Origin of the sequence: Streptomyces sp. NPDC013157 (assembly GCF_042899865.1) — a bacterium.
In the GTDB taxonomy this organism is placed as follows: Bacteria; Actinomycetota; Actinomycetes; order Streptomycetales; family Streptomycetaceae; genus Streptomyces.
On sequence record NZ_JBIBAK010000001.1, the window covers coordinates 675,706 to 732,777 of the forward strand.

Sequence of the window (57,072 nt, forward strand, 5' to 3'; positions counted from 1 at the left end):
TCGAGAACGTCGACGTCCACGTCGCCCCGTACGGCAAGGACAAGCTCCTGGTCACCTGGGAGTCCCTGAAGAACGCCAAGTGCTCGGCCGGCACCTGCACCGGCACCTTCACGGGCACGCACCTTCGGCTGGTCGACTGGAACGGCACGCCCGTCAGCGCCGACAAGGTGGTGAGCGCGCGGTTCACCGGTGACATAGCGGTCCTCAAGGACGGCTCCCTCACCTGGGCCTACGCGCCCGTCACCCCGAACTACGGTACTCCGCTCACGGGTTCGTCCCCGACCACGACGACGCTGCGGATCGCGCGACTCACGCCGTGACCGACTCCGCGATCCGGCGCATGACCTCGACGGGCCGGCGCCGGATCGCGGGCGGCCGTCTCGGCAGTGCCGCCGCCCGGCAGCAACCGCGTCGACCGCCGCACCGGCAGGCGGAGGCCGAGGGCGGCGGCGCGCGGTGTCCGCACCGCGCCCGACCCGGCTCAGCCCCGCCCGATGTCCTCCACATCCACTCCGTCCCCCTGCCACCGGACCCGCAGCCCGACGCCCCCGCTCCACAGAACGGTCAGCTCCCGGTCGCCGTCGGCGCGGACGGTCACCGTCTCCCCCAGCGGCTCGGCGTCCGCCGTGCCGGTGAGGCGGCTCAGTGCGACGAACAGGGTCGGGCCGTCCCCCGTGGCCCCGGTCAGCGTGTCGTCGAGGCCCACGGCGGGCAGCAGTTCGGCCCGTAGGCTCTCGGGTGCCGCCCACCCCGTCACCCGGACCGGCGTCCCGGGCCGCGCCCCCGCCACCAGGAAGGCCCGCACCTCCGCGGCCCCGTGCACGAGCACGGCGCTCGTCACCCGGGCGCCCGCCCCGGCCGTGTGCCGGGAGGCCGCCCAGCCCTCCCCCACGCCCAGCGGCTCGATCCGCGTGCGGCTCGGGTCGTCGCCGACGAGCACGCTGTTGTCGTACGACACCGAGGGCTCGGTCACGGTCGAGTAGCCGAGCCGGGTGTAGTACGGGTCGTAGCGGACGTCCTCGCTGCCGTGGTTGTGGAGGCGGACGACGCCGTCCGAACGCGTCGACTGGAGCAGCCAGTTGGCGGGGGCGATCGGGGTGACCGCGTCGGCTCGTTCCGCCGGGCCCGGCTGCTCCGTCGCCGTCCACACCTCGTGCTCCGGCGGGAGCAGCAGGCCGAGGAAGCCCTTGCTCGCCCAGTACGGAGACGCAGGCCCCGAATAACCCTGCAGCACGGCGGTGTCGGCCCCGTGCCAGCCGAGGGTCAGGAGTCCGTGGGCGTCCACCGCGCCTCGGTCCAGGAAGTACTTCAGCGCTCCGGAGGCCAGTCGCCGGGTCTCCCCGGGGGACAGGGGCGTACGGCCGGTGAGGGCGCCCAGCCACAGCGGTGCCGTGGTCGCGAAGCGGTACGTCAGGGAGCGGCCCTGGTGCATGGGGGCGCCGTCGCCGCCGAACAGGCGGGCGTAGTCGGCGAGATGACGTTCCAGGCGGCCGCCGTACAGGTCGAGGAGTTCGGCGTCCGAGGCGAGCCAGGCGTGCAGCACCGGGTAGAGGTGCATCGCCCAGCCGTTGTAGTAGTCGTACTTGCGGCCGTCGCCGTCGGTGTACCAGCCGTCGCCGACGTACCAGTCCTCGATGCGGGCCAGGCCGTGGTCGACCGCCTTGCGCGCGGCCTCGGTCTCGTGGCCGATCTCGGCGAGGAAGCCGCCGACCGTCACCGGGAACAACTCCCAGTTGCAGGGCCAGGGTTCGGCGGTCAGCGCGTCGGCGAGCCAGGCCGCGGCGCGCTGCCGTACCGGGTCGTCCAGCCGGTCCCAGAGCAGGGGGCGGGTCAAGCGCAGGGCGAGGGCGATCGAGGCGGCCTCGACCAGCGGCTGACTGCGGTCCTCGATGCGCGGCCAGACACCGGACACACCGGCGGCGAGTCCGTCCGCGTACCGCTGGAGCGCGGTCTCGTCGCGGCGGAAGGCGGCGAGGAGCAGGGTGCGGGCGTAGCCCTCCAGGCCGTCGGAGAGCCGGCCCGACCAGCTCTGGCGGTCGCCGGGGAGGTGGTAGAGGGCGCGGTCGTCGGTGGCGTACGGCTCCACGGCGGCGAGCAGGGCGTCGGCCGCCGCCTCCCAGTGGACCCGGGTGTAGCCGGTGCGCGGGCTGGAACTGCGGTCCTCGGGAGGCAGCTGCATCGGTGCTCTTTCTCACTCGTACCGAACCTCGGGCCGTTCGGACCTGGGGCGCCCCGGTTCCGGTCGGGACGCCCCAGGGGCTCATCCCGCCCGCACGGTGCCCAGGGGCACCAGGTGCTGGGCGAGCAGTTCGTCGCGCACCAGGCCCGCGTAGACGGTGGCTCCGTACGCGGAGGTGTGCGTGTTGTCCTTCTTCTCGTTGTACAGGTACAGCGCCTTGGAGCCCTCCACGCCGAGCGACTCCACCAGCGCCTTGGTCTTCGCCGTGAGGTCGATCAGCGGAACGTCCTCGGCGGCGGCGACCGAGCGGATCACCTCAGGATGATTGACGCCGAGCCCGTTGACCAGAAGCGCGATGTCGTTGTTCAGCGTGCCGTCGGCATTGAACCAGCGGCGCACGATGGGTGTGACCAGCACCGGCCGCCCGCCCTTCTCCCGTACGCCCGCCACCAGGGTCTCCAGATTCGCGCGGTAGGTCGCCTCGTCCGTCGTCTTGTCGTTGTGCGCCAGCTGGATGAGGACCAGGTCACCCGGGTGGATCAACGGCTGGACGGTACCCCAGAGTTGCGGGTTCTGGAGGTAGGTCACCGTACTTTCGCCGGAGTCCGCGTAGTTGGCGACGGCGACGCCCGTGCGCAGGAACTGCGGGAGCTGCTGGCCCCAGCCGGAGTAGGGGTCGGCCGGCTGGTCGCAGACGGTGGAGTCGCCTATCAGGAACACCTGCCTGGTGTGCCGGGAAGAAGGGGTGACGCGGATGTCGGCGAGTGCGGGGGCCGGGCCGCCGATGGTGAGGTCCAGCCCGGGGGTTCCGTCCGGGCCCGTCGGCTCGCCTTCCGGGGTGCGGACGTCGACGGTGAAGCTGCGGGTCGTGTGCCGCCCCGCGGCGAGGGCCGTCTCGGGGAGGAGCGAGCGGCGGGTCTCCCCGCTGATGCTCGTGCCGGACGCGGTCGCGCCGCCGAGCCGGACCGTCACGTCGTAGTCGCCCGGCGGGACGTCGAAGTGGCAGGCGGTCGCGGTGCAGTTCTCGATGCCGAGGGGCGGCCGCCGTCCATGGGCCTGGGCGGCGGGGGCGGCCGTCAGGCAGGCGGCGAGGACGGCCGCCGCGAGCGCGGCGACGCGAACACCGTTGAAACGTCTCACTCGGGACTCCTCCGTCGTGGCGACATGACCTGGCGCGGACCGTACCCCCAATCGGCAAGCGCTTTCCAGCCCCTGGACCCATTTCGGCAAACTGCCAACCCCACGATGGCGAAAGCCCTTTCGCGAAATCGATTCAACTGTCACTCTCACACTCACCCGCACCCCCGCCCCACCGAAGGAGGCACCCCCATGTCCGGATCCACCGGGAGACCGCTCGGACGCCGCACCTTCGTCCTCGGCAGCGCGGCCGCCGCCGGTACCGCGGCCCTCGCCGGCCCGCTCGCCGAGACCGCCTCGGCCGCGGGCTTCGGCTGGTCGGACGACGGCTCCGACTACGTCGTGGACACCGGCGCGAGCCTGGTCTTCAAGGTCAGCAAGACCAACGGCGACCTGACCTCGCTGGTCTACAAGGGCACCGAGTACCAGGGCTACGGCGGCAAGAACTCGCACGTCGAGTCGGGGCTCGGCACCTCCACGGTGACCATCGCCCAGTCGGGGTCGACGATCCTGGTCTCCGTGGCGTACGGCACGCTGAAGCACTACTACGCGGCCCGCAGCGGCGAGAACAACGTCTACCTCTGGACCAACAAGGCCGACTCGTCCGTCACCGCCACCCGGTACATCGTGCGCGTGAAGGCCGGCCTGTTCCTCAACGACGAGCCGGATTCCTACACCTACGCGCCCACCGTCATCGAGTCCGCGGACATCTTCGAGAAGTCCGACGGGCAGACCCGCGCCAAGCACTACTCGAAGCGGCGGGTGATGGACTACGACTACATCGGCTGGACGACCGGCAGCGTCGGCCTGTGGATCGTGCGCAGCAACCACGAGAAGGCCTCCGGCGGCCCGTTCTACCGCTCGCTGCTGCGCCACCAGAGCGCCGACGGCGGCGGGCTGTACGAGATCCTGTACTACGGCGAGAACCAGACCGAGTCGGAGCGCTACGGTCTCCAGGGCCCGTACGTCATCGCCTTCACGGACGGCGGCGCACCGTCCTCGTCCCTCTACCCGGGCACCCTGACCACCTCGTGGGCGGACTCGCTCGGCATCTCCGGGTACGTGGCGGCGGGCGGGCGCGGCCGGGTCGCGGGCGTCGGCATCTCGGGACGGGACACGGCGTACGCGTACACGGTGGGCCTCGCCGACTCGGCGGCGCAGTACTGGGGTTCGGCGCGCTCGTCGGACGGCTACTTCTCGATCGCGGGGGTGCTGCCGGGGACGTACACCCTCACCGTCTTCAAGGGCGAACTGGCCGTCTACACCGGTTCGGTGAGCGTCTCGGCGGGTTCGACCACCACCCTGAACACCATCGCGATCCCGTCCTCCAACGACCCGAGCAACGCCTCCGCGATCTGGCGTATCAACAACTGGGACGGCACCCCGGGCGGGTTCAAGAACGCCGACCTGATGACGTACATGCACCCGTCGGACGTGCGGGCGGCCTCCTGGACCGGCAACGTGGTCATCGGCAGCGGCACCGAGACCTCGGCCTTCCCCTGCTACCTGTGGAAGGACGTCAACAGCGGGATCGTCGTCTACTTCAGGCTGACCGCCGCCCAGGCCGCCGCCGCGCACACCCTCAGGATCGGCGTGACGACGGCCTACGCGAACGGCCGGCCGCAGGTCGTCGTCAACGACACCTGGACCTCGGCCGTCCCCTCGCCGCCCACCCAGCCGAGCACCCGGTCGCTGACCGTGGGCTCGTACCGGGGCAACAACTACACGTTCACCTACAGCGTGCCGGCGTCCGCCTGGCTGACGGACACCGGCGCCTACAACACGCTGAAGATCTACGTGGCGAGCGGCTCGGGGACGACGTCGTTCCTCAGCGCCGGCACGTCGATCGACGCGATCGACCTGCTGGCCTGAGCCGAGGCGCCATCACGTTCCGCGGGTCCACTGCTGGTTCGTGCCGCCGTTGCACGCGTACGTGATGACGGCGGCCGAGTTGGCGGTGGACGCGCCGCTCACGTCCAGGCACTCGCCGGACGTGCGGGCCTTGATGTTCACGTACGACCCCGAGGTGACGACCGACCACTGCTGGGTGGTGGCGCCGGTGCAGTCCTCCTGGGTGACGTTCGTGTCGTTCTCCTGGAGGCAGAGCGAGCTGCCGCGGCCCATCAGCTCGTAGTAGCCGGTGCCCAGGTCCTTGAACCACCACTTCTGGTTGGTGCCGCCGTTGCACGTGTACTGGCTGATCGCGACGGCCTCCCAGAGGGACTGGTTCGGCACGTCGGCGCACTTGCTGCTGTGCCGCGCGATCAGCGTGTTGTACGTGGCGCTGGTCCCGCCGACCGTGCCGGCGGCCGTGTCGACGGAGATCTCCGGGTACCAGGACATCGACATCGAGGTGTCGGTCGGGAAGGTCAACGGCAGCCAGACGTAACGGGAGTCGTTGACCGTGCCGCCGAAGGAGTTGCCCCAGCGGTCGCCCATGTAGAGGTACGAGGTGCCCGAAGTGCCGCTGATCGGGAGGACGTAGGCGGTCTGGGAACCGTACGCCGTGGAGTCGCCGACGTTGGTCCAGGAGGTCCAGGGGCCGGCGAGCGAGGTGGCGGTGGCGTACTTCTGCTGGTTGGGGCTCCAGCCGGTGGCGGCCGAGGTCAGCATGAAGTAGACGCCGTTGCGCTTGAAGAGGGCCGGGGCCTCGCGGCTGGCGCCGGCCCAGGGGTTGGCGACCAGGCTGTCGATGCCGGTGTAGTCGGCGGTGAGCTTGTAGATGTGCAGGTCGGCGTTCTCGTTGGACGCCGAGACCATGTAGGCGGTGCCGTCGGTGTCGACGAAGGTGGTGAGGTCGCGGGACATGTACTGGCCGAGCGGCTGGAAACTGCCCTGGTAGGTGTAGGTGCCGTCGACGGTGTCGGAGACGGCGACGGCGGCGCGGGCCTGGCTGTAGTCGACGCCGTTCTCCTTGTGCATCCACATCACGAACTTGCCGGTGGACGCGTTGTAGATGACCTTCGGGCGCTCGATGTAGGCGGTGCCGAGTTCGGAGGCGGAGGACTGGGTGAGGACGTGGTTGCGGAACTCCCAGGTCTTCAGGTCGGTGGAGCGGTAGGCGTCCACCGACTTGAAGGTGTTGTCGGAGTTGCGGTCCTCGCCGAACCAGTAGTAGTAGCTGCCGACCTGGACGACCCCGCCGCCGTGGGCGTGGACGACGTTCCCCGAGGTGTCGGTGAACCGGGTGCCGTTGGTGACGGTCTGGGAGGCGGCCGCGGCCGGTCCCGCGGCGGCCAGGGCGCCGATCACCGCCAGGCAGAGGGACAACAGGATCGCGTACGCACGTCTCATCTCACACACGCTCCTTGGGTGTTCCTGGTGGGTTCTGGGGGATTCTGAGATCGCCGAAAAGGTAAGGGTGTGTTACGAGAAGGTCAACGGGTCTGACAAGACAAGGGGGAAAGCGATTTCCGAGTGATGCGCTCGCGGAACTCGGTTTTCTGTTATCCACGCCCGTCCGGGCCCGTCTCCGATCACGTGCGCACCCATCTCCACGCCACCGCAGCGGCCGTCGGCGCCCTCGCCGCCCTCCTGGCCTCCGCTCACCCGGCCTTTGCCGCCGGCGCCTGCGACGTCACCGCCGACGTGCTCGCCGACCGGGACGTGACCCTCACCGGCGACACGGTCGTCACCGTGCCCGCCGGGACGACGACGTACGACGGTGTCCTGCACGGCGAGGGCACGCTCACCGTGCGCGGCGGCGGCACCCTGATCCTCACCAGGGACAGCGACTTCACCCTGCCGAAGGCACGGCAACGGCAGGTCGTGCGCACCCAGGGCGGCGACCACCCGTACACGACGGTCACCCGCCCCGACCCGCCCGCGATCACCGTCGAGCGCGGTACGACCCTGCAGTACGGCACGGGCGGCGGCACCGGTCTGATCGGCCACTTCCCCTACAACACCCCCGGCTACCAGCTGAACCAGCTCAACATCCGCGTCGACGGCACCCTGCGCCTGTCCCTGACCCGCACCTTCAACATCGGCACCATCAGCGGCTCGGGCCTGGTGACCCAGCCCCGCAACATGTGGGGCACGCTGGACCTGGCGGGCACGCAGCCCTTCTCCGGCGTCATCGCCAACGGCACGGGGATGGCCGTCGGCCGCCCCGAGTACCCGGTGTCCCTCCCCGACGCCCGCGCGATCCTCAACCAGGGCTCCTGGATCATCGACACCCCGCTCGGCCGGACGGTCACCCTGCGCCAGGACTTCTACCAGCGGGAGCACGGCAGCGACGTCAACGTCCACTCGCGGCCGGGCAGCAAGGTGGTCCTCACCGGGCAGTACAGCTACAGCGACCGGGGAGCGGCCCGCGTCGGCCGCCGCTCCGCTGACCTCGCGCAGGCCGGACGCGTAGTCGCCGGGGGCGGGCGGACAGGGCAGCCGGCCGTCGTACGTCCGGCCCATGTGGGCCAGCGCGGTGGGACTCGCGCAGCCGAGCCGGACGGGCGGGCCGGCGGGTCGCGACGGGCGGCTGGAGGATGTGCGTGGCGTCTGGGCCATGCAGCGGTCGGCAAGGTGCTGCGGGTCGATCTCGATCATGTCTGTCTCCTGGGCGGGAAGGCTGCCTCGCCCCAGAACCTGCGGCGTGCGGCCGGGGCCGCCAATTCCCTGTGGGGAAGGGGATCTCACGTCGGAGACGACACCGGGACGCCCCTCGGTCCGCCGGTGATCTCCGCCGCGCCGCCCACGAGGATCCGCGTGCCGTTCCCGGTACGGCGTACCACCGCCCTGATCGTCGCCGGGGTGCCGAGGGAGTCGCCCATGTCCACGGTGAGGGCCGGGAAGCCCTCGGGGGCGAGGCGGGCGGCCAGGCAGGCCGTGCTGTTGGCGTTGGCGATGTCCTCGGGGACGCCGATCGAAGGGGCGAACATGCGGGCCGTGACCCGGCCGTCCGGTGTCGGGGCCGAGTACAGGTAGCAGCCCAGCAGGGCCGACCGGTCGCAGGCGGCGCGGAGGCGGTCGAGGTCGGGGGTCAGCGCGGCGACGGCGGACCGGGTGGGCAGCGGGACCAGGAGACGAGACCGGCCGAGCGAGGCGACGACCGCGCCGGGGGCGTTCCCGGAGAGCCCCAAGGCGGGGAGAACGTCGTCCAGTTCGGCGCCGGTCGGCGTGCGCAGGTGTACCGGACCCGGAGCGAACCAGCCCTCCAGCACGCCGTTCGCGTGACGGACCGCGCGGCCCTGGAGGGTGCCGGTCCGCGTGTGGAGGGTGACGTCCCGGGTCCCGGTGCGTTCGGCGAGTACGGCCAGTGCGGCGACGGTGCCGTGGCCGCAGCCGGGGAGTTCGCCCGTGGCGGTGCAGAAGCGGAGCGATGTCTCTCCGGTGGCCTCGTCGGTCGACAGGAACACCGCGTGCGAGGCGCCGGTCCGGGCGGGCACCGCGCGCCGTTCCTCGTCGGTGAGCGGCAGGTCGTCCAGGACCGCGGTGGGGCTGCCCCCGCGGCCGTCGCGCAGGCAGGCACGGACGATGGTGACGGTCACGTCAGCGAGCGTAGAGGAGCCCGGCGTGGTGGCGTCAGGGGGTGGCGTCCTCCCGCTGCCGCCCGCGCAGCCACACGTACACCGGGATCCCCGCGAACAGGAACAGCACGCCCTGGTAGACGGCCGCGTAGCCGGCGCCGGCGATCAGCCAGAAGGAGAAGGCGAAGGAGAGCGCGGCGACGATCAGGTCGCGGACCAGGCCGGCCGGGCGGACCCGGTGGCGGGTGCCCTGGGCGAGCCAGTAGAGCTGGGCGGCGGCGGAGAGGAGATAGGGGACGCAGCCGGTGAAGGTGGTGATGAGGACCAGGACGCGGAACGTGGTGTCGGGGCCGGCCGTGTAGTTGAGGGCGATGAGGAGGGTGCCGAGGACGGCGACCGCCCAGACGCCGAAGCCAGGCACCCCGCCCTTGCCGACCTTCGCGAACGGCTTCGGGAAGAGGCCGTCGCGGGCGGCGGCGTACGGCATCTGCGCGGCCATCAGGATCCAGCCGTTGAGGCAGCCGACGATCGAGGCGACGGCGACCAGCGCGATCACGGTGCCGCCCCAGCCGCCCCCGGTGATCGCGTTCACCGCGTCGGCGAAGGGCGCGCCGGACTTCACCAGCTTGTCGTGCGGGACCAGGCCGAAGACGGCGACCGTGCCGAGGATGTAGACGACGGCGGAGCCCAGCGTGCCCAGCACGCTGGCGCGGCCGACCGTGCGCTCGGGGTTCTCGACCTCGCCCGCGCTGACCGCGGCCGACTCGACGCCCAGGAAGCTGTAGAGGAGCAGGGCCGCCGCGGCGGCGAGGGCGCCCGGCGTGCTGTCGCCGGAGGCGTTGAACGGGCCGAAGTTGTCGGTGTCGACGAAGAACAGGCCGACGGTGGCGACCACGAGGAGCGGCACGAACTTCAGGACCGTCGAGACGATCTGGACCGCGCCCACGTACCGGGTGCCGGCGAAGTTCGCGGCGGCCGGGAGCCAGAGCGCGGCGAGCGCGACGGCGCCTTCGAGGACGTGGTTGCCGTGGAGGGGGACGAGGACGTCGACGTAGCCGACGACCGCGACGGCGAGGGCCGCGATGCTGACCCAGCACATCGTCCAGTACGACCACGCGGAGAGGAACCCGGCGAACGGGCCGAACGCGTCGCGCGGGTACACGTACAGACCGCCGGTGACCGGGCTGCGGCGGGCCAGCTTGCCGAAGAGCAGGGCGAGCAGCACGGCGGCGACGGACAGGACGACGAAGGCGAGCAGGCTGACCGTGCCGTACGGGGCGACGGCGGCGGGCAGCGCGAAGATGCCGCCGCCGATGATGTTGCCCATGACCAGAGCGGTCGCGGCGGCGAGGCCGAAGGTGCGGCGGGGACCGGACGGGGCCGGGGTGGGTTCCGTGGCCTCGGCGGGGGTGGGAACGGGGACGGGGACGGGGGCTGTCATGGCGGTTCCGGGGGAAGTGCGTGCGGGCGTTCGGGGGGTGGGAGTGGGGGGAGGGGAGTCGGGTGATCGTATACCCGGTGTCCACATGATGGGCCATCTGTTCATACAGTGGACACAATGGGTCCTCAGGTGCCGGGTCGACTAGCGTCGGGGGCATGACCAGCGACAACTCCCCCAGCCTCGCCGACGCCCTCGCCGCCGGGACGGTCGTGCTCGACGGCGGCATGTCCAACCAGCTGGCGTCCGCCGGGCACGACCTGAGCGACGAGCTGTGGTCGGCACGGCTGCTGGCCGATCGGCCCGACGCGGTCAGCGACGCGCACCTCGCGTACTTCAGGGCGGGCGCGGACGTCGCGATCACCGCGAGCTACCAGGCCACGTTCGAGGGCTTCGCCAAGCGCGGGATCCCGCACGAGGAGGCCGCGCGGCTGCTCGCGCTGAGCGTGGAGCTGGGGCGCGACGCGGTACGGCGGGAGCGGGCGGAGGGCATCGAACGGCCGTTGTGGGTGGCCGCGTCGGTCGGGCCGTACGGCGCGATGCTTGCGGACGGGTCCGAGTACCGGGGGCGGTACGGGCTGGACGTCGACGAGCTGGAGCGGTTCCACCGGCCGCGGCTGGAGGTGCTGGCCGGGGCGGGACCGGACGTGCTCGCGCTGGAGACCGTGCCGGACGCGGACGAGGCCGAGGCGTTGCTGCGGGCGGTGCGGGGGCTGGGGGTGCCGGCCTGGCTGTCGTACAGCGTGGCGGGTGGGCGGACCCGGGCGGGACAGCCGCTGGAGGAGGCGTTCGCCTTGGCCGCGGACGTGGACGAGGTCATCGCCGTGGGCGTGAACTGCTGTGCGCCGGAGGATGTCGACCGTGCGGTGGAGGTGGCGGCGCGGGTGACGGGGAAGCCGGTGGTCGTCTATCCCAACAGCGGGGAGGTGTGGGACGCGGAGGCGCGGGCGTGGACCGGGCGTTCGTTGTTCGACACCGAGCAGGTGGCGGGGTGGCGGGATGCGGGGGCCCGGTTGATCGGGGGGTGCTGTCGGGTGGGGCCGGAGGCCATCGCCGGAATCGCGGGGGTGGTCTGACGTCGCCTGTTCGCCGTGGGTGGTGGGGGCAGGGGGCGGCTGCAGGCCGGTGGGGCTGGTCACGCAGTTCCTCCCCCAGCCTTCGGCCGGGGGTACCCCCAGCGCCCCTTTCGCGGCGCTGTGGTCCCGTGGGCGCTAAAGTCCCCGTGGGAACCGGTTGGCGGGGGTGGGGTTGACCAGGAAGAGCGAAGAGGCGGGGCGGAGCACCATTCGCGATGTCGCCGCTCGTGCCGGGGTGTCGGCCTCCACCGTGTCCCGGGTGCTGGGGGGTGACTATCCCGTCAGTGCAGCCACCCGTAGCCGCGTCCTGCGCGCCGTCCGTGAGATGGACTACGTCGCCGACGCCCGGGCCAAGGCGATCGCCGGGGCCGGTACGCCCACGTTGGCGTTCGTGCTGGAGGACATCACGGGGCCGTCGTTCGCGCACATGGCGCACGGCGTGGAGCGGGAGGCGGCGCGGCTCGGGCATCTGTCACTGGTGTGCAGCACCGACGGGGACGTGCGGCGCGAGCTGGACTTCATCGAGATGATGCGGGCCCAGCGGGCGGCCGCCGTGATCCTGGTGGGCGGCGCCGCGGACACGGCCGAGTACCGGGAACGGACCCGACGGGTGGCCGACTCGCTCGCCTCGGCCGGTTCCCGGCTGGTGCTGTGCGGGCGGCCGCCGCTCGGGCCCGGGGCGCCGGTCACGGTCATCGAGTACGACAACGAGGGCGGGGCCTACGCCCTGGTCGCGCATGTCCTCGCGCAGGGGCATCGCCGGGTGCTGTTCCTGGGCGGGAAGCCGGACCACACGACGGCGATGGGGCGGGAGCGGGGTTACCTGGCCGCGCACCGGGCCCGCGGGCTGGAGCCCGACCCCGGGCTGCTCCTGCACGGCGACTTCACCCGGGACTCAGGGCACCGGCTGCTGCGACAGGCCCTCGCGCGGAAGCTGGAGTTCAGCGCGGTGGTCGCCGCCACCGACATGGTGGCCGCGGGCGCGCTGACCGCGCTGCACGAGGCGGGCCTGGCGGTGCCGGGGGACGTGTCGCTCGCCGGGTACGACGACATACCGTTCGCCCGCGATCTGCACCCGGCCCTGACCACCGTGCACGTGCCCTACGAGGAGCTGGGGCGGCTCGCGGTGCGCACCGCGCTCCAGCACCGTGGCGGCGAGTCGCCCGACGAGCATCTGCTGCTCGGCACGCATGTGGTCGTACGGGACTCAGTGGCGGCGCACGACGGCGACTGAGCGCCTCAACCGGCGTACGGCGAGGGCCAGTTCGGCGGTACGTTCGGGGTGGGCGGGCGCGGGCCGCGTCCAGAGGGCGAACTGCGCGTCCCGGGGGCCGGACACCGTGCGGGGCGCGCCGTCGCCGAGGACGCGGACCGGGTGGGTGTCGTCCCAGGGCTGCCAGCCGGGGTCGCCGGTGGTGACGAAGCGGACCCAGGCGCCGTGCATCGCGTCGGCGAGCTCCTGCGGGGCGCCCGCGCCGGCCAGCCGGGCCGATTCGGGGTCCTCCCCGGTGTCGAAGACGAAGCCCAGTTCCAGGGCGTGGCAGGCGCCGAGACCGGGGCGGTTGGAGGGCCAGGCGAACTCGTAGAGGTACGACGAGCCGGGGCGGGCCTCGGCCAGCCGGTGCAGCGGGAGGCGGAGCAGGTGGTCGGTGACCATCTGGCCGACGGTCTCGGCGGTACCGGCCTCGGGATGCAGGACGCGGTAGCCGCGCGGCACCTCGTGGCCGACGCGGCAGCGGGCCATGGCGCCGGCGAGGGCGACCGGGCCGAGCCGGTCGACGTGGTCGTGCAGGCCGCCGGGGACCAGCCAGAGCCGGTACTCGTCCCGGGTCCAGCCCATCAGGAGGTCGACGCCCGCGGCCGCCTCGCCGTCGAGGAGGGCCTGGAGCGGGTCGCGCGGGACGAGGTCGCCGTCGATGACGATCCCGAAGGCGGGGCCGCCCAGCACCGGGCTGCCGAGTCTGCCCACTTCGGCCTGGGTGCGCAGCAGCAGCTCGCGGTCGACCTCGGCGAAGGCCTGGGCGGTGGCGGGGATCTTCAGCCGGCCGGCCATCCGGCGGACCATGCGCCGTACCTTGTCCCACTCGGAGGCCTCCGGCGGGCCGCTCTGCAGGACGGCCCGGCGGATCAGGCCCCGGGTCTGGGGGGCGGCGAGCAGAGCGCCGGCGCTGATGGCGCCGGCCGACTGGCCGCACAGGGTCACCCGGTCCGGGTCGCCGCCGAACGCGGCGATGGTCTCGTGGACCCAGCGCAGGGCGGCGAGTTGGTCACGCAGGCCGGGGTTGGGCGGGGTGTCCGGGAACAGTCCGTAGCCCTCCACGCCCAGCCGGTAGTTCACCGAGACGAGGACGACCCCGTCCCGGGCGAACGCATGACCGTCGTACACGGGTACGGCCGACGACCCCCTGGTCAGGGCCCCGCCGTGCAGCCAGACCAGGACCGGGAGCCGGGCACCGGGGCCCGGTTCCGGGGTCCAGACGTTGAGGTTGAGGCAGTCGTCGCCGGGGATCACCGGATCCGACAGGTACTGCGCGAACGCCTCCGAGTACGGCGGTTTGGGCGCCGTCGGCCCGAAGGCGCCCGCGTCCCGGACGCCGTCCCAGGGCTCGGGCGGCACGGGCGGAAGGAACCGGTGTTCCCCGAAGGGCGGGGCGGCGTAGGGGATACCGCGGAACACGGCGACGCCGTCCTCCCACCTGCCGCGCACCACCCCGTACGGAGTGTCGGCCACAGGGCCGGCCAGGTCCCTCCGGTCTGCCGTCATCCGCCCACCAGCTCCTCCCGCCGCGCGCGCCACTACGCCGGTATGACAAGAGCATCACATCTGCTTCCGGTATTCCGGCACCTACGGCGGTCGGGCGGATACGCTCGGCTACTTGGCGTACATCAGGGTGCCGAAGCCGAGCTGGTCGTAGCCGCCGCTGTCGGAGCCGTAGTCCCCGCCGCCGCCCTCGGGGGCGACGAGGTCGTAGTACATGGCGGAGATGTACTTGTCGTCGAGGTACAGGCGCCGGTTGTAGTGGAAGTGGAGCATGGCCCACACCGGGCGGATCTGGCCCCGGGAACTGTCGGAGACGACGGTCTGGGACGACTGGGCGCAGCTCTGGCCGGTGCCCCAGGTGTAGGTGGTGAAGGGGACGTCGTCGCCGAGGTTGTACTTGGCGACGTACTGGGCGGCCTTCATGAACCTCCTGTCGTCGTAGGAGTAGAGGTCGTCGCCCTGGTTCCAGGCCATCTCGCAGACCGCGCCCATCTGGCCCATGCCCATGACGGTGTGGCCCTGGTCGCGCCCGGACTCCTGCCACTGGCCGAGTGCGTAGCCGTCGGAGTCGGTGTACAGGTAGGGCACGGCGTGCTCGATCGAGCCGTTGCCCGCGCCCGACTTGAAGTAGGCGACGGCCTGGTCGTACTTGGCGCTGTCCTCGTTGAGGATCCCGATGGCCAGGATCGAGGCCATGTTGCACAGGTCCCAGTTGGCCCAGTAGTTGGTGATGCAGGCGTCGTTGTGGTTGGTCAGGAAGCTGTTGTTGAGCGGGTAGAAGACGTCGGCCAGCAGCTCCTGGGCGGCGGCGAGGTCGAAGCCGTCGTAGTCGCGCATCAGCTCGCAGGCGTTGGCGAACTGCCAGCCGTAGAGGCCGGCCGCGAGGAACCGGTCGGCGTTTCCGGTGACGGTGGTCAGCGTCGTCGACCAGGCGTTGAGGATGGCGGCGGCGCACGCCGCGTTGGCCTCGGTGCCGCCGACCTTCCAGCGCAGCGCGTTCTGGTAGGCGGCGGCGATGTCGTTGTAGAGCAGGCCGTAGTTCTGCCCGTCGCCGCCGCGGATGATCGTGGCGGTCGCCCGGTTGGTCCAGGTCGGCTGGGAGTGGGAGTTGGCGGTCAGCCTGTTCCAGCCGGACAGCCATGGGTCGGTGCCGGCGGCGACCCGCACCTTGGCGCGGTTGATGTCACCGGCGTTGTGCAGCATGCCGGGGTGGGTGAAGGCCGACGGGGCCGCGTCGGCCACCCCGGGGGCGGTGACCGAGGCGGCGACGGCGAGGGCGGCGGACTTCAGGACGTCACGGCGGCTCAACCCGCCCGGATCAGCTTGTTGTTGTTCGCGGCGGCTCATCGCGATGGTTCTCCTTCGGTGGGGGGAGTTCAGGTGAGTGCGACGCTCACCTCTTCGAACTGCGCGGTGCCGAGGGCGAGCGGGGTGCGGGAGCACACCACGAGGCCCACGTAGTAGGGGGCGTCACCGAAGGCAGGGATCTCTCCGTCGGCGAGGGGGGTCCAGGTGACGCCGTCGTCGGTGGACAGGGCTGCACTGAAGGCGGTCCCGGTACGCTTCAGCCGCAGCAGGGCGGGGAGGGTGACGGCCGCGCCGCCGGTGAAGGCGGAGGCGCCGGCCACGGTCCTGCGGAGCATGAGCTGTGCGGTGGTCCCGCCGGTCACGACGGCTCCGGCGGCCTGGTCGAACGGCGACAGCGACTTCGCCATCAGCAGCCCCACCCGGTCGGCGCCCGCGCCGGTGCGGGAGACGAGCCGGGCGACGATCTCGCAGTCGCCGCTGACGGGCCGTCGTACGAACTGGCCGGTCATTCCCTGGCCGTTGGCGCTCAGGTCGACGCCCGCGCCCCGCACGGTGAAGGCGCCGTCGTCGTAGGACGTACTGCCCGGCGTGGTGATCGCGACCACACCCAGCGTCCCGAAGGCGCGGTCGTCGAGCACGGTGTCGCCGAGGTCCCCGTACGTCCACGGATCGGGCGGCGCGGTGCCGACCGTGAGGGCGAGGGTGCCGGTGGTGGTCCCGGAGGCGTTGGCCGCGGTGGCCGTGACCGTGAACTCGCCCTTCTCGGTGGGGGTTCCGGAGACCAGACCGGTCCGCCGGTCGATCCGCAGCCCGTCGGGCAGTCCGTCCGCCGTGAACAGCACGGGCTCGTGCGCGGCCCGCAGGAGCTGCCGGAAACCGACGCCCTGGTTGGCGAACGCGGTGGTGGCGGAGGTGAGCCGGGGCGGTGTCGGGGTCGGCATGGCGGCCGCGGCCGGCACCGAGCGCGGTCCGCGGCCTGCGGTGCTGGTCTTCGCGACCTGGTAGTGGTACGTCGTGCCCGGTGTCCCGGTCGCGTCGGCGTACCGGACACGGGTGCCGAAGCCGACCGGGCCGACGCCGGTGGCCAGAGTCCGGTACGGGCCGTCGGCGCGGGTCGCGCGCAGCACCGTGTAGCGCGCGGACAGGTCCGGGTCGCTCCAGGCCAGCTCGACGGCGTCGGTGCCGGTGACGGCACGCAGGTCGGTGGCGGGGCGGGCGGGGCGCGGCACACACCACACCGCGCCGGACGGGGAGGTCACGCTGACGTTGTCGAAGGCGCCGGTGCCGGTCTCCGCGTAGTCCTCGTCGACGCCGAGACAGGAGGTGAGCGTCAGACCCGCGTACGCGGTCCTCCCCAACTCGACGTCGGTGGAGCCGACTTCTGTCCAGTGGACGCCGTCGGGCGAGATGGCGCCCGTACAGCGTGGGCCCTTCCGGGTCACGCGCACCCAGTAGGGCGCCCGCAGCCGGTAGCCGTCGCCCGCGCCCTCGACGTGGGGCGCCTCCAGGGGGGTCGCCGATTCGGGCAGCGCACCGAGGCCGGAGAGCGGGAAGGCCGCGTTCACCGTGATCGCCTGCTGCTGCGAGGGCGGCACGGGCGTGCTCCCGGTCGCGGAGACCTCCGCGCCCCGCGCCGGCCGTACCGTCCACACCCCGCTCCAGGTGTGCAGCGGCAGTCCCTGAATCAGCATGGAGGCGTGCGCGGCGGTCGCGTCCAGCGAGGCGCGGACGGTGACACCGATCTTGGAGTACTGCGAGCTGAGCGGCCACACGATCCGCGCGGTGACCGTGCCGTCGCCGCGCAGTGGCAGGTGGACGAGGCGGTGGGTGTCGTCGGTGCCGCTCGCCTCCAGGACGAAACGCTCGCCGTCGAAGGCCGCGGAGCCGGGGATCCGCACCTCCCCGACGTCCTGGGTCGCCCAGGGAAGAGGGAGTCCTGCGCAGGCCGCCGCCCACGCGGAACTCCCGCTCCCGCCGATGGAGTTGGCGGCAGTGACCGTGTAGTAGTAGGTCCGTCCGGCGTGCACGCCCAGGTCGGTGTACGCCGGCCGTGCGATCCCGGACGCGATCTCCTCGTAACGGCCGTCCGCGGCGCTCGCCCGCAGCACCGTGTAGGAGTCGGCCCAGGCCGACGGCAGCCAGGTCACGGTCACGGACCCGTCCTCCCCCACCGCCGTGACACCGGCGGGCGGGGTCGGCGCGCCCGCCGCGGACGCCGTCGCACCGGCGTAGGCGAAGGTGCCCCAGCTCGGCAGGTCGTCGTTGCCGCCCTCGACGACCCGGGCCCCGCCGGTGCCGCGGAAGACGGCGGCTCGCGTGTACGGGGTCTCCAGGCCGCGGACGCCCGCGTAGTGGGCGTAGTACATCTCGTAGATCGGCGGGAGGCTGCCGCGTGAGACCGCCGAGACCGTCTGCTTGATGTACTTGCCGGTGCGGTCGAGGTCGGGGGTGAAGGGGACGTCGCCGCCGAGGTTGTAGCGGGCGGCGTACTCGGCGTTGGCGAGCATGCGGTTGCCGTCGTACGCCCAGAGGTCGACGCCCTGGTTCCAGGCGACCTGGGCCGCGTCGCCCAGGAGGCCCACCGCGAGCTGTTCGTGGCCCTGGTCGCGGCCGGACTCCTGCCCCTGCCCGGCGTCGGTGACGACGCGGTGGCGGACGCTGCCGTTGCCCGCGCCGGCGGCGGCGAAGCGCAGGGCGTCCTCGAAGAGGGTGCGTTCCTCGCAGAAGACGCCGATGGCGAGGACGGTCTGCACGGCGGTCAGGTCCCAGTTGCCGTTGGCGTAGAGCATGTAGCCGGAGACGGCCGGATACCAGACGTCGAGGAAGGAGGCCTCGCAGCGGGCGATGTCGGCGTCCGTCCAGCCGTCGTAGCCCGTGTGGCGCAGGAGTTCGGCCGCGTTGGCGAACTTGAAGCCCTGCAGGCCGGCGCCGAGCGGGCCGTCGGCGCCGGTGACGACGGTGAGGGAGGCCGACCAGGAGTTGAGGATGTCGCGGGCCTTGTCGGCGTGGGCGCGGTCGCCGGTGACGGCCCACAGCAGGGCGTTCTGGTAGGCGGCGGCCGAGTCGGCGACGGCCTGGTTCTGGAAGTTGGCGGGGCCGCGCCCCCAGGAGGTGATCTGGCCGGTGTTCTGGATCGGATACGTCGACTGCGAGCGGGCGTGGGCGGCGAGGGCCAGGTAGCCGTCGTGGACGGGTGATTGCCCGGCCGCGACCGCCGCCCTCATCCGGGCGAGGTCGGCGGAGGTGTGCAGGAGGCCGGGGTGGACGAAGGCTCCGGTACCGGTGTCGGTCTCGACGGCCGCCGCGGTGCCGGGCACGAGCAGACCGCTCGTACCCGACGCCAGCAGCAGGGCCGCCGTGCCGCCGAGGAAGCCCCGGCGGCTGGTGGCGGGCAGGCTCATGACGCGGCGGCCGCCTCGGCCTCGGCGGTGGTGAGGAACTTCAGGTTCGTCACGTGCTCGTTGTAGAACCACTGGATCTCGTCGGTGGTGTAGTACCAGGTCGGCTTCTTCATCGAGTCGGCGACGACCAGGCCGTTGATCACCAGGTTCTCGAAGGTGACGTTCGTGATGGCGTGGTCGGCGTCGTAGCCGAGGAAGAGCGAGGGGTTCGCACGGGTGCCGGTGTAGGTGAGGTTCTTGACGTAGACGTCCTGGATGCCGCGGCCGACCGAGGTGTTGTACTTCGGGTTGAACATCACCTTCATGTAGATGACCTGGCCCCAGCGGAAGTCCTCGATGCGGACGTCCTCGATACGGACGTTCTTGATGAGGTTGGAGTCGCCCGGGTTGAGGGCGATGCAGCCCTGGTAGTTCATCTGCGGCTCTCGGTGGTCGAGGACGTCGATGTTCCTGATGAGCAGGTTCTCGATCGTCTCGGGGGCGTCGGTGTTGCCGTGGGTGCCGACGTTGATCGGGTGGGCGACGTCGGCCCACAGGGTGCAGTTCTGGACGGTGACGTCGCGGGTGTCGCCGTAGTAGTTCCAGCGGTGGCAGTAGATCGCGATGCAGTCGTCGGAGTTGCGCATGAAGCAGCCGTCGAAGGTGACCCCCGTGGAGGAGAAGACGTCGAAGCCGTCTCCGTTGCCCTTCGAGCTGAAGGCGCGGGCGTTCTTCACGTGGACGTTCCGGCTCTCGGCGAAGGTGCCCGCGTAGCCGGCCGGGTTGAGGATGATGACGTCCTCGACCCGGATGTTCCTGCTGCCCTCGCTGAGGATGGCACCGCCCGGGTTGTTGTAGAGGACCCCGCGTCCGGTCAGGCCGGCCCTCTCGACGTCCTTGAAGTAGACCTGGGCGGTCAGGACGGCGCCGCCGGCCAGGTAGACGGTCTTGCCGCTGGGCACGGTCAGCACGTTGCCGGGGACGGAGTGCACACCGGGACCGAAGTAGATGACGTCGGGGTCGTCGGGGGACGGCGGATCGCAGTCGACATGGTTGGTGACGACATGCAGGCAGTCGAAGATCTCGTCGTTGATCTGGACGACGACGTCCCTCGGCTCGTCCAGGGTGAACACCAGGGTGTCGCCGCCGAGTTCGGGTGTGATGCCGAGCGCGTCCGGGCGGATCCTGGCCTTGGTGGTCCCGCCCTTGAGGTACGTGACCTCGATCTCGACGGAGCCCCGGAAGTCGAAGTACACCATCGACGTGCTGTAGACCTTGCCGGATCCGGTGGTGGCGTTGATCTCCTCCAGCTGGGGCCGCCAGATGTCCAGGGTCTGCCAGTCGCCGTCGGGGGCGGTGCGCACTCTCACCCTGAAGCCGGTGTTCGTGGGCATGGTGGCCGGGCGGGGGTAGGTCACCAGCCTGGGGGCGGAGTGGTTGCCGGAGGCGTCGGCCCGGGCCGCCGTGGCCGTCAGACCGGTCAGACCGGCGGCGAGGGCGGTGGCGCCGGCCGCCTGGAGGGCCGTACGGCGGGACAGGGGCGTGTTCATGCGTGACTCCTTGCGACAGTGGGCTACTTCAGGCCGGTCGTGGACATCCCGGCGACGAAACCGCGCTGGGCGATCAGGAAGATCAGCAGGATCGGGACGACGTACATCACCGAGGCCGCCGCCTGGAGGTTGGTGACGGGGGTGCCGGCCGAGGTGACGTAGGTGGACATGACGGCGACCGCGAGGGTGGTGCGGTCGGTGGACAGCAGCAGCTGCGGGGCGATGTAGTCGCCCCAGGTCCAGGTGAAGGCGATCACGAAGCTCGCGGACAGGACCGGCCAGGACTGCGGGAGGAAGATCCGCCAGAAGACGGCCGACCAGCCGCATCCGTCGACGATCGCGGCCTCCTCCAGCTCGCGGGGCAGCCCGGCGAAGAACTGCCGGAAGAGGAAGACGAGATAGGGGGTGGCGGCGAGGCCCCACAGCACCCAGGGCCAGTAGGTGTCGACCATGCCCAGCTTGGCGAAGATCAGATAGGTGGGCAGCAGGGTGATCATCTGCGGCAGCATCATCGAGCCGAGCAGGATGCCGAACAGGATCTTCCTGCCGGGGGCTTCGAGGCGGGCGAAGCCGAAGCCGACCCAGGCGGAGCTCAGGGTGACGAGGGTGGCGTAGATCGTGGCGATGATCAGGGAGTTGCGGGCGTAGCCGAGGAAGTCGATGAGGTGGAAGGCGTCGGCGAAGTTGTGCCACTGGACGCGGGCGGGCAGCCAGTGCACCGGCGAGGCGGCCAGCTCGGCGGGGGTCTTCAGCCCTGAGACGACCAGCCAGCCGAAGGGGCCCAGGAAGAGTCCGGTGACGGCGACGAGGGCCGTGTAGAGGACGAGGCGGTTGACGCGAACGCGCGGCGCGGCCTTGGGGGCCGGGGTGGCGGCTGTCACTTCTTCGCCTCCGGGTCGACGTTGTAGAACACCACGCCGGACGTGGCCTTGAAGATCAGTCCGGTGGCGACGAGGATCAGGACGAAGAGAACCCACAGCAGCGCGGAGGCGTAGCCGTAGCGGCCGAAGGCGAAGTACTCCGCGAACACGTGCATCATGTAGAGGTAGTCGGACTGCGGGAGCGCGGTGATGCCGGCCGGCGTGGCGTCGGGGGCCAGCAGCAGCGGCATGATGGTCTGCACCGAGGCGATGACGCCGGTCACGGTCTGGAAGAGCAGGACCGGGGACAGCAGCGGTACGGTGACGCTGCGAAAGCTCCGCCAGGCGCTCGCGCCGTCGATGCGGGCCGCTTCGTGGAGTTCGCGGGGGATGTCCTGGAGCCCGGCCAGCGAGATGATCATGATGTTTCCGGATGTCCAGAGCACCGTCATGATCAGCACATACCGTGCGTAGGGGTCGGCCAGCCAGCCGAGGGCGTCGACACCGAAGAGGTTCAGTACACCGTTGACGGCACCGGAATTCTGGTCGAAGAGCTGCTTGAAGGCGATGCCCGCGCCGACCGGCGGCACCACGGCGGGCAGATAGAGCAGGGTGCGGAACACTCCGCGCGCCTTGAGCGGCCGGTTGACCAGTACGGCGAGCCCGAGACCCGCGATGATCGACAACGGCACCGAGGTGATCGCGAACAGGCCGGTGCGCCCCAGGGACTGCCAGGTCGCCGAGTCGGAGAACAGCTCGCGATAGTTCCCGAGTCCGACGTAGCGCCACTTGGGCGAGATGCCGTCGAAGGTGGTGAAGCTCAGCCACAGGGCGTACGCCATGGGCGCGATGGTGAGCAGCATGAACCCGGTGATCCACGGCGCGGCGAACATGTAGAACGCCCGGTGTCTGCGTGCGGTCACGGAGGTACGCGGCCCGGGTCGTGGACGGCTCGCGGCCGGGGCCGGGCCGCGCCGGTCCGTCACAGCGGTGGCTTGGTCGACCGTCATCCCACCTGCTCCTTACCGCGCTTGAGCTGATCGTTCATGGCCGAGTTCAGGCGCCGGGCGAGGGTGTCGAGGGACATCCCGCCGTTCATGGCGGCCGGGGCGATCCGGTTGAAGAGCGCGAAGAGGGAGTCGGCGGTCGCGTAGGGCGTGAAGGCGATCACCGAGAAGTGCTTCAGCTCGGCCTCCTGTACCTTCAGGACCCGTTTCTGGTAGTCCTCCTGGGCGGGCATCAGCGAGCGCAGGGACCTGAGGGTCGGGATGCCCCAGCCTCCGGAGGCACGTGCCTTGGCCGGCGCCTCGCCGAAGAACCACTCGAAGACCCGCCAGGCGGCGTCCTTGTGGTGCGATCCGCTCGGTATCCAGAAGCCGGTGCCCGCCTGGCAGGGACTGATCCGGCGGCCGCCCCCGAAGGTCGGCGCCGGGGCGAGACGGGACAGCGGCGCCAGCTTCCTGTCGGCGTTGATCAGGCCGCCGAGCCAGTAGCCCGAGTTGGACATGGCCAGCCGGTTCGCCTCGAAGGTGGGGCCGTCCCAGGCGTTGGGGTCGGGCTGGACGATGCTGGGGCCGACCCTGGTCCGGCAGTAGTCGATGTACCAGCCGAGCGCCTTGCGGGCCTCGGGCGTGGTGAAGTCGACCCGGGAGAAGTCCTCGGTGAAGATGCTTCCGCCGGCGGCCACCGCCAGGCTCGCCAGCAGGTTGGGGGTGAGCACGCCGTTGTAGCTGCCGCCGAAGACGGTCGTCTGGCCGTTCTTGCGCTCGGTGAGCCGCTTGGCCGTGTCCAGCCACTCGTCGAAGGTGACCGGCTCCAGTTCCGGCGGGTAGTCGACACCGGCCCGGTCGAAGAGCGCGGTGTTGTACCAGTACATGGAGTCCTGGGAGAAGTCCTTCGCCATGCCGTAGCGCGGGCCCTTGCCCTGGGTACGGCCGTCATAGCGCCACAGGTCGTTCACCGGGTCGAGGTCGGCAAGCCTGAGGACGGTGCTCTTCGCGAAGTAGGGGTCCAGGTTCTCCATCACGCCCCGGGCGGCGAAGTAGGGGGCGTCCACGGCGCCGACGCCGCGCACCAGGTCGGGCGGGTTGCCGTTGGTCATCATCGCGATCAGCTTGCTGGTGCTGTACAGCACCGTGTTGATCCTGACGCCCAGGTCCCGCTGCGCCTGCTTGATGAGGTCCGCCGAGATGTCGTCGGCCTTCGCCATCACCGTGACGGTCTCGCCCGAGCCGCCGACGCTGCCGGACACCGGAAGGGCGCAGCCCCCGAGGGCGGCCGTGGCGACGGCGGTGCCGCCGAGCGCGAGGAGGCGGCGCCGGCCGACCGGGGCACGGGCATGCGTCTGCATGGACTACTCACTCTCTGCTCGGGGGTGACGGGGCGTCGGCTCGGTTAGGCAACCGGTTGCTATGGGCGGTGAGGGGAGCTTCAACCCGTACGGGAGCGTCGTCAAGAGGAGTGACGAACTTTCGAAAACCCTTCAGCGGCAACCGGTTGCTCATGCGCACCGGTTGCTGCTCACGGGCCGTTCGACCGACCGCACATCGAAAGATTCCGACTCATACCCCTTGCTGGGAGCGGCAGCGCCGTCCTACTGTCCCGTGGAAACCGGTTTCTAAGGCACTGTCGAGCCGCCGCCCTCCTCCCCGAGAGCGCCCACCTCCGAAGGAACACGGTCTGATGAACTCCACCAGGTTGGTCCGCACCGCGATCGCGGGCCTCGCGCTGACAGGTCTGCTCTCCGCCTGCGGCGGATCGGGCTCCGGCTCCGGCGGCTCCGACGCGGCCTCCGGCCCGGTCACGCTGCCCTTCTGGGGCTGGGCGAACGGCCAGGAGGCCGTGGTGAAGGCGTTCAACGCCTCCCACAGGGGCGTCCGGCTGAAGTACACGAAGGTCACCGACCAGCTGACCATGCAGAAGCAGCTCACCAACGCGGTGAAGGCGGGCAACGCGCCCTGTCTCGTGCAGAACACCGCCGAGTACGTCACGAGCTGGGTCGCCCAGGGCGCCCTCGCCGACATCACGAAGTACGTCGGCTCGGCCAAGGGCAGGTTCAACTCCGGCTCCTGGTCGGCCGCGCAGGTCCAGGGCAGGCTGTACGGCGTCCCCACCAGCTCCGCGCCGAACTTCACGATCTACCGCACCGACATCTTCCAGAAGTACGGCCTCAAGGCCCCCACCACCTGGGACGAGTTCATCGCGGCCGGCAAGGTCCTGAAGAAGCACGGCATCAAGATCACCAACTACGCGGGCGAGGACCCCAGCACGCTCGAAGTGCTCGCGATGCAGGCCGGCGCCCACTGGTACGCGATCGACGGCAACTCCTGGAAGGTCGACTTCCAGGACGCGGGCACCCTCAAGGCCGCCGACGTGATCCAGCAGATCATCGACGACGACCTGGACTCCAAGCTGTCGTTCGCCGACTACGCGGCCGTACAGCGCAACTACGACGTAGGCGGCACCGCGACCCGGCAGATCTCCACCTGGCAGATGGCCGGCATGGTGCAGAACTTCACCAAGTCCTTCGGCAAGTGGGCCCTCGCCCCCTGGCCCGCCTTCACCGGCGAGACCGCGAAGACCCCGGCCGGCACCAACCTCACCGGCAGCGTCACCCTCGTCACCAAGCAGTGCGCACACCGGCAGCAGGCCGCGGAGGCCGCGTTGTGGATGTCCACCGACTCCGGCGCGGTGAAGACGATGGCCAGCCCGACCACCGGCAACGGGGTGATGCCCGCGCTCGCCGACAGCAGCGCCTATGTCGACGAGGCGATCTCGCAGAAGCTCCTCGGTACGAACTACGACCCGGCGAAGAAGGTGGTCACCGACAGCCTGAACACGGTCACCACGGACTGGACCTTCGGCCCCGACTGGACGGCCATGTTCACGGAGTTGCAGAGCGGCTGGGCGAAGGTGGTCAGCAAGCAGCAGAAGGTCACCGACCTCCTCGCCCACATGCAGCAGTGGACGGTCGATGACCTCAAGTCCCGCGGCATCAGCGTCAAGGGCTGAGGCGGCGCACCGATGGTCCGCTCCCAGCGCTGGAAGGGCGCCGCGTTCACGGTGCCCTTCCAGCTAGGTTTCGTCTTCCTCTACCTGATCCCGATCGGTTACGCCGTCCACGAGTCGCTGTACCGCTCCCAGTCCTCCGGCCTGGGCCTCGGCGGCACCTCCGACAGGTTCTCGGGCCTCGCCAACTACCGGCAGGGCCTGACGGACCCGGCGTTCCTCGACTCGGTCCTGCGCGTGCTCGTCTTCGCCTGCGTGCAGATCCCCGTGATGCTGCTGGTCAGCCTGCTCCTCGCGCTCTTCCTGGACACGCTGACGTCGCGGGCGGCGGGCCGTTTCCGCATCCTGCTCCTGGTCCCGTACATGATCCCGGGCGTGGTCGCGGCGATCGTCTGGATCAACCTCTACAGCCCGGACGTCGGCCCCCTCACCCCCCTGGGCAAGGCGTTCGGCCTGGACTGGAACTTCTTCGCGCCGTCGATGGTGTGGCCGTCCATCGGCAACCTGCTCACCTGGCACGGCATCGGCTACAACATGGTGATCATCTACTCGGCGCTGCAAGGCGTCCCGCGCGAACTCTTCGAGGCGGCCCGGCTGGACGGCGCCTCCGAGTCCCGCATCGCCCTGAGCATCAAAGTCCCCTACGTCCGGGGCGCGTTGGTCCTCACCGGCATGCTGTCGATCATCCAGATGCTCCAGATCTTCAACGAGCCCGCGCTGTTCCGGAACGTGACACCCCAGACGGTCGGCGACAGTTTCACCCCGATCATGGTCATCTACAACCAGGCCTTCAACGCGGGCAACTACCACTACGCGGCCGCCCTTTCGGTCCTGCTGGCCCTGGTCCTCGGCGTCGCCTCCTTCCTCTTCTACCGGCTGACCGCGAAGGAGGCCGACTGATGGCACTCACCGAGGAGCGCCCGAGGACGAACCCCGTCCGCCGTATCACCAGGCCCGACCCGGCGGCCCGTTCCCGGGGCGGACAGCGTTTCCTCCTCGTCGGCCTGGCCCTGGCGAGCGCGTACAGCCTCTTCCCGGTCTGGTGGCTGATCGTCGCCGCGACGAAGGACCGCACCGCCCTCTACCAGAGCAACGGCCTCTGGTTCTCCGGCTGGCACCTCTGGGACAACCTGCACCAGCTGTTCACCTACGAGAACGGCATCTTCCTGCGCTGGACCGCCAACTCCTTCCTCTACGCCGGAGTCGGCTCCCTCGGCGGCACGCTCATCGCCCTCGCCACCGGCTACGGCCTCGCCCGCTTCCGGTTCCCGGGCCGCGGCCTGGTGTTCGCGTGCGTGGTCGGCTCCTTCCTGGTACCGATCGCCCTGCTGACACTGCCGTTGTATCTGCTGTTCTCCAAGATCGGCCTGGTGGACACCCCCTGGGCGATGCTGATCCCCTGCCTGATCAACCCGTTCAGCGTCTACCTGGCGAAGGTCTACACCGAGGCCACGGTCCCGTACGAACTCCTCGAAGCGGCCCGGATAGACGGCGCCGGCGAAGTACGCATCTTCTTCTCGATCGTCCTGCGCATGATGACGACCGGCGGCGCCACGGTCTTCCTCCTGGCCTTCGTGAACACCTGGAACGCCTTCTTCCTCCCCCTCACCGTGCTCCGCGGCGAACAGAGCTGGACGCTCAACCTGGGCCTGTACAACTGGTCCGGCAAACGTCTGGAATCGGGTGTCGACCTGACGAGCCTGGTCCTCACCGGCGCGCTCCTGTCCATCGTCCCGATGGCGATCATGATGATCGCGATGCGCCGCTACTGGCGTACGGGCGTCACCCTGGGAGCCCTCAAGTGACCCGGCTCCACAACCCGGTGCTCCGCGGCTTCGCCCCCGACCCCTCCCTGGTCCGCGCCGGTGACTGGTACTACCTGGCGAACAGCTCCTTCGAGTGGTTCCCGACGATCCCGATCCACCGCTCCCGCGACCTGGCGCACTGGGAGTACGCGGGCCACGTCGAGGGCGCGGCCCCCGGCGACTCGCTGGCCGGCGTCCCCGACTCGGGCGGCATCTGGGCCCCTTCGCTGAGCTGGGACGGGGAGCGCTTCTGGGTGGTCTACTCGGTCGTCCGCTCGGTCGGCACCCCGTACTTCGACCTGGACACCTACATCAGTACGGCCCCGGACGTGTCCGGCCCCTGGAGCCCCCCGCGCCGCGTCCCGAGCCACGGCTTCGACCCCGCACTCTTCCACGAGGGCGGCCACGTCTGGGTCCTCAACCTCCAGAACGACCATCGCCCCGGCGGCCGACGCTTCGCCGGGATCGTCGCCACGGAACTGGACCGGGAGACGCTCACCCCCGTGGGCACCACCCACCTCCTCCTCCAGCAGGACCGGCTGATCGAGGGCCCCAAACTGCTGAAGCGGAACGGCTGGTACGTCCTGGTCCTGGCGGAGGGCGGGACGGGGTTCGAGCACGGGGTGCGGGTGGCCCGCAGCAGGAACCTGACGGGCCCGTACGAACTCGACGAACGGCCACTGCTGACGTCGAGGGACGACCCGGCGTGGCCGTTGCAGAAGGCGGGGCATGCGGAGTTGGTGGAAACACCGCAGGGCGAGTGGTTCCTGAGCCACCTCACGGCACGCCCCCTGAGGACGCCGGAGGGCCTACGGTGCCCACTCGGCCGCGAGACGGCGATCCAGGCGGTGACGTGGGACGCGGACGGCTGGCCCAGGCTCGGGCACGGGGATCCTCGTCCGGCGGTCACCGCCGAGACGCCCCAGCACAGGCGCCCCGTCAGGGGCGCGGGGCTGCATTCAGCATGCGGCTACCGCCGCGTGGGCGCGACCAGCCCCCACCGCGCCGCACCCGACAACGCACCCCCCTACCACACCCTCCGCTCCCCAGCAGCCCCGAACTGGACGGACGACACCACCCGCCCCGGCTGGCTACGCCTCCGCGGCCACCACGGCCCCGACTCCCTCTGGTCCCACCACCTCCTGGGTCGCCGCATCACCGAACACCACACCGAGGCCCAGGTGACCCTCCAGGCAGCCCCCACCACCTTCACCCAGTCCGCCGGCCTGCTCCTCTGGTACAACACCTCGGCCTACTACGCCCTGGACCTCACCTGGACAGAACCTGAAGGCGAATCGCAGCACGGCCAGCAGTGGCAGGACGCGGGCCGAACCGTGCTCGCCCTGACCACCCGGGACGAGCCAGAGACCCGCCGCGCAGCCGTACAGGAAGTCGACGCCACCGGCCCCCTCACCCTCGGCGTCACGGTGCACCGCGCCGACGCCCGCTTCTGGTACGCGGCCGACGGCCCCCGCCACCCCATCGGCCCGCCCCTCGACTTCACCCGCCTCTCCGACGACCACGGCACCCGCCTCCGCTTCACCGGCGCCATGGCCGCCATCCACGCCGTGGACCTCGTCGGCGCCTCCTTCACCGCGGACTTCACGGACTTCCGAGTCACCTGCACACCGGCATAACCCCGCAAACCCCGACCCGCCCCGTTCGAAGTTTCGAAAGTCCCGCCCGCGAAGATCCCGCGAATTCCCAGGTCTTCACGCCGTGTTGACGCGCACCTATCGTAGGAAGCGCTTACTGCACGGCTTGCACGCAGACCGCGGAAGCAGCGTTGGTCGCAACTTTCGTTACTTTCGTTGGCCCAAAGGCGGGCCGGAGAGGCGGGTTCCCCATGGTCCGTGCCGGAGGTACGAGCGTGGCGGCGGCCGGTCCGACCCTGGCGGTGGTGGCCCGCGAGGCGGGCGTCTCCGTACCGACCGCGTCGAAGGTGGTGAACGGCCGTGACGACGTGGCCCCCGAGACCCGCCGCCGGGTCACCGAGGCCCTCGAACGGCTCGGCTACGTCCGCCGACCCCGCTTCGACGCGACGAAGGCCCCCACCCTGATCGACCTGGTCGTGCAGACGCTCGACAGCTCGTGGTCGGGCGCGGTGCTGCACGGGGTGGAGGAGGCGGCGTACGAGGCGGGGCTGGAGGTCATCCTGTCGGCGGGACCGGCCCGGACGCGGGCCGGCCGCCCGGAGCGCGGCTGGCTGGACAAGCTCACCGCGCGCGGTTCCTCCGGGGTGCTGTTCAACCTGGCCGAGCTGACGCAGGCGCAGTATGCCTGGCTGGAGCACCACCGTATCCCGTACGTACTGATCGACCCGGTCCAGGAACCCCCGGTCGGCGTGGTCTCCGTCGGGGCGGCGAACTGGCAGGGCGGGGTCACCGCGACCGAGCACCTGCTCGCGCTCGGCCACGAGCGGATCGCGGTGATCGCCGGCAACCGGCGCCGGATGTGCAGCGGCGCCCGGGTATCCGGCTACCGCTCGGCACTCACCTCGGCGGGGCAGCGCCCGCGCGGCGAGTACGTCCGGCACGCGGGCTTCGACGAGGACACCGCCCGGCACCGTATGCACGAACTGCTGGACCTGCCGGAGCCGCCGACCGCCGTGTTCGTCTGCTCGGACCGGATGGCGCTCGGGGTGTACGCCGCGCTGGCCGAGCGCGGGCTGCGGGTGCCGGACGACATCAGCGTGGTCGGCTTCGACGACCTGCCCGAGGCCCGCTGGGGCACCCCGGCGCTGACCACGGTCCGCCAGCCGCTCTCGGAGATGGCGGCGACGGCGCTGCGGCTGCTCGTGCGGATGATGCACGGGGACCGTCCGGAGGGCACCCGGACGGAGCTGTCGACCAGGCTGGTGGAGCGGGCGAGTACGGCGGCGCCGGCGGCCCGTTCGGCCGTACGACGGTGACCACGCCCTTCTCAAGATCGTTTCCAGGGCATGAAACTCACCCTGCGCACCGCTGCGGCCCTTGCTCTGGCCGCAGCCGCCGTGACCACGGCCCTGGGCACCGCCCGGGCCACGACCCTGACGGTCGCCCCGGCCCAGCACCACGCCACGGTGGCCGCCACCCCGACCGACGAGCACGACCCGAAGGAGGACGTGGAGCTGGACGAGAACGGCCGGCCGGACCTGAACGAGGACTGAGGCCCAAGGCGCCCCAAAGGGGCGCTGGGGGTACCCCCGGCCGATGGCTGGGGGGGGGAACTGCGCGACCAGCCACAACGGTCCCGCAGTTCCCCCCGGCCGCTCAGTCGTCGTCGTTCTGACGCGGCTCCCCCATCAACGCCTGGATCGCGTCCACGGCGCTGCCGTCGTGGTCGCTGCCGGCCGTCCCCCTCCCGGCCTGGATGTTGGCCGTGCGGTCCACCTCCAGGACGGAGTCCGCGTGGGAGTTGTCGAGCACGGTGATCAGGCTCCCGCCCGCACAGGCCGGTCCCGCGGCCCCGCCCAGCAGGGCCGCGGCGACCACCACGGCCGCCCGCAGCCGCACCCCCGGGTTCGTCACACGCCCACGCCCTCGGGCTCGTCGAGCCGTTCCCGGGCGATGTTGCGCTCCAGCAGGGTGGTGGAGGCCTTGACGCCCACGCCACTGGCCGCGTCGACGGACGGCAGCCGGCCGTCCGCTGACTTCAGCTCGCTCAGGGCCAGGTCCATCGCCTCGTGCGCGGCGAACAGACAGGGCGTGGAGTAGATCGCGACGTCGACGCCGAGTTCGTCCAGCTCGGTGAGCGAGAGCCGGGGCGACTTGCCGCCGGCGATCTGGTTGAAGAGCAGCGGTTTGTCGCCGACGACCTTGCGGATCCGGCGGATCCACTCCTCGCTGCGCACCCCGTCGACGAGGATCACGTCGGCGTCGGTGGCGGCGAGCCGCTCCGCGCGGTGCAGGATGTCGTGCTCGTCGGTGGCGTCCGTACGGGCCACGACGACCAGGTCCTGGCGGGTCTCCAGGACCTTCTCCAGCTTGTCCAGGTACTCCTCCAGGGGCAGCACCTGCTTGCCGTCGGCGTGCCCGCAGCGGCGCGGCCGCTTCTGGTCCTCCAGGATCACCCCGGAGGCACCGATCCGCTCCAGGCCTTCCACGACGTGGCAGGCGACCTCGGGGTCGACGTAGCCGTCGTCGATGTCGACGAGGAGATGGTGGTGCGGGAACGCGCCCCGCAGCCGCTGGACGAAGGCCACCATGTCGGGCCAGGCGATGAATCCGATGTCCGGCAGGCCGTAGTACGAGGCGGCGAAGCCGAAGCCCGATACGAACATCCCGTCGTAGTGTTTGGCCGCGATCGACGCCGAGTACATGTCGTACACGCCGATCAGCGGGGTGGTCCCCGGCCCGGCGATCTGCTCGCGCAGCTTCTTCCCGTAAGTCAAGGTCCGGCTCCTCCTGTGGGTGGCGCGGCGGCACGACCGGCCTCCGCGTCTCTGCAGCCCTTTGCCAAGACAAGAGCATCTCTAGATACGCACGTGACCATCTCCGTGCGCGACCTTTACTCACCCCAATGGCGGATCCGGTTCACCGGAGAAACGTCACTGGACCAGCCGTGCGGCCCAGGCGACACCGCCGTGGAGGTGGGCCAGGAAGCCGGAATCCCGGTAGGCCTCCCGGGCGTGTCCCAGGGCTGTGTAGAACACCCGTCCGGCCCCCTGCTCGTGGCACCAGGCCAGCGGGTGGTCGTCCCCCATCCCGCCGCCTTCGTACGACGCCTCGTCGGCACGCAGCAGGACCCGCACCCGGCCGCGCGGGCTGTCGCGGAAGTCGTACCACTCGTCGGTGAAGTCCCAGACGGCGGGCAGGTGCCTGGTCGCGGGGTGGTCGTGGTCCTCGACGAGCACCCGGCCGGGCTGGTACTCCGGGTGGCGGTCGAAGCGGGCGCCGAGGAGTCCGCCGTAGTACGGCCAGTCGTACTCCGTGCAGGCCGCCGCGTGCACGCCGGCGAAGCCGCCGCCCGCCGCCACGTAGGCGGCGAGCCGCGCACGCCCCGCCGGGGTCAGGATCTCGCCGCTGGTGGAGAGGAAGACGACGGCCGCGTACCCGTCCAGGGACTGTTCGAGGGCGGCCGGGTCCTCGGTGGCGTCGACGTCGACACCGGCGAACCCCCGTACGGCGGCGAGGGCGTCGGGGATGGAGTCGTGGCGGTAGCCGGTGGTGCGGGTGTGGACGAGCAGTCGCGGGGCCATGCCCGCATGATCGCCCACGGCCGGGGCCGGCTCAAAGGCCGGGCGTCGGCACGCTGTTGTCGGGCGGGCCGCCGTCGCCGTTGGTCGGCAGGTCGCCGCGCTGCACCGGCTGGTCGTCGGTGAAGGCCGGGTCGGGGGTGGGCAGCAGGGTCTCCAGTTCGCCGGCGGTGGGGCGGTGGACGGTGCGCAGCGCCTTGCCCAGCACCGCGTCGGAGACCCCGCCCTCGCCCTCCAGCCACACCACGCAGTTCTTCTCCGACACCTCGTACTTGTGCCGCCCTGCGTAGCGCGGGTGGTCGGTGTAGAGGTGGATGACGGCGCCGGTCGTGTCCGTGTACGAGGCGGAGAAGCCGTCGTCGCCCTGCACGCCGACGGACTGCTGGGCGAGGGTGAAGCCCGGCGCGCGAGTGACGTAGACCAACTCCGGGTCCATGCCCAACGCCTTCGCCTTGGAAGCGAGTTCGGCCGGGTCGGCGGGTTTGCCCGAGTCTCCGGAGCCCGCTTTCTCGGTTCCGCAGCCGGTGAGCAGGGCGGCGGCGAGGAACAGGGTCGGCAGGACGCGCACGGCACGGATCATGAGCCCATCGTGCCGCACAGGTGTTCCACAGGGGAGCGGTTTTCTTCCGCTGCCGGCGGTCCTGTCGCTCCCCTCCCCCCGTAGGGACTTCTCGCTGACCCGCGTGTCCGATTCCTTCAAGACCGCCGGCCGGTCCCCGCCTACGGTGACCGCATGACTCCACGATTCGCCGTGATCGGTCTCGTCACCTCCGACCTGGCCGCCTCCCTCGCCTTCTACCGCCGCCTCGGCCTGGAGTTCCCGGCCGGCGCCGAGCACCAGCCGCACGTCGAGGCAGAGTTGCCCGGCGGGCTCACCCTGGCCCTGGACACCGAGGAGACGATCCGCTCCTTCCACCCGGCCTGGCGCCCGCCCACCGACGGTGGCCGCACGGCTCTCGCCTTCCGCTGCGCCTCACCCGCCGAGGTGGACGCGCTCTACGACGACCTGGTCGGCGCCGGCCACCACGGCGAGCTCAAGCCCTGGAACGCGTTCTGGGGCCAGCGGTACGCCACCGTGCACGACCCCGACGGCAACGGCGTCGACCTGTTCGCGCCGCTACCCGCCGAGTAGCCCGCCCAACGGCAGCCCCGCCAGCTCCCGCACCTCCCGGGAGAGATGAGGCTGATCCGCGTACCCCGCCCGAACCGCCGTCTCCGCGAGCGGAACCCCGGCCCGGGCGAGCGCGAGCGCCCGCTGCATCCGCAGCACCCGGGCGAGCGTCTTGGGCCCGTAGCCGAAGGCGGCCCGGCTTCGGCGGTGCAACTGACGTGCGCCGAGACCGAGTTTGTCGGCGGCGGCCGCCACGGACCGCCCGGCGTCCAGGGCTTCGACGAGCCGCCGCAGCGACGGATCGGGCGGGACGGCCCGCTCGAGAGCGATCTCCTCCAGCGCGGCGGCCGGATCAGCCGCACCCGCGACCCGGTCCCTCAGCCGCCGCACGTCCCCGGCCGGCCAGAGGTCACTCAGCTCGACCCGCTGATCGAGCAGTGAGTACGCCGGCACACCGAGGACGGCGGGCGCGGTACCGGGACAGAAACGAAGGCCCACCCACTGGCCTCCGCCGCCCCCGGTGACGTACCCGCGCGTATCAGGCCCGGCGACCAGCAGCCGCCCTTCGTGCCAGAGCAGATCCATACAGCCGTCGGGCAGCACGCGACCGTCCCCGACGGGGGTATTCACCCAAACGACCGCACCGGGGAGCCGAGACGCCCGTTCCCTGTACACAGACACCAGCGTAGACGCGCCCCTTTTGGGGGCGCGGGGCTGTGTTCGACATGCGGCTGCCGCCGCGCGGGCGCGAGCAACCACAGCGAGCCCGCAGACCGCACCCCGCGCGAGCCCCCACGACGAACCCGGCGTCGGCCCCTCAGGCCTCCGGCTTCGGCGGCGGCGGATGGCTGCTCTTCACATGCGCCCGCAGCCGCGCCGTGACGTCCTCCGGCGGCAGGAACCGGGACCAGCGCTCCGGGAACTCCGACGGCATGTCCGGGTCGTCGGGGTCGTCCGGACCCGCCTCGCGGGCCGCCGCGGTCGCACGGGCCACGTACTCGGCGACCTGGGCCTCGCGCAGCCGCTCGTTGGCGGCGCGCGCCGCGGCCGTCGCGGCGGCCGGCCAGACCCGGTCGATCGCGGCGTTCACGGCGGCGCCGACCAGTACGGCGAAGGCCGACACGCCGATCCACAGCAGCACGGCGACGGACGCGGCGAGGGAGCCGTAGATCGTCGCGCCCTCGATGGTGTTGGTCAGGTAGATGCGCAGCAGGAAGCTGCCGAGGACCCACATGGCCAGGGCGACGAGGGCGCCGGGCACGTCCTCGATCCACGGGGAGCGCACCGGCACGGAGACGTGGTACAGCGTGGTGAGGAAGACGATGGACAGGACGATCACGACCGGCCAGTACAGGACCTGTACGAGCGTCTCCGACCAGGGCACGATCCCGACCACCGCGTCCGGCCCGGCCACCATCAGCGGGAGCGCGACCGAGCCGATCAGCAGCGCGGCGATGAAGAGCAGGAAGGAGACGATCCGGGTCTTCACGATGCCCCGGACGCCGTCGAGGCCGTACATCACGGTGATCGTGTCGATGAAGACGTTCACCGCGCGGGAGCCCGACCACAGGGCGAACAGGAAGCCGATGGAGATGACGTCGGGGCGGCCGCCCTTCATCACGTCGTGCAGGATCGGCTCGGCGATCTCCTTGACGCCCTTGTCGGACAGGACCGTGCGGGAGGCCTCCAGCAGGTTGCTCTCCAGGCTGGCGATGGTGTCGGCACCGGTCCAGGCGTCGACGTAGCCGAGCAGTCCGATGAGGCTGAGCAGCAGCGGCGGGACGGACAGCAGGGTGAAGAAGGCGGCCTCGGCGGCGAGGCCGAGGATGCGGTACTCCATGCAGGAATTGACGGTGTCCTTGATCAGCAGCCAGGCGGTCCTGCGCTTGGAGACGTTCCGGTAGAGGGCTCTGGCCCGGTGGAGCCGGCCGGAGGGCCGCTCGGGAGTATCGCTTGCTGGCTGCACGCCCTAACGGTATCCGCCGTCCGGGGCCGTCCTCACCTCACGGGGCTCCGGCCGGGGCGGGCGCGGTGACCGGGGCCGTTGTGTCAGGCTGGATGCCACCGCCGCCTTCCGGGGTAGGTTCGCAGACATGGCAGGCAACACCACGCACAGCGTGACCAACCAGCCGCCCCCGCTGGTCGGGTACGACCTGTTCGGTGCCGACCTGGCCCTGGTCGAGGCCGTCGGGCGGCACACCGACCCGGAGCTGCTCGACGAGGTGCGCGCCGAGCTCTCGGGGATCGGCGCCTCGGCCGGCTCGGCGCAGGTGCAGGAGTGGGGGGCCCAGGCGAACGAGCACCCACCGCGGCTGCGCACCCACGACCGCTACGGCCACCGGATCGACGAGGTCGAGTTCCATCCCGCCTGGCACCGGCTGCTCGGCAAGGGCGTCGGCGCGGGCCTGACCACCGGCTGGGTGCGGCCGTCCGGCCACGTCCGGCGGGCCGCCGCCTTCCTGGTCTGGACCCAGGTGGAGGCCGGCAACTGCTGCCCGCTGTCGATGACCAACGCGGCGGTGCCCGCGCTGCGCACCGATCCGGAGCTGGCCGCCGCGTGGGAGCCGCTGCTGACCTCCATGATCTACGACCGTGAGCTGCGGCCCGCCGCGCGGAAGGCCGGCGCCCTGTTCGGCATGGGCATGACGGAGAAGCAGGGCGGCAGCGACGTACGGGCGAACACGACCACCGCCGCCCCGCTCGCCGAGGCCGGGACGTACACCCTGACCGGACACAAGTGGTTCTGCTCGGCACCCATGTCGGACGGCTTCCTGGTGCTGGGCCGGGCCCCGGGCGGCGTCACCTGTTTTCTCGTGCCGCGCGTCCTGGCGGACGGCACCCGCAACGTCTTCCTCCTCCAGCGGCTCAAGGACAAGCTCGGCAACCGGTCCAACGCGTCGGCCGAGGTCGAGTTCGACGGGACCTGGGCCCGGCGGGTGGGCGAGGAGGGGCGCGGGGTGCGGACCATCATCGAGATGGTCGCGGCGACCCGGCTGGACTGTGTACTGGGCTCGGCGGGGCTGATGCGGCAGGCGGTGGCGCAGGCCGTGCACCATGCCACGCACCGCGAGGCCTTCGGCACGAAGCTCGCCGACCAGCCGCTGATGCGCAACGTCCTGGCCGACCTCGCGATCGAGTCGGAGGCCGCGACCACGCTCGCGCTGCGGCTGGCCGCCGCCTACGACGACGGGAGCGAATCCGAACGGGCCCTGCTGCGGCTGGCGTTGCCGGCCGCCAAGTACTGGGTGACGAAACGCTGCGCGCCGCTCGTCGTGGAGGCCGCCGAGTGCCTGGGCGGCAACGGCTACGTGGAGGAGTCGGGCCTGCCCCGGCTGGTCCGCGAGTCGCCGCTCAACTCCGTCTGGGAGGGCGCCGGCAACATCCAGGCCCTGGACGTGCTCCGCGCCCTGCAACGCGAACCGGGCGCGCTGGACGCCTACCTCCAGGAGATCGGCCGCGCCCACGGCGCCGACCACCGCCTGGACCGCGCCGTCAAGGACCTCTTCTCCGAACTCGCCGACCTGGAGGGCATGGAGTCCCGCGCCAGGCGACTGGTGGAACGGCTTGCGACGGTCCTCCAGGGTTCCTTGCTGGTCCGCTTCGCACCACCGGAGGTGGCGGACGCCTTCTGCGCGTCCCGCCTGGGCCACGACTGGGGCTCGACCTTCGGCACGCTGCCAGGCGGCCTGGACCTCACGGCGGTGGTGGACCGATCCCGGGTGACCTTCTGAGATCCGGGACTTGCCCTACCTGTAGGGGCGCGGGGAACTGCGCGAGCAACCCCCCACAACCGTCAGCCGCCAACGCACCGCAACAACGCACCCCCTGCCGCGCACGGCCAAGGCGCCGCAGGCTGCGGCAGGGGTGGTGCTGCGCCGACACGGCACCACCCCCGCCTCTTCGGCCCATGTACAGGCCACTGACGCCGCGGCGTCGGCTCAAGTTTCGGCCACCCCCGGCCCGTTCACCAGGGTTGCAAGGGGTTGCAACATATTGGTGTCTGTGTGCGGACTGTGTGCCTCCGGCACCGGAAAACGGCAGTATGAGACGCGCAGTCGGACCGGAAACCGCCGCCCGGACGGCTTGACAGCGACTCATCGATGCCTTTTCGAGGCGTATCCGGGAGGACCTCAGTGGGGAACCCGCCGATGGACGTGGCGCGACTCGCCGCGAAGGACGCGGCGCAGGCGGCGCGGGTACTGAACGAGGTGCGCGAGGCCAGCCTCGCCGGACAGCGTGGGCGCGTCTCACCCCGACCGGTGATCGAACAGTCCTGGGGGCGGATGCTGCGCAGCGGCGTCGACCCCGACCACGACTTCCGGTCCGGGCTGCTGTCCGCCGACGAAGTCCGGCGCAGACGCGAGGAGTCACCGCTCAAGGACGTGCTGCCGGTGCTGCGCGAGGGACTGCTTTCGGTCGCGGACGTCGCCCAGCACATCATGGTGGTGGCGGACGCCGCCGGCCGCGTGCTGTGGCGGGAGGGATCCTCGCCGGTGCTGCGCAAGGCGGACGGGCTGGGCTTCGAACTCGGCGCCGACTGGCGCGAAGACGTCGTCGGGACCAACGGGATCGGCACCCCGGCGGTGGTGCGCAGGCCGGTGCAGGTGTTCGCCGCCGAGCACTTCGTCCGCTCGCACGTCTCCTGGACGTGTTCCGGCGCCCCGATCACGGATCCCCGGGACGGCAGCCTGCTCGGCGTGGTGGACGTCAGCGGCCCGCTGGAGACCATGCATCCGGCGACCCTGGCCTGGGTGGACTCGGTGGCGAAGCTCGCCGAGGCGCGGCTGCGGGAGGTGCACCTGGACGCGCTGGAGCGGCTGCGGGCGGTCGCGGCGCCGGTGCTGGCCCGGCTGGGCGGGCGAGCGCTGGTGGTGGACGCCGACGGCTGGACCGCGGCGGTCACCGGCATGCCGTATCCACGGCGGCTCGCGCTGCCCAAGTCGCTGTCGCCGGGCCGCCGGTGGCTGCCCGCGCTCGGGCTGTGCGCGGTGGAGCCGCTGGCCGGTGGCTGGCTGCTGCGGGCGGTGGACGAGCCGGCGCCGGCGGGCGGGGACCGGCTCGTGCTCGACCTGGCCCGGCCGCGCCGCCCGTGCGTGACGGTCGGCGGCGGCGCGGTCTCCTGGTCCCGTGAACTCAGTCCCCGGCACGCCGAGTTGCTGTACCTGCTGGCGGTGCGGCGGGGCGGCCGGAGCGCGGCCGGGCTGGCCGAGGACGTGTTCGGTGACGCCTCACGGACCGTGACCGTACGCGCGGAGATGTCCAGGATCCGGCGGTACCTCGGGGCGCTTCTCGAACACCGGCCGTACCGCTTCCGGGAGGACGCGGAGATCGAGGTGCTGCTCCCCGACGACCCGCGCGACCTGCTGCCGTCCTCGACCGCCCCGGCGGTGACCGCGTCCCGGACGCCCGGACGTATTTAACACAGCCGTATTTAACGCATCCGGGGCAGTCAGGGAGGTATCTTCCGCATATTTGCGGGGTCTTCGAGATACGGCGGCCCCGGCTGCCGTAGCATCCCGGTACGGGCTCCCCACCTGCTCCTCGGTCAACGCTTTGACCATCAGGCGCAGTTGGCCCGTCTCGGGAGGAGACATGAAGCATCGCGGCAGACACCGGCGGCGCAGACGGGGTGCGGCCCTGCGCGCTGCCCTGGCCGGCACCGCGCTGGCGCTCACCGCGGCGGCCACGATCGTCAGCGCCTCACAGGCCACGGTCGCCGAGGACCCCGGCGCGCTGAAGCCACTGACCTCCACCGCCGACACCGCCCGGCTGCAACTCCGGGAGCACCTCGTACCGCGCCGCTCGCTGGACCGGCTCGCCTCGGCGATGGGCGGCACGGTCGGGGTCGCCGACATACTGGCCGCCTCGGACCACACCCTGCGCGAGGCGGCCGACTGCGACTCCGACGACCGGGACTCGCTGCCGGTCACCCCGGCCGCCACCGCGGCGTACTGCTGGGACCCCACCGACACCCTCACCGACGACTGGAAGCCGGCCTCGGTGACCACCTCCTCGGAGGCCGACGACGACGGCCTGTGGGGCGCCAACCGCGTCGTGCTGGCCGGCTGGACGCACAGCACCTCCACCGGTCCCGCCGCCTCCCGGGGCCTGGCCAGGGTCGCGGTGATCAACGCGAACGACCCTGCCCACCCCTCGTACTCCTGGGTCCTGCTGGCCGTGCCCAGCGCCGACGGCGGCAACTACCGGGGCCTGGCCTCGCAGATCTCCGGCATGGCCTGGTACGGGGACAAGCTCCTGGTCACCACCGTCCAGGGCAGCGCCGACGCGCTCTACGTCTACGACCTGAACCGCATCCAGCGCACCTCGGTGCTGACCGAGGCGGTCGGCCGGGTGTCCGGCGGCTGGTCGGCCGACGGTTTCCGGTACGTGATGCCGGCCGTGGGCTCGTACCGCTTCACCGCCGGGGCCTGCTCCCGGACCGGTGCGCCCTGTCCGAGCGCGCTCTCCGTGGACCGGGGGACGGCCCCGGACAGCCTGGTCCTCGGCGAGTGGACGCCCGCCGGCAGCGACCAGCACGCCCGGCTGTGGCGGTACGCGTTCGACGAGAACCCGAAGCGTGCCGGACTGCTCGCCACGGACCCCTCCGGCCGGGCGGACGCGGTCGAGGCGTACCGGACCGGGGCCTCGGAGATCCGGGGGGTCCTGTCGTACCGGCCGCCGGGCGCGACCGGCTCCGAGTGGTACGTCGGGCACCTGCCCGGCGCCATGGACGGGCACGGCAGCCTGTGGCGGCAGGACACCGAGGGCGCGGACGGAGCCCGCTGCGGCTCGGACGCCTCGCACCGCTGCTGGGCCGAGGACACCGGCTCGCTCTCCTACGCGCCCGACACGGGCGAGGTGTGGTCGGTCTCGGACCGCATGCTGTTCTCGGTCCCGCTGCGCTCGATCGACGCGTCACTCGGATAACGGCCGTCGACACGTCCGGGGCCGGGATGATTGCCTGGCCCCATGAGCAGCATCGTCGTGACCACCTGGTCCCTGGAGCAGACCTCCCCGGCCGACCTCCTGCCCGCCGCCGCCCCGGACGGCGACACGGTCGGGATCGTCCGCGCCGAGGTCCCCTCCCCCGAGTTCAGCCGGTTCCTGTACGCCTCGGTCGGCGGTGACATCCGCTGGACCGACCGGCTCGGCTGGAGCTACGCCCGCTGGCAGCAGCACCTGGCGCGGCCGGGCGTGGAGACCTGGGTCGCGTACGACCGGGGCACCCCGGCGGGCTACGTGGAACTCGAACCGCAGGACGACGGTGTGGTGGAGATCGTCTACTTCGGCCTGGTCCCGGCCTTCCGGGGCCGCCGCATCGGCGGTCACCTGCTCTCGTACGGCGCCGCGCGCGCCTGGGACCTGGCGGAGCGGTGGGACGGACTGCCGCCGACGAAGCGGGTGTGGCTGCACACGTGCAGCCTGGACGGCGAGCACGCGATGGCGAACTACCAGCGGCGGGGGTTCCGGCTCTTCGACACGAAGGCCGAGGAGGAACCGGACGTCTCGGCGCCCGGACCGTGGCCCGGGGCGCACACCACCGCGTGAAACCCGGCGTGACCCACAACACTCTGTCTCAATATTCAGAATAGATTGGTCCGAATCGCGGACGATGGTGGACTGGCCGGAGATCCGCGTGACACGCTTCCGTCATGTCTGGAACTGGAATTGCCTTGGTGAGTCGGCGGCACGTCGACCTCGGCCGCATGTCCAGCGCCATCTGTCCGGCGGGCTGAGAGCACAGCACCGCCGCGCTGTCCTGTCCAGACCTCTCCCCCTGCGCAACGCCGCGCAGACATGCCCCATGCGCCCCTAAGCGCAGGTCAGAGCCGCTTCCCGCCTGTCCCGAAGGACGTATATCGCCATGGCCGCCACCCCGCAGAACCCTGCCGCCTCCGCGCCCCGCCGCAAGGTGAGCCGTCACCGTGGTGAGGGTCAGTGGGCTATGGGTCACTACACCCCGCTCAACGGCAACGAACAGTTCAAGAAGGACGACGACGGTCTCAATGTGCGGACACGCATTGAGACGATCTACTCCAAGCGTGGCTTCGACTCGATCGACCCCAACGACCTGCGCGGACGGATGCGCTGGTGGGGCCTGTACACGCAGCGCAAGCCCGGCATCGACGGCGGCAAGACGGCCGTCCTGGAGCCGGAGGAGCTGGACGACAAGTACTTCATGCTGCGCGTGCGCATCGACGGCGGGCGGCTCACCACGCAGCAGCTGCGGGTGATCGGCGAGATCTCGCAGGAGTTCGCCCGGGGCAGTGCGGACATCACCGACCGGCAGAACATCCAGCTGCACTGGATCCGCATCGAGGACGTCCCGGAGATCTGGAACCGTCTCGAGGCGGTCGGCCTGTCCACCACCGAGGCGTGCGGCGACTGCCCGCGTGTCGTGATCGGCTCGCCGGTGGCCGGCATCGCCGAGGACGAGATCATCGACGGCAGCTGGGCGATCGACGAGATCCACGAGCGGTACATCGGCAGCAAGGAGTTCTCCAACCTGCCGCGCAAGTTCAAGACGGCGATCTCCGGCTCCCCGCTCCTGGACGTCGTGCACGAGATCAACGACGTGGCGTTCGTCGGTGTCGAGCACCCCGAGCACGGCCCCGGCTTCGACCTGTGGGTCGGCGGTGGCCTGTCCACCAACCCGAAGATCGGCGTCCGGCTCGGCGCCTGGGTTCCGCTGGCGGAGGTCCCGGAGGTGTGGGCCGGTGTGGTCGGCATCTTCCGGGACTACGGCTACCGGCGGCTGCGCACCCGCGCCCGCCTGAAGTTCCTGGTCGCCGACTGGGGCCCGGAGAAGTTCCGCCAGGTGCTCCAGGACGAGTACCTCAAGCGCGCGCTCGTCGACGGCCCCGCGCCGGCCGAGCCGCTGCAGCGCTGGCGGGACCACGTCGGTGTGCACCGGCAGCAGGACGGCAACTTCTACGTCGGGTTCGCCCCGCGCGTCGGCCGCGTGGACGGCGCCACCCTCGCGAAGATCGCGGACCTCGCCGAGGCCCACGGCTCGGGCCGGGTGCGGACCACCGTCGAGCAGAAGATGATCATCCTCGATGTCACCGAGGCGCAGGTCGAGTCGCTGGTCGAGGCCCTGGAGGCGCTGGACCTGACCGCCAAGCCGTCCCCGTTCCGGCGCGGCACCATGGCCTGCACCGGCATCGAGTACTGCAAGCTCGCCATCGTCGAGACCAAGCAGCGCGGCAGCGCCCTGATCGACGAGCTGGAGCGGCGGCTCCCCGAGTTCGACGAGCCGCTCACCATCAACCTCAACGGCTGCCCGAACGCCTGCGCCCGCATCCAGGTCGCGGACATCGGTCTCAAGGGCCAGCTGGTCCTGAACGACGCGGGCGAGCAGGTCGAGGGGTACCAGGTGCACCTGGGCGGCGCGCTCGGCCTGGAGGCCGGGTTCGGCCGCAAGGTCCGCGGTCTCAAGGTGACCTCGGAGGAGCTGCCGGACTACGTCGAGCGGGTGCTCAAGCGCTTCCAGGCGGAGCGCGCGGACGGCGAGCGGTTCGCCGCCTGGGCGTCCCGCGCCAGCGAGGAGGCCCTCTCATGAGCGAGCGGGCCGCCCCGTTCTACTGCCCCTACTGCGGCGACGAGGATCTGCGTCCGAGCGAGCAGGGCCACGGCGCCTGGGAATGCGCGGCCTGCAACCGCGCATTCCAGCTGAAGTTCCTCGGGCTGCTCGCCCGGGGGCTGAAGCACTCCGAAGCTGGAGGGGAACAGATATGACCACGGCTCAGGAAGACCGCACGACCGACGAGTTGAAGGCGCTGGCCGAGCAGGCCGGGCGCGACCTCGAGGACGCCTCCGCCCTGGAGATCCTCCAGTGGGCGGTGGACACCTTCGGCAAGGGCTTCTGCGTGACCTCCTCCATGGAGGACGCGGTGGTGGCCCACCTGGCGTCCCGCGTCCAGAAGGGCGTGGACGTCGTCTTCCTCGACACCGGCTACCACTTCCCGGAGACCATCGGCACCCGGGACGCGGTCGAGGCCGTGATGGACGTCAACGTCATCACCCTCACCCCGCGCCAGACGGTCGCCGAGCAGGACGCGGAGTACGGCCCGAGGCTGCACGACCGCGACCCCGACCTGTGCTGCAAGCTCCGCAAGGTCCAGCCGCTGGAGCGCGGTCTGAAGAACTACACCGCCTGGGCGACCGGGCTGCGCCGTGACGAGTCGGAGACCCGGGCGAACACCCCGGTCGTCGGCTGGGACGAGAAGCGGCAGAAGGTCAAGATCTCCCCGATCGCCCGCTGGACCCAGGACGACGTGGACGCCTACGTCACCGAACACGGCGTACTGACCAACCCCCTGCTGATGGACGGCTACACCTCCGTCGGCTGCGCCCCCTGCACCCGCCGGGTGCTGGAGGGCGAGGACGCACGCGCCGGGCGCTGGGCGGGGCGGGCCAAGACCGAGTGCGGACTGCACGGATGACGACAACCGGGCCTTCGACGAACCAGGAGAACAACGTGACGACCGGAGCCACCGTCTGGCTCACGGGTCTGCCGAGCGCCGGCAAGACCACCATCGCGTACGAGCTCGCAGGCCGGCTCCGCGAGGAGGGCCACCTCGTCGAGGTGCTCGACGGCGACGAGATCCGCGAGTTCATCTCCGCGGGCCTCGGCTTCAGCCGCGAGGACCGGCACACCAACGTGCAGCGCATCGGTTTCGTCGCCGAACTGCTGGCCCGCAACGGCGTCAAAGCGCTCGTCCCGGTGATCGCCCCCTACGCGGACAGCCGCGACGCGGTGCGCAAGCGCCACGAGGAGAACGGCACCGCGTACGTCGAGGTGCACGTGGCGACCCCGGTCGAGGTGTGCTCGGTACGCGACGTGAAGGGTCTGTACGCCAAGCAGGCCGCGGGCGAGCTGACCGGGCTGACCGGCGTCGACGACCCGTACGAGGAGCCCGAGACGCCCGATCTGCGGATCGAGTCGCAGCACCAGAGCGTGCAGGAGTCCGCGGCGTCCGTGTACGCCCTGCTGAGCGGGAAGGGACTGGCATGACGACGACCGTGGCGGCTCACGGGGAGGGCACGGGCACCCCGTACGCCCTGTCCCACCTGGACGCGCTGGAGTCCGAGGCGGTCCACATCTTCCGCGAGGTGGCAGGTGAGTTCGAACGGCCGGTGATCCTGTTCTCCGGCGGCAAGGACTCCATCGTCATGCTGCACCTGGCGCTCAAGGCGTTCGCGCCCGCGGCGGTCCCGTTCTCGCTGCTGCACGTGGACACGGGACACAACTTCCCCGAGGTGCTGGAGTACCGGGACCGTACGGTCGAGAAGCACGGGCTGCGGCTGCATGTGGCCTCCGTGCAGGACTACATCGACCGGGGCGTGCTCAAGGAGCGCCCGGACGGCGTCCGCAACCCGCTGCAGACCCTCCCGCTGACCGAGAAGATCCAGAGCGAGAAGTTCGACGCCGTCTTCGGCGGCGGCCGCCGCGACGAGGAGAAGGCCCGCGCCAAGGAGCGCGTCTTCTCCCTGCGCGACGAGTTCTCCCAGTGGGACCCGCGCCGCCAGCGCCCCGAGCTGTGGAACCTCTACAACGGCCGGCACGCCCCCGGCGAGCACGTCCGCGTCTTCCCGCTCTCCAACTGGACCGAGCTGGACGTCTGGCAGTACATCGCCCGCGAGGGCATCGAGCTGCCGCAGATCTATTTCGCGCACGAGCGCGAGGTCTTCCAACGCAACGGCATGTGGCTGACCGCCGGCGAGTGGGGCGGCCCGAAGGGCGCCGAGGCCGTCGAGAAGCGCCAGGTGCGCTACCGGACCGTCGGCGACATGTCCTGCACCGGTGCCGTCGACTCCGACGCCGGCACGCTGGACGCCGTGATCGCCGAGATCGCCGCCTCCCGGCTCACCGAGCGCGGCGCCACGCGTGCCGACGACAAGCTCTCCGAGGCCGCGATGGAAGACCGCAAGCGCGAGGGGTACTTCTAACCATGAGCACGAGCACCACGGAACTCGGCCTCACCGAGACGACCCTGCTGCGGTTCGCGACCGCCGGTTCGGTCGACGACGGCAAGTCCACCCTCGTCGGACGGCTGCTGCACGACTCCAAGTCGGTCCTCGCCGACCAGCTGGAGGCCGTCGAGCGAGCCTCCGCCAGTCGCGGCCAGGACGCCCCGGACCTCGCCCTGCTGACCGACGGGCTGCGGGCCGAGCGGGAGCAGGGCATCACGATCGACGTGGCGTACCGTTACTTCGCCACGCCCCGGCGCCGGTTCATCCTCGCCGACACCCCCGGGCACGTGCAGTACACCCGCAACATGGTGACGGGTGCCTCCACCGCAGAGCTGACCGTGGTCCTGGTCGACGCCCGCAACGGCGTCGTCGAGCAGACCCGCCGGCATGCCGCGATCGCCGCCCTGCTGCGCGTCCCGCACGTCGTCCTCGCCGTCAACAAGATGGACCTGGTCGGCTACCAGGAGGCGATCTTCGCCGGGATCGCCGAGGAGTTCACGGCGTACGCGACCGAGCTGGGTGTCCCGGAGATCACCGCGATCCCGATCTCGGCGCTCGTCGGCGACAACGTCGTGGAACCGTCCGCGAACATGGACTGGTACGGCGGCCCGACCGTCCTGGAGCACCTGGAAACCGTCCCGGTCAGCCACGACCTGGCGCACTGCCACGCCCGGCTGCCCGTGCAGTACGTGATCCGCCCGCAGACCGCCGACCACCCGGACTACCGGGGGTACGCCGGCCAGATCGCGGCCGGCACCTTCCACGTCGGCGAGCCGGTCACGGTCCTGCCGTCCGGCCGGACGACGACGATCTCGGGCATCGACCTGCTGGGCAACCCGGTCGACACGGCGTGGACCACCCAGTCGGTGACCCTCCTGCTCGCGGACGACATCGACGTCTCGCGCGGCGACCTGATCGTGCCGACCAAGGACGCCCCGGCGACCACCCAGGACGTCGAGGCGACCGTCTGCCACGTCGCCGACCAGCCGCTGACCGTCGGCCACCGGGTGCTGCTCAAGCACGGCACCCGCACGGTCAAGGCGGTCGTCAAGGACATCCCGTCCCGTCTGACGCTCGACGACCTGTCCCTGCACCCGCACCCGGGACAGCTCGTCGCCAACGACATCGGCCGGGTGAAGATCCGTACCGCCGAGCCGCTGCCGGTCGACTCCTACGCCGACTCGCGCCGCACCGGCTCGTTCATCCTGATCGACCCCGCCGACGGCACCACGCTCACCGCGGGCATGGTCGGCGAGTCGTTCGCCTCCCCCGAGCCGGTCAAGGACGAGACCGAAGACGACGGCTGGGACTTCTGACATGACGACGACCGACGTCTACTCGACGTTCGCGAAGGAGGGCGGCCGCGTCGGCAGCGGCGACCTCGGGAGCGGGCAGGGCGGGGTGGCGCGATGTGCGTGCTGACGTACGCGCACTGCCTGCGCGCCCTGGCCCCCCACCCGACGTCCCGGATGCGACGAAGACCTGCCGACCTCCCGGCCACGACCTGAGAGACCGTGACCGCCGGGCCAACGAGAGGAAAGCCTCCCGTGCCTGCCAACCGCTCCAAGCTCCTTCGCCGCGGCATAGCCGCGCTCGCCGCGCTCCCCCTGCTCACGCTCGCCGCCTGCGGGTACGGGTCGGACTCCGACAAGAGCGACACCACCAAGGTCGCCGCCGGGGCCAAGAAGATCGACGGTCTCGACACCGTCAAGATCGGCTACTTCGGCAACCTGACCCACGCGACCGCCCTGGTCGGCAACCAGAAGGGCTTCTTCCAGAAGGAGCTCGGTGCCACCAAGGCCAAGTACGCGATCTTCAACGCCGGGCCCTCCGAGATCGAGGCGCTCAACTCCGGCTCGATCGACATCGGCTGGATCGGCCCCTCCCCGGCGATCAACGGCTACACCAAGTCCAACGGCACCGACCTGAAGATCATCGGCGGTTCGGCGTCCGGCGGCGTGAAGCTGGTCGTCAATCCGAAGAAGATCAAGTCGCTGGCGGACGTCAAGGGAAAGAAGATCGCGACCCCGCAGCTGGGCAACACGCAGGACGTGGCGTTCCTCAACTGGGTCGCCGAGCAGGGCTGGAAGGTCGACGCGCAGAGCGGCAAGGGTGACGTCACGGTCGTCCGCACCGACAACAAGATCACGCCGGACGCCTTCAAGGCCGGTTCGATCGACGGCGCGTGGGTGCCGGAGCCGACCGCGTCCAAGCTGGTCGCCGAGGGCGGCAAGGTGCTGCTCGACGAGTCCTCGCTGTGGCCCGACAAGAAGTTCGTGATCACGAACATCATCGTGTCGCAGAAGTTCCTCAAGGAGCACCCGAAGGTCGTCGAGGCGGTCCTCAAGGGCTCGGTCGAGACCAACAAGTGGATCAACGCCAACCCGGACGCGGCGAAGGCCTCCGCCAACAAGCAGCTGGCGGTCGACTCCGGCAAGGCGCTGCCCGACGACGTCCTGAACTCGGCCTGGTCGTCCATCAAGTTCACCGACGACCCGCTGGCCTCCACCCTCAACACCGAGGCCCAGCACGCCGTCAAGGCCGGTCTGCTCACCGACCCGCTGCTGAAGAACATCTACGACCTGACGATCCTCAACAAGGTGCTGAAGGCCGACGGCCAGAGCCCGGTCGACGCCGCCGGTCTCGGCAGCAGCTGACGCCGGTCCCGACGAGATCCCAGGAGGTGACGACCATGGCCACGACCACGACACTCGCCAAGGCCGACGAGTCGGTCGAGTACGCGGCACGCCTTGAGCATGTCTCGAAGTCCTTCGCGACTCCGGGCGGGCAGCAACTCGTCCTGGACGACATCACCCTCGATGTCGCGCCGGGCGAGTTCGTCACCCTCCTGGGGGCCTCGGGCTGCGGCAAGTCCACGCTGCTGAACCTGGTGGCGGGGCTCGACCGGCCCACCGCGGGCTCCATCGCGACGGACGGGCGGCCCGCCCTGATGTTCCAGGAGCACGCCCTCTTCCCGTGGCTGACCGCGGGCAAGAACATCGAACTCGCCCTGAAGCTCAGGGGGGTTCCCAAGAACGACCGCCGGGACAAGGCCGAGCAGCTGCTCGAACTGGTCCGGCTGAGGGGCGCGTACGGCAAGCGCGTCCACGAGCTGTCCGGCGGTATGCGCCAGCGGGCGGCCCTGGCCCGCGCGCTCGCCCAGGAGAGCAGACTCCTGCTGATGGACGAGCCGTTCTCGGCCCTGGACGCCATCACCCGGGACGTGCTGCACGACGAGCTGACCCGGATCTGGCAGGAGACGGGGCTCTCCGTCCTGTTCGTCACGCACAACGTGCGCGAGGCGGTACGGCTCGCCCAGCGGGTGATCCTGCTCTCGTCCCGGCCGGGCCGGATCGCCCGCGAGTGGGAGGTCGGCATACCGCAACCGCGCCGCATCGAGGACGCGCCGGTGGCCGAGCTGTCCCTTCAGATCACCGATGTACTGCGTGGGGAGATCCGCCGCCATGGCCAGCACTGACACGACAGCCTCCCCGGACTCCGGGAGCGTGGAGGCGGGCCTGGACGCGCTGGAGACCACGGCCACCGGCCGGCCGGCCCTCCGCCAGACCTTCACCGCCAAGATCCTGCCGCCGATCATCGCGCTCGCCGTGGTCCTCGTGGTCTGGACGCTGCTCGTCCCGGTCGTCGACGACCCGTCCAAGCTGCCCTCGCCGACGGCGGTCGGCGACGCGTTCAAGGACGCCTGGCTCAAGGGCGACCTGCTCGGCTACATCTGGACCAGCGTCAGCCGCGGCCTGCTCGGCTTCCTCTTCGCGCTCGTCATCGGCACCCCGCTCGGGCTGCTGGTGGCGCGGGTGAAGTTCGTGCGCGCGGCGATCGGCCCGATCCTGTCCGGCCTCCAGTCGCTGCCGTCGGTGGCGTGGGTGCCGCCGGCCGTGATCTGGCTGGGCCTGAACAACTCGATGATGTACGCCGTGATCCTGCTCGGCGCGGTCCCGTCCATCGCCAACGGCCTGGTGTCCGGCGTCGACCAGGTGCCGCCGCTGTTCCTGCGGGCCGGGCGCACCATGGGCGCGACGGGCGTCAAGGGCATCTGGCACGTCGTGCTGCCGGCCGCCATGCCCGGCTATGTGGCCGGTCTGAAGCAGGGCTGGGCGTTCTCCTGGCGCTCGCTGATGGCGGCGGAGATCATCGCGAGCTTCCCGGACCTCGGCGTGGGCCTCGGCCAGCTCCTGGAGAACGCGCGCACCGCCAGCGACATGGCCATGGTGTTCGAGGCCATCATCCTGATCCTGTTCGTCGGTATCGCGATCGATCTGCTGATCTTCAGTCCGCTGGAGCGGTGGGTGCTGCGCAGCCGCGGCCTGCTGGTGAAGAGCTGAGGTCCATGCCTGCGAAGCCCGTTCTCCTCGTCATCGCCCACGGCAGCCGCGATCCGCGGCACGCCGCGACCGTCCACGCCCTGGTGCGCCGGGTACGGTCGCTGCGGCCCGGGCTGCGCGTGGAGACGGGCTTCCTGGACTTCAACGTCCCGTCCGTGCACGGGGTGCTGGAGTCCCTGGCGGCGGAGGGCGTCGGTGACGTCGTGGCCCTGCCGTTGCTGCTGACCCGCGCCTTCCACGCGAAGGCGGACATCCCGGCGGTACTGCGGGACGCACCGCCCCGGCTGCGGATCCGGCAGGCGGAGGTGCTGGGCCCGTCGCCGCTGCTCCTGTCGGCCCTGGAACGCCGGCTGTACGAGGCGGGGCTGACCCTCGCCGACAAGTCCTCGACCGGAGTCGTGCTGGCCTCGGCGGGGTCCTCCGACCCGGAGGCGATCGCGGTGATCGCGCATCTCGCGCGCACGTGGCGGGACACCGGCTGGTGTGCCGTGCGGCCCGCGTTCGCCTCCGCGTCCCTGCCCCGCACCGAGGACGCGGTACGCGAGCTCCGGGAGCTGGGCTGCGCCCGGGTCGCGGTGGCCCCGTACGTCCTCGCCCCCGGTTTCCTGCCCGACCGGATCGCGCGGGGCGCGGCGGAGGCGGACGTGCTGGCCGAGGTGCTCGGCCCGGCGCCGGAGGTGGCGCGGGTGCTGCTGGAGCGGTACGACGCGGCGCGCACCCCGGCCCTGGCCGCCCTGGGCGCCTGACCGGCCTGGCGCAGGCGTTCGCGGTCCGGCGCTCCCCTGGTCTCCGTCGGACCGCGAACGGCCGGCCCGCGGCGGGGCTCCGGGGAGCCTCGTCGCCGTGGCCGGCACTTGGTTCTGCGTATCGGACGGCGAAGGTGTCACACCTGGCGCTTTACCGGTTCAGATGCCCAACGACAGGTCCTCTATTGGGTGGTTGACGTGGTGGTGGCGCTGACGGTGGCCGCCGGTCCCACGCCGGCCGCGGTCACCGCGGCGACGGTCACGGTGTAGCGGGTGCCCGGCCGCAGTCCGCCGATCACCCGGAACATGCCCTTGGCGGAGGGACGGGTGACCAGGACGTCCCGTCCGGTGACGTCGATCGGGGTACGGCCGTCGGAGACGGTCACCCGGTAGCCGACGACCTCGGCGTCGCCCGTGGCGGTCGGCGGGGTCCAGGCCAGGGTGGCCGCGGTGGCCGCCGTCCGCAGCCTGGGGCCGGTGGGCGCGGCCGGGAGAGTGCTCGCGGCGGCCGGGGCCAGGGGCGCCGAGGCCAGCGAGGGGGCGCTCTCGCCGCGGGCGTTGCGGGCCGTGACCGTCACCGTGACGGGGCTCCCTTCCGGCACCCCGAGGCGGATCAGCGCGGTCCGCTTGAACTCGGCGGCGGAGACGTCCTGTTCGGCGACCTGACGGCCCGCCGCGTCGTAGGCCCGGGCCGTGTATCCGGTCACCGGCGAACCCCCGTCCGCGAAGGCCGGGTTGAAGGTCACCCACAGCGCGTCGGCACCGGCCGTGCTCGTCCCGACCCGGGAGGGCGCCTCGGGCACGGAGAGGGCGCCGGTCCGGCGGTCGAGCAGGTGACGGTAGGCGGGTTCGAGTCCGGCTGCGTCCAGGACGGCCGACGGTACGTCGGACAGGCCCGCCATGATCTGGTTGCCGGTGGTGACCAGGCCCTTGTTGTCGCCGTCGGCCGTGCCCTCCTCCCACCAGTTGTCCTTGACCAGGGTCGGGTCGTTGTTGCCGAGGGTGTCGCGGTAGTCGGTGTGCCGGGAGGCGACGTTGGCGTAGGAGGCGTTGTAGAGGACGTTGCCCTCGACCGTCTCGTAGGTGCAGCCGTTGTCGGTGTAGACGTTCTTTCCGAGGCCCCACTGGTCGTGGATGACGTTCCCGGTGACCTTCTCGCCGTCGGTCATGGAGGTGCCGGTCAGTCCCTGGGTGTAGATGCCGCCGCCGTCGTCGAGCATCTGCATGTAGTCGAAGATCAGGTTGTTCCGTACGGCGTTGTCGTGGCTGGGGTTCGGGGTGGCCGGGTCGCCGATCTTGTCGGGCCAGCCGCCCCAGCCCAGCGAGACGGCCGAGTAGCCGACGTGGTCGATCTGGTTGTGGGCGATGGTGTCGTGCTGGGTGTAGCCGTTGAGGATCGCGACTCCGCCGTGGTACTCGCGGGGCAGCCCGTAGAGGTGGTTGTCCGTCACCTGGACGCCCGAGGCCGGGTCCTGGCCGTCCACGCCCCCGACCTCGACCCCGTTTCCGGAGATGTCGGTGAAGACGCTCCCGCTGACCGCGGAGTCCGTCGAGCCCGCCCCCAACTCCAGTCCGGACGCGCCCAGGTGGGCGAAGACGTCGTCGGCGAAGTCGATGTGCCGGCCGTGGGCGAAGGACACGTTGCCCGGCATCTTCGTCCAGGACGCGAAGGGGCAGGTGCCGCCCTCGACGTACTGGCACAGCCCCTGGGTGGCCCAGCCCTCGTCCCCGGTGATGGTGTAGCCGGCCTGGATCTCGGAGAAGCCCTCGGCCGTCGACGGGGTCAGCCAGGTGGCATAGCCGAACTCGACGCCCTTGAAGGTGATGTCGTGCACGGGCGCGTCCGCCGTGCCCCGCCCCTCGACCAGCTTCTCGGCGGCGGCGGCCTCGACGTCGGCGCGGCCGAGGGTCTCGCCCTTGCGGGGCAGGTAGTAGACCCGGTGGGCGCTCCGGTCGAGGTACCACTCGCCGGGCTGATCGAGGAGTTCGTAGGCGTTCTCGACGTACGACGGCTTGCCGCCGTTGGTGAGCTTGCCCGGACCGACCATGCTCACAGTGCGGCCGGGGATGTCGGGGAACTCCACGCGTTTGTTGGAGTTGTCCCAGCAGGGCTGGGTCATGGTGATCGTGGTGCCCTCGGCGGCGGCGATGCGGCAGCGCGGCTCGGTCCACTGGCCGAGGCCGTTGCGCTCGACGTTCCAGAGTGCCTCGCCGCTGGTGTACACGAACTCGGCATCGGCCGGGTGCTTCCAGTGGGCGATGGCGTCGGAGGAGGCGGTGTAGCCGGTGGCGGTCTGTGTGAGCGTCACCGGGACGGCCCCGCGGGCCCGTTGCGCGCGCACCCCGTCGACGTACAACTGCCGCGTGTCGCTGAGCCCTCGGGGTGCTGGTGCGGACCACAGTCCGGCGCGGCCCGGCACCCGCTGCCAGCCGGTGACCTGGCGTCCGCCGCTGATCAGGGTGGCGTCGCCGGTGCCCTGCCAGATGACCTTGTGGCCGTTGCCGCCGGAGTCCCGGGCGTCGAGGACGAGGGGCCCGGTGCGGCGGTAGGTGCCCGGGGCGAGGTGGACGGTCAGGTCGGCGCGCTGGTGGGCGACTCTGGCCCGGACCAGGTCGCGGGCGCGGTCCAGGGTGCGGACAGGGTGGCGGGCGCTGCCGTCGGCGTGGTCGTCGCCGGTCGGTGCCACGTAGACGTCGGAGGATGCGGTGGCATCGGCGCCGGCCTCGGCCTTCGCCGCGGCGGCCGGGGCGGCGAGGCTCGGGGTGCCGAGGGTGAGAGCGGCGGCGACCAGGGTGACGAGGGCGGCTCTTCGGTGCGTGGGCATGTACCCCTCCCGTGGGATCAGCCTGTACCCAACGCCCGGAAAGGTAGGAGCATTTGGATGCCCCGGTCAATGAATGTGACGAAATTAGTCGCCCGGATCCAGTCAGCTCCCTTGATTCATCCGATCAGTATGCAACGTCTGGTCACCGGCCCCGGTCCTCGGCCCCGGAGGGTCACGCCCCCTCGGCCGTCAACTCCACCAGCTTGACCACCGTGTTCCAGTTCCGGGTCGTGGCGGTCAGCCCCTTGTGGATCCTGGGCCGGGACAGCGCCTCGGCGAGCTTGGAGCGGCCGAGGCCGTCCGGGGCGTACAGGTACAGGGCGCGGTCGCCCAGGCGGAACTCCTCGGGGAGGTGGGCGGCCGGGTCGATGTCCGCGTAGCGCTCCGCGGTGACCGGCGCGGAGAGGTACGTGACGTGCAGCTGCTTGGCCGCCAGTTCGGCGGCCGGGAACGGGCAGGCCGCCGCGACCGCCGCCAGGTAGGCGTGGTCGCGGACGAGCACGTCGACGGAGAACCCGAACCGCTCCTCGATCGCCACGGTCAGCTCGGCCGCCAGGGAGTCGGCGTCCCCGTGGGCGGCGGCGAAGACGGCCTGTCCGCTCTGCAGGTAGGTCTGGACGGAGCCGTACCCCAGTCCGGTCATCAGCGCGCGCAGGTCGGCCATCGGGAGCTTCTTGTTGCCACCCACGTTGATCCCGCGCAGCAGCGCCGCATACGTCGTCATTCGAACACCTTAGAACGGCCGTCGTGCCCCGTGGGGGTTGGCACGACGGCCGTGCCGGTCAGGCCGGGCTGCCCGAAACTCTGGCCGATCCGACCGGTCCGGATCAACTCCTACACGCACCTGTGACTTGTTCAACAAGGTTTCGTAATCACAAAGAGGATCCACGGCGTCGGATGGGACGTCCCTGATCATCACCCCCGAGATGGGTGGATAGATGTAAGGGCCCGACATCCTCCCGGGCGACGAGGGACGGCCGCCGGAGTTCACCGGGCAGCACGAGGAGTCGGTCTTATCCGGCCCATACCTTCGAATCGAACGAAGGAAGTCGTGAAGAGAACGTGGCGGCCGGGGCCGTCACCGCACACGAGGGGGGCATACCCGTCATGGATCCCGTCATGGGGAACGGAACGCGGGTGCGGGGGCTGGCGGCCCGGGCCGGCGGCTGGAGCGCCCGGCACCGCTGGGCCGCCGTGGGCATATGGGTGCTGTTCGTCGTCCTGGCGATGGGGCTCGGCTCGGCGGCCGGCCGGGTCGACGTCGACGAGAGCGACCAGCTCAAGGGCGAGACCCACACCGCGGCGAAGATCATCGACGACGCGGGCATCAAGGAACCGGCGAGTGAGACCGTCCTGATCCAGTCCAAGGACCCGTCGGTCAAGACCACGGACGCCGCCTTCAAGGCCGCCGTCACGGATGTCGTGAAGGCCGTCGACGGCACCGGCAAGGTCACGGACGTCACCTCGCCGTACATCACCGGAACGATCTCGAAGGACGGCCGCAGCGCGCTGGTCCAGTTCGACATGCGCGGCGACTCCGAGACCGCCGGCGACCGGGTGGAGCCGGTGCTCGACGCGGTGGCCGGGGTGCAGAAGGCGCACGGCACGCTGCGGATCGAGGAGATCGGCGGCGCCAGCATGAACAAGCAGTACGACGACGCCTTCGGCAAGGACTTCCAGCGGGCCGAGTACTCCGCCGTGCCGGTGGCCTTCGGCATCCTGCTGATCGCGTTCGGCGCGCTGGTGGCGGCCCTGCTGCCGGTGGGCCTGGCGATCACCGCGATCATGGCGACGATGGGCCTGATGGGCCTGGTCAGCCACCTGCAGCCGATGAGTGACACCGCCAACTCCGTGATGCTGCTGGTCGGCATGGCGGTCGGCGTCGACTACTGCCTGTTCTACCTGCGCCGCGAGCGCGAGGAGCGGGAGGCCGGCCGGGACGCGGGCGCGGCGCTCCGGATCGCCGCCGCCACCAGCGGCCGGGCGATCATCGTCTCCGGTGTCACGGTGTGCGTGGCGATGGCGGGCATGCTGTTCACCGGGCTCGCCGAGTTCGAGGCGATGGGCCTGGCCTCCCTGATGGTCGTCGCGGTCGCCATGGTCGGCTCCGTGACCGTGCTGCCCGCGCTGCTCTCCCTGCTGGGCCACCGGGTGGAGAAGGGTCGTATACCGTTCCTGCGGCGCCGCCAGCGGGCCCACGGGCCGTCCGAGAGCCGCTTCTGGACGGCCGTGCTGCGGGGCGTCCTCGCCAGGCCGCTGGTCTCCGTGCTCGTCGCGGTGGGCGCGCTGCTCGCGGTCGCCGCTCCCGCCCTCGGCATGAAGACCTCGCAGCTCACCCTGGACCAGGAGTTCGGGAACTCACTGCCGATCGTGCAGACCTACGACCGCGTCAACCAGGCCTTCCCGGGCGGCTCGGAGCCGGCCGAGGTGGTCGTCAGGGCGAAGGACATCAACGCCCCGGAGGTCAGGCAGGCGCTGACCGACTTCAAGGAGCGGGCGATCAGCTCGGGCGCCTCGCGCGGCCCCGTCGACATCAAGCTGCACGACGCCCAGAACGTCGCCCTGATCACCGTGCCGCTGGTCGGCGGCTCCGACCTGGACAAGGCCGGCAAGAGCCTGCAGAAGCTGCGCGACGAGGTACGGCCGGCCACCCTCGGCAAGGTCGCCGGCGTGCAGGCGCCGATCACCGGAAACGTCGCGGGCAACCAGGACTTCAACGACCAGCTGCTCGGCTCGGTCGTCCCGGTCTTCGCCTTCGTGGTCGTCTTCGCCTTCCTCCTGATGCTGCTCTCGTTCCGCTCGCTGACGGTCGCGGTCACCTCGATCATGCTCAACCTGCTCTCGGTGGGCGCCGCCTACGGCATCCTCGTCGCCGTCTTCCAGCACGGCTGGGGCGCCTCGCTGGTGGGCGCGGAGGGCGTCGGCGCGATCGTCACCTGGCTGCCGCTGTTCCTCTTCGTGATCCTGTTCGGCCTGTCCATGGACTACCACGTGTTCGTGGTCTCCCGGATCCGTGAGGCCCGGCTGCGCGGCCGGTCCACCAGGGAGGCGATCCAGCACGGAGTGGTCACCACGGCCGGGGTCGTCACCAGCGCCGCCGTCATCATGGTTGCCGTGTTCGCGATCTTCGGCACGCTGTCCATGCAGTCCATGAAGCAGATGGGCGTGGGCCTGGCGGCCGCGGTCCTCATCGACGCGACGATCATCCGGGGCGTGCTGCTCCCGGCGGTGATGGCGCTGCTCGGCGAGCGCAACTGGTACCTGCCCAGCTGGCTGCGGTGGCTGCCGGACCTGACCCACGACGAGTCGCCGGAGGCCGACGCGCCGGTGGCGCGGGGCGAGCAGGAGCGGCTGCCGGTCTGAGCCGTGCGGCAGCACGTGCGGCAACGCCCTTCGACACAGGGTCCGTTGGTCTCCGGGGGAGCCAACGGGCCCTGTCTCCTGTGGGCCTCAGCGCTGGTAGCGGGCCAGCACCAGGTTGCCGTCCTTCTCCAGGCGGTGGCGGAGTTCGTCGGGGCCGATGGCCCCGCTGTAGTACTCCTGGAGGGCCGGGGTGGCCACCTTGTCCTTCCACTCGGGGTAGCCGCGGACCGTCTGGGCGGGGGCCGGGCTCAGGTGCCCGGCCAGGGCGGTACCGGTGGCCCAGCCGTACTTCGCGGTGTGCAGGGCGGGATCCTTCAGGGCCTGGGTTCCGGTGGGCAGCATCCAGTCGCCGAGGGCGAGCCGGACCATGTTCTGCGGCCGCAGCAGGAAGTCGATGAACTCGGCCGCCTCCTTCCTGTGCGGGCTGTCCGCGGCGACGGACAGCGTCTGCGGGCTGACGGCCTGGGCGAGTCCGTCGGCGCCGGCCGGGGCGGGCAGCACCTCCCAGTCGAAGCCCTTGGGCGCCTGCTGGACGATCTGCTGACGGTAGGAGAAGCCGAGCGGG

The 57,072-nt window shown here is 71.2% G+C and carries 48 protein-coding genes and 1 pseudogene (2 of these 49 cut by a window edge); 28 read left to right on the forward strand and 21 right to left on the reverse strand.

Going from position 1 to position 57,072, the window contains the following annotated elements; genetic code table 11:
- Positions 1–320: the 3' portion of a hypothetical protein gene (locus ACFY6U_RS03085; RefSeq protein WP_390034788.1), read on the forward strand. The gene continues 1,063 nt to the left of window position 1, outside the view; the window shows 320 of its 1,383 coding nt (coding positions 1,064–1,383); its start codon lies off the left edge, out of view; the stop codon is at positions 318–320.
- Between the two features lie 161 nt (positions 321–481).
- On the opposite strand, the gene ACFY6U_RS03090 is transcribed toward ACFY6U_RS03085, so the two are convergent.
- Positions 482–2,179 carry a DUF2264 domain-containing protein gene (locus tag ACFY6U_RS03090; protein WP_390034789.1) on the reverse strand — a complete coding sequence of 566 codons (1,698 nt, stop codon included), beginning with the start codon at positions 2,177–2,179 and terminating at the stop codon, positions 482–484.
- An 81-nt stretch (positions 2,180–2,260) separates the two neighbouring features.
- Entirely contained in the window at positions 2,261–3,319 is a 1,059-nt protein-coding gene (locus ACFY6U_RS03095; RefSeq protein ID WP_390034790.1) for a rhamnogalacturonan acetylesterase, read from the reverse strand.
- Between the two features lie 189 nt (positions 3,320–3,508).
- On the opposite strand from ACFY6U_RS03095, the gene ACFY6U_RS03100 reads away from it, so the two are divergent.
- Complete coding sequence (locus ACFY6U_RS03100; protein WP_390034791.1) at positions 3,509–5,188, forward strand: rhamnogalacturonan lyase B N-terminal domain-containing protein; 1,680 nt, start codon at positions 3,509–3,511, stop codon at positions 5,186–5,188.
- A gap of 12 nt (positions 5,189–5,200) precedes the next feature.
- On the opposite strand, the gene ACFY6U_RS03105 is transcribed toward ACFY6U_RS03100, so the two are convergent.
- The gene (locus ACFY6U_RS03105; protein WP_390034792.1) at positions 5,201–6,610 is read right to left on the reverse strand and encodes an RICIN domain-containing protein; all 1,410 of its coding nucleotides are present in this window, start codon (positions 6,608–6,610) and stop codon (positions 5,201–5,203) included.
- Positions 6,611–6,796: 186 nt separating this feature from the next.
- Between ACFY6U_RS03105 and ACFY6U_RS03110 the strand changes: the two are divergent.
- Positions 6,797–7,624: pseudogene (locus ACFY6U_RS03110) on the forward strand (autotransporter); the annotation flags it as partial.
- Positions 7,625–7,947: 323 nt separating this feature from the next.
- Here the strand turns inward: ACFY6U_RS03110 and ACFY6U_RS03115 are convergent.
- Together ACFY6U_RS03115 and ACFY6U_RS03120 are read right to left on the reverse strand one after the other, a co-directional pair.
- Positions 7,948–8,802: a PhzF family phenazine biosynthesis protein gene (locus ACFY6U_RS03115; protein WP_390034793.1), complete on the reverse strand. Its 855-nt coding sequence runs from the start codon at positions 8,800–8,802 to the stop codon at positions 7,948–7,950.
- A gap of 34 nt (positions 8,803–8,836) precedes the next feature.
- Complete coding sequence (locus ACFY6U_RS03120; RefSeq protein WP_390034794.1) at positions 8,837–10,222, reverse strand: amino acid permease; 1,386 nt, start codon at positions 10,220–10,222, stop codon at positions 8,837–8,839.
- A gap of 155 nt (positions 10,223–10,377) precedes the next feature.
- Here ACFY6U_RS03120 and mmuM point away from each other — a divergent pair, with 155 nt between their 5' ends.
- Together mmuM and ACFY6U_RS03130 are read left to right on the forward strand one after the other, a co-directional pair.
- Positions 10,378–11,295, forward strand: a complete 918-nt coding sequence (gene mmuM, locus ACFY6U_RS03125) for a homocysteine S-methyltransferase (RefSeq protein WP_390034795.1) — start codon at positions 10,378–10,380, stop codon at positions 11,293–11,295.
- A 172-nt stretch (positions 11,296–11,467) separates the two neighbouring features.
- Entirely contained in the window at positions 11,468–12,529 is a 1,062-nt protein-coding gene (locus ACFY6U_RS03130; protein WP_390034796.1) for a LacI family DNA-binding transcriptional regulator, read from the forward strand.
- On the opposite strand, the gene ACFY6U_RS03135 is transcribed toward ACFY6U_RS03130, so the two are convergent.
- The 7 genes from ACFY6U_RS03135 to ACFY6U_RS03165 all read right to left on the reverse strand — a co-directional run bounded on the left by ACFY6U_RS03135 (position 12,503) and on the right by ACFY6U_RS03165 (position 23,504).
- Positions 12,503–14,059, reverse strand: coding sequence for a carboxylesterase/lipase family protein (locus ACFY6U_RS03135; RefSeq protein WP_390034797.1), 1,557 nt, complete (start codon positions 14,057–14,059; stop codon positions 12,503–12,505). The genes ACFY6U_RS03130 and ACFY6U_RS03135 overlap by 27 nt on opposite strands.
- A gap of 108 nt (positions 14,060–14,167) precedes the next feature.
- Entirely contained in the window at positions 14,168–15,403 is a 1,236-nt protein-coding gene (locus ACFY6U_RS03140) for an alginate lyase family protein (RefSeq protein ID WP_390034798.1), read from the reverse strand.
- A 29-nt stretch (positions 15,404–15,432) separates the two neighbouring features.
- Positions 15,433–18,765 carry an alginate lyase family protein gene (locus ACFY6U_RS03145; protein ID WP_390034799.1) on the reverse strand — a complete coding sequence of 1,111 codons (3,333 nt, stop codon included), beginning with the start codon at positions 18,763–18,765 and terminating at the stop codon, positions 15,433–15,435.
- Entirely contained in the window at positions 18,762–20,294 is a 1,533-nt protein-coding gene (locus ACFY6U_RS03150) for a glycosyl hydrolase family 28 protein (protein ID WP_390034800.1), read from the reverse strand. Before ACFY6U_RS03150 ends, ACFY6U_RS03145 begins: the two co-directional genes overlap by 4 nt.
- A 23-nt stretch (positions 20,295–20,317) precedes the next feature.
- A complete protein-coding gene (locus ACFY6U_RS03155; RefSeq protein WP_390034801.1) occupies positions 20,318–21,175 on the reverse strand; it encodes a carbohydrate ABC transporter permease in 858 nt (285 codons plus the stop codon).
- The gene (locus ACFY6U_RS03160; protein WP_390034802.1) at positions 21,172–22,164 is read right to left on the reverse strand and encodes a carbohydrate ABC transporter permease; all 993 of its coding nucleotides are present in this window, start codon (positions 22,162–22,164) and stop codon (positions 21,172–21,174) included. The genes ACFY6U_RS03155 and ACFY6U_RS03160 overlap by 4 nt, the downstream gene beginning before the upstream one ends.
- Complete coding sequence (locus ACFY6U_RS03165) at positions 22,161–23,504, reverse strand: extracellular solute-binding protein (protein WP_390034803.1); 1,344 nt, start codon at positions 23,502–23,504, stop codon at positions 22,161–22,163. Before ACFY6U_RS03165 ends, ACFY6U_RS03160 begins: the two co-directional genes overlap by 4 nt.
- Before the next feature lie 332 nt (positions 23,505–23,836).
- Here ACFY6U_RS03165 and ACFY6U_RS03170 point away from each other — a divergent pair, with 332 nt between their 5' ends.
- From ACFY6U_RS03170 to ACFY6U_RS03195, 6 genes are all read left to right on the forward strand, one after another.
- Complete coding sequence (locus tag ACFY6U_RS03170; RefSeq protein ID WP_390034804.1) at positions 23,837–25,165, forward strand: ABC transporter substrate-binding protein; 1,329 nt, start codon at positions 23,837–23,839, stop codon at positions 25,163–25,165.
- Between the two features lie 12 nt (positions 25,166–25,177).
- Positions 25,178–26,062 carry a carbohydrate ABC transporter permease gene (locus ACFY6U_RS03175; RefSeq protein WP_390034805.1) on the forward strand — a complete coding sequence of 295 codons (885 nt, stop codon included), beginning with the start codon at positions 25,178–25,180 and terminating at the stop codon, positions 26,060–26,062.
- The gene (locus ACFY6U_RS03180) at positions 26,062–26,967 is read left to right on the forward strand and encodes a carbohydrate ABC transporter permease (protein ID WP_390034806.1); all 906 of its coding nucleotides are present in this window, start codon (positions 26,062–26,064) and stop codon (positions 26,965–26,967) included. The genes ACFY6U_RS03175 and ACFY6U_RS03180 overlap by 1 nt, the downstream gene beginning before the upstream one ends.
- Positions 26,964–28,604, forward strand: coding sequence for a glycoside hydrolase family 43 protein (locus ACFY6U_RS03185; protein WP_390034807.1), 1,641 nt, complete (start codon positions 26,964–26,966; stop codon positions 28,602–28,604). Before ACFY6U_RS03180 ends, ACFY6U_RS03185 begins: the two co-directional genes overlap by 4 nt.
- 209 nt (positions 28,605–28,813) lie before the next feature.
- Positions 28,814–29,878 carry a LacI family DNA-binding transcriptional regulator gene (locus tag ACFY6U_RS03190; protein WP_390034808.1) on the forward strand — a complete coding sequence of 355 codons (1,065 nt, stop codon included), beginning with the start codon at positions 28,814–28,816 and terminating at the stop codon, positions 29,876–29,878.
- A gap of 30 nt (positions 29,879–29,908) precedes the next feature.
- A complete protein-coding gene (locus tag ACFY6U_RS03195) occupies positions 29,909–30,115 on the forward strand; it encodes a hypothetical protein (protein ID WP_390034809.1) in 207 nt (68 codons plus the stop codon).
- Between the two features lie 103 nt (positions 30,116–30,218).
- Here the strand turns inward: ACFY6U_RS03195 and ACFY6U_RS03200 are convergent, their stop codons facing one another.
- From ACFY6U_RS03200 to ACFY6U_RS03215, 4 genes are all read right to left on the reverse strand, one after another.
- Complete coding sequence (locus tag ACFY6U_RS03200) at positions 30,219–30,476, reverse strand: hypothetical protein (protein WP_390034810.1); 258 nt, start codon at positions 30,474–30,476, stop codon at positions 30,219–30,221.
- Complete coding sequence (locus tag ACFY6U_RS03205; protein ID WP_351493091.1) at positions 30,473–31,339, reverse strand: isocitrate lyase/PEP mutase family protein; 867 nt, start codon at positions 31,337–31,339, stop codon at positions 30,473–30,475. Before ACFY6U_RS03205 ends, ACFY6U_RS03200 begins: the two co-directional genes overlap by 4 nt.
- A 156-nt stretch (positions 31,340–31,495) precedes the next feature.
- Complete coding sequence (locus ACFY6U_RS03210; protein ID WP_390034811.1) at positions 31,496–32,146, reverse strand: ThuA domain-containing protein; 651 nt, start codon at positions 32,144–32,146, stop codon at positions 31,496–31,498.
- Positions 32,147–32,177: 31 nt separating this feature from the next.
- A complete protein-coding gene (locus tag ACFY6U_RS03215) occupies positions 32,178–32,723 on the reverse strand; it encodes a membrane lipoprotein (protein WP_390034812.1) in 546 nt (181 codons plus the stop codon).
- 153 nt (positions 32,724–32,876) lie between these two features.
- Between ACFY6U_RS03215 and ACFY6U_RS03220 the strand changes: the two genes are divergently transcribed.
- On the forward strand, positions 32,877–33,275 hold the full coding sequence (locus ACFY6U_RS03220; protein WP_390034813.1) for a VOC family protein: 399 nt from the start codon (positions 32,877–32,879) through the stop codon (positions 33,273–33,275).
- On the opposite strand, the gene ACFY6U_RS03225 is transcribed toward ACFY6U_RS03220, so the two are convergent.
- A complete protein-coding gene (locus ACFY6U_RS03225; RefSeq protein ID WP_390034814.1) occupies positions 33,261–33,929 on the reverse strand; it encodes a helix-turn-helix domain-containing protein in 669 nt (222 codons plus the stop codon). The two genes, ACFY6U_RS03220 and ACFY6U_RS03225, sit on opposite strands and share 15 nt — an antisense overlap.
- Before the next feature lie 142 nt (positions 33,930–34,071).
- A complete protein-coding gene (locus ACFY6U_RS03230; RefSeq protein WP_390034815.1) occupies positions 34,072–35,220 on the reverse strand; it encodes a YihY/virulence factor BrkB family protein in 1,149 nt (382 codons plus the stop codon).
- A 127-nt stretch (positions 35,221–35,347) separates the two neighbouring features.
- Between ACFY6U_RS03230 and ACFY6U_RS03235 the strand changes: the two genes are divergently transcribed.
- The 15 genes from ACFY6U_RS03235 (at position 35,348) to ACFY6U_RS03305 (ending at position 50,319) form a co-directional block, all read left to right on the forward strand.
- Positions 35,348–36,985, forward strand: coding sequence for an acyl-CoA dehydrogenase family protein (locus ACFY6U_RS03235; protein ID WP_390034816.1), 1,638 nt, complete (start codon positions 35,348–35,350; stop codon positions 36,983–36,985).
- A 417-nt stretch (positions 36,986–37,402) separates the two neighbouring features.
- Positions 37,403–38,674, forward strand: a complete 1,272-nt coding sequence (locus ACFY6U_RS03240; RefSeq protein WP_390034817.1) for a GAF domain-containing protein — start codon at positions 37,403–37,405, stop codon at positions 38,672–38,674.
- 172 nt (positions 38,675–38,846) lie between these two features.
- The gene (locus tag ACFY6U_RS03245; RefSeq protein WP_390034818.1) at positions 38,847–40,181 is read left to right on the forward strand and encodes a hypothetical protein; all 1,335 of its coding nucleotides are present in this window, start codon (positions 38,847–38,849) and stop codon (positions 40,179–40,181) included.
- Between the two features lie 42 nt (positions 40,182–40,223).
- A complete protein-coding gene (locus tag ACFY6U_RS03250) occupies positions 40,224–40,802 on the forward strand; it encodes a GNAT family N-acetyltransferase (RefSeq protein ID WP_351493074.1) in 579 nt (192 codons plus the stop codon).
- A gap of 104 nt (positions 40,803–40,906) precedes the next feature.
- Complete coding sequence (locus tag ACFY6U_RS03255) at positions 40,907–40,990, forward strand: putative leader peptide (protein WP_309500612.1); 84 nt, start codon at positions 40,907–40,909, stop codon at positions 40,988–40,990.
- A gap of 128 nt (positions 40,991–41,118) precedes the next feature.
- Positions 41,119–42,816 (forward strand): nitrite/sulfite reductase, encoded by a 1,698-nt coding sequence (locus ACFY6U_RS03260; RefSeq protein WP_390034819.1) that lies wholly within the window; start codon positions 41,119–41,121, stop codon positions 42,814–42,816.
- A complete protein-coding gene (locus ACFY6U_RS03265) occupies positions 42,813–42,992 on the forward strand; it encodes a hypothetical protein (RefSeq protein WP_351328653.1) in 180 nt (59 codons plus the stop codon). The genes ACFY6U_RS03260 and ACFY6U_RS03265 overlap by 4 nt, the downstream gene beginning before the upstream one ends.
- Complete coding sequence (locus ACFY6U_RS03270; protein ID WP_390034820.1) at positions 42,989–43,699, forward strand: phosphoadenylyl-sulfate reductase; 711 nt, start codon at positions 42,989–42,991, stop codon at positions 43,697–43,699. The genes ACFY6U_RS03265 and ACFY6U_RS03270 overlap by 4 nt, the downstream gene beginning before the upstream one ends.
- Entirely contained in the window at positions 43,696–44,271 is a 576-nt protein-coding gene (gene cysC, locus ACFY6U_RS03275) for an adenylyl-sulfate kinase (RefSeq protein WP_351493068.1), read from the forward strand. Before ACFY6U_RS03270 ends, cysC begins: the two co-directional genes overlap by 4 nt.
- Positions 44,268–45,206, forward strand: coding sequence for a sulfate adenylyltransferase subunit CysD (gene cysD, locus ACFY6U_RS03280; RefSeq protein ID WP_390034821.1), 939 nt, complete (start codon positions 44,268–44,270; stop codon positions 45,204–45,206). The genes cysC and cysD overlap by 4 nt, the downstream gene beginning before the upstream one ends.
- Positions 45,207–45,208: 2 nt before the next feature.
- The gene (locus ACFY6U_RS03285; RefSeq protein WP_390034822.1) at positions 45,209–46,546 is read left to right on the forward strand and encodes a sulfate adenylyltransferase subunit 1; all 1,338 of its coding nucleotides are present in this window, start codon (positions 45,209–45,211) and stop codon (positions 46,544–46,546) included.
- Positions 46,547–46,777: 231 nt separating this feature from the next.
- Complete coding sequence (locus ACFY6U_RS03290) at positions 46,778–47,887, forward strand: aliphatic sulfonate ABC transporter substrate-binding protein (protein ID WP_390034823.1); 1,110 nt, start codon at positions 46,778–46,780, stop codon at positions 47,885–47,887.
- A 35-nt stretch (positions 47,888–47,922) separates the two neighbouring features.
- Positions 47,923–48,708 carry an ABC transporter ATP-binding protein gene (locus ACFY6U_RS03295; protein ID WP_390034824.1) on the forward strand — a complete coding sequence of 262 codons (786 nt, stop codon included), beginning with the start codon at positions 47,923–47,925 and terminating at the stop codon, positions 48,706–48,708.
- The gene (locus ACFY6U_RS03300) at positions 48,695–49,573 is read left to right on the forward strand and encodes an ABC transporter permease (RefSeq protein ID WP_390034825.1); all 879 of its coding nucleotides are present in this window, start codon (positions 48,695–48,697) and stop codon (positions 49,571–49,573) included. Before ACFY6U_RS03295 ends, ACFY6U_RS03300 begins: the two co-directional genes overlap by 14 nt.
- 5 nt (positions 49,574–49,578) lie before the next feature.
- A complete protein-coding gene (locus tag ACFY6U_RS03305; protein WP_390034826.1) occupies positions 49,579–50,319 on the forward strand; it encodes a sirohydrochlorin chelatase in 741 nt (246 codons plus the stop codon).
- A 182-nt stretch (positions 50,320–50,501) separates the two neighbouring features.
- Here the strand turns inward: ACFY6U_RS03305 and ACFY6U_RS03310 are convergent, their stop codons facing one another.
- Positions 50,502–53,144 carry a right-handed parallel beta-helix repeat-containing protein gene (locus ACFY6U_RS03310; protein ID WP_390034827.1) on the reverse strand — a complete coding sequence of 881 codons (2,643 nt, stop codon included), beginning with the start codon at positions 53,142–53,144 and terminating at the stop codon, positions 50,502–50,504.
- A gap of 172 nt (positions 53,145–53,316) precedes the next feature.
- Positions 53,317–53,868 (reverse strand): DUF1697 domain-containing protein, encoded by a 552-nt coding sequence (locus ACFY6U_RS03315; protein ID WP_390034828.1) that lies wholly within the window; start codon positions 53,866–53,868, stop codon positions 53,317–53,319.
- Positions 53,869–54,263: 395 nt separating this feature from the next.
- On the opposite strand from ACFY6U_RS03315, the gene ACFY6U_RS03320 reads away from it, so the two are divergent.
- Complete coding sequence (locus ACFY6U_RS03320) at positions 54,264–56,507, forward strand: MMPL family transporter (RefSeq protein WP_390034829.1); 2,244 nt, start codon at positions 54,264–54,266, stop codon at positions 56,505–56,507.
- A gap of 87 nt (positions 56,508–56,594) precedes the next feature.
- Here ACFY6U_RS03320 and ACFY6U_RS03325 read toward each other — a convergent pair whose 3' ends face one another.
- Positions 56,595–57,072 carry the 3' end of an ABC transporter substrate-binding protein gene (locus tag ACFY6U_RS03325; protein ID WP_390034830.1) on the reverse strand. Its footprint extends 800 nt past the window's final position, so the window shows 478 of its 1,278 coding nt (coding positions 801–1,278); the start codon falls outside the window, past its right edge; the stop codon is at positions 56,595–56,597.

What these genes read in the sequence shown, in the direction of transcription:
- ACFY6U_RS03090 (WP_390034789.1), bottom strand. Translation starts at nt 2,179, where the DNA reads ATGCAGCTGCCTCCCGAGGACCGCAGTTCCAGCCCGCGCACCGGCTAC.
- ACFY6U_RS03100 (WP_390034791.1), top strand. Translation starts at nt 3,509, where the DNA reads ATGTCCGGATCCACCGGGAGACCGCTCGGACGCCGCACCTTCGTCCTC.
- ACFY6U_RS03105 (WP_390034792.1), bottom strand. Translation starts at nt 6,610, where the DNA reads ATGAGACGTGCGTACGCGATCCTGTTGTCCCTCTGCCTGGCGGTGATC.
- ACFY6U_RS03120 (WP_390034794.1), bottom strand. Translation starts at nt 10,222, where the DNA reads ATGACAGCCCCCGTCCCCGTCCCCGTTCCCACCCCCGCCGAGGCCACG.
- mmuM (WP_390034795.1), top strand. Translation starts at nt 10,378, where the DNA reads ATGACCAGCGACAACTCCCCCAGCCTCGCCGACGCCCTCGCCGCCGGG.
- ACFY6U_RS03135 (WP_390034797.1), bottom strand. Translation starts at nt 14,059, where the DNA reads ATGACGGCAGACCGGAGGGACCTGGCCGGCCCTGTGGCCGACACTCCG.
- ACFY6U_RS03140 (WP_390034798.1), bottom strand. Translation starts at nt 15,403, where the DNA reads ATGAGCCGCCGCGAACAACAACAAGCTGATCCGGGCGGGTTGAGCCGC.
- ACFY6U_RS03145 (WP_390034799.1), bottom strand. Translation starts at nt 18,765, where the DNA reads ATGAGCCTGCCCGCCACCAGCCGCCGGGGCTTCCTCGGCGGCACGGCG.
- ACFY6U_RS03150 (WP_390034800.1), bottom strand. Translation starts at nt 20,294, where the DNA reads ATGAACACGCCCCTGTCCCGCCGTACGGCCCTCCAGGCGGCCGGCGCC.
- ACFY6U_RS03160 (WP_390034802.1), bottom strand. Translation starts at nt 22,164, where the DNA reads ATGACGGTCGACCAAGCCACCGCTGTGACGGACCGGCGCGGCCCGGCC.
- ACFY6U_RS03165 (WP_390034803.1), bottom strand. Translation starts at nt 23,504, where the DNA reads ATGCAGACGCATGCCCGTGCCCCGGTCGGCCGGCGCCGCCTCCTCGCG.
- ACFY6U_RS03170 (WP_390034804.1), top strand. Translation starts at nt 23,837, where the DNA reads ATGAACTCCACCAGGTTGGTCCGCACCGCGATCGCGGGCCTCGCGCTG.
- ACFY6U_RS03175 (WP_390034805.1), top strand. Translation starts at nt 25,178, where the DNA reads ATGGTCCGCTCCCAGCGCTGGAAGGGCGCCGCGTTCACGGTGCCCTTC.
- ACFY6U_RS03180 (WP_390034806.1), top strand. Translation starts at nt 26,062, where the DNA reads ATGGCACTCACCGAGGAGCGCCCGAGGACGAACCCCGTCCGCCGTATC.
- ACFY6U_RS03190 (WP_390034808.1), top strand. Translation starts at nt 28,814, where the DNA reads ATGGTCCGTGCCGGAGGTACGAGCGTGGCGGCGGCCGGTCCGACCCTG.
- ACFY6U_RS03195 (WP_390034809.1), top strand. Translation starts at nt 29,909, where the DNA reads ATGAAACTCACCCTGCGCACCGCTGCGGCCCTTGCTCTGGCCGCAGCC.
- ACFY6U_RS03210 (WP_390034811.1), bottom strand. Translation starts at nt 32,146, where the DNA reads ATGGCCCCGCGACTGCTCGTCCACACCCGCACCACCGGCTACCGCCAC.
- ACFY6U_RS03215 (WP_390034812.1), bottom strand. Translation starts at nt 32,723, where the DNA reads ATGATCCGTGCCGTGCGCGTCCTGCCGACCCTGTTCCTCGCCGCCGCC.
- ACFY6U_RS03220 (WP_390034813.1), top strand. Translation starts at nt 32,877, where the DNA reads ATGACTCCACGATTCGCCGTGATCGGTCTCGTCACCTCCGACCTGGCC.
- ACFY6U_RS03235 (WP_390034816.1), top strand. Translation starts at nt 35,348, where the DNA reads ATGGCAGGCAACACCACGCACAGCGTGACCAACCAGCCGCCCCCGCTG.
- ACFY6U_RS03240 (WP_390034817.1), top strand. Translation starts at nt 37,403, where the DNA reads ATGGACGTGGCGCGACTCGCCGCGAAGGACGCGGCGCAGGCGGCGCGG.
- ACFY6U_RS03245 (WP_390034818.1), top strand. Translation starts at nt 38,847, where the DNA reads ATGAAGCATCGCGGCAGACACCGGCGGCGCAGACGGGGTGCGGCCCTG.
- ACFY6U_RS03250 (WP_351493074.1), top strand. Translation starts at nt 40,224, where the DNA reads ATGAGCAGCATCGTCGTGACCACCTGGTCCCTGGAGCAGACCTCCCCG.
- ACFY6U_RS03255 (WP_309500612.1), top strand. Translation starts at nt 40,907, where the DNA reads ATGTCTGGAACTGGAATTGCCTTGGTGAGTCGGCGGCACGTCGACCTC.
- ACFY6U_RS03260 (WP_390034819.1), top strand. Translation starts at nt 41,119, where the DNA reads ATGGCCGCCACCCCGCAGAACCCTGCCGCCTCCGCGCCCCGCCGCAAG.
- ACFY6U_RS03265 (WP_351328653.1), top strand. Translation starts at nt 42,813, where the DNA reads ATGAGCGAGCGGGCCGCCCCGTTCTACTGCCCCTACTGCGGCGACGAG.
- ACFY6U_RS03270 (WP_390034820.1), top strand. Translation starts at nt 42,989, where the DNA reads ATGACCACGGCTCAGGAAGACCGCACGACCGACGAGTTGAAGGCGCTG.
- cysC (WP_351493068.1), top strand. Translation starts at nt 43,696, where the DNA reads ATGACGACAACCGGGCCTTCGACGAACCAGGAGAACAACGTGACGACC.
- cysD (WP_390034821.1), top strand. Translation starts at nt 44,268, where the DNA reads ATGACGACGACCGTGGCGGCTCACGGGGAGGGCACGGGCACCCCGTAC.
- ACFY6U_RS03285 (WP_390034822.1), top strand. Translation starts at nt 45,209, where the DNA reads ATGAGCACGAGCACCACGGAACTCGGCCTCACCGAGACGACCCTGCTG.
- ACFY6U_RS03295 (WP_390034824.1), top strand. Translation starts at nt 47,923, where the DNA reads ATGGCCACGACCACGACACTCGCCAAGGCCGACGAGTCGGTCGAGTAC.
- ACFY6U_RS03300 (WP_390034825.1), top strand. Translation starts at nt 48,695, where the DNA reads ATGGCCAGCACTGACACGACAGCCTCCCCGGACTCCGGGAGCGTGGAG.
- ACFY6U_RS03305 (WP_390034826.1), top strand. Translation starts at nt 49,579, where the DNA reads ATGCCTGCGAAGCCCGTTCTCCTCGTCATCGCCCACGGCAGCCGCGAT.
- ACFY6U_RS03310 (WP_390034827.1), bottom strand. Translation starts at nt 53,144, where the DNA reads ATGCCCACGCACCGAAGAGCCGCCCTCGTCACCCTGGTCGCCGCCGCT.
- ACFY6U_RS03315 (WP_390034828.1), bottom strand. Translation starts at nt 53,868, where the DNA reads ATGACGACGTATGCGGCGCTGCTGCGCGGGATCAACGTGGGTGGCAAC.
- ACFY6U_RS03320 (WP_390034829.1), top strand. Translation starts at nt 54,264, where the DNA reads ATGGGGAACGGAACGCGGGTGCGGGGGCTGGCGGCCCGGGCCGGCGGC.